Source organism: Oceanobacillus luteolus (assembly GCF_023715655.1).
Classification (GTDB): Bacteria; Bacillota; Bacilli; order Bacillales; family Amphibacillaceae; genus Oceanobacillus; species Oceanobacillus luteolus.
Genome location: NZ_JAMBON010000007.1, coordinates 1 through 57,671, shown reverse-complemented (window position 1 = coordinate 57,671; position 57,671 = coordinate 1). Strand labels below are relative to the sequence as shown.

Annotated in this window: 52 protein-coding genes (1 of these 52 running past the window's edge); 39 read left to right on the top strand and 13 right to left on the bottom strand. The window is 40.4% G+C overall.

The annotated features are described in order from the left end of the window. From M3210_RS06890 to arfA, 3 genes are all read left to right on the top strand, one after another. Window positions 1-476 carry the 3' portion of a carbohydrate ABC transporter permease gene (locus tag M3210_RS06890; protein WP_251512721.1) on the top strand. It extends 364 nt beyond the left edge of the window, so the window shows 476 of its 840 coding nt (coding positions 365-840); its start codon lies beyond the left edge, outside the window; it ends in the stop codon at window positions 474-476. Window positions 477-513: 37 nt separating this feature from the next. After that, a complete protein-coding gene (locus M3210_RS06885; RefSeq protein WP_251512720.1) occupies window positions 514-1,131 on the top strand; it encodes a YesL family protein in 618 nt (205 codons plus the stop codon). 100 nt (window positions 1,132-1,231) lie between these two features. After that, window positions 1,232-2,758: an arabinosylfuranosidase ArfA gene (gene arfA / locus M3210_RS06880; RefSeq protein WP_251512778.1), complete on the top strand. Its 1,527-nt coding sequence runs from the start codon at window positions 1,232-1,234 to the stop codon at window positions 2,756-2,758. A gap of 219 nt (window positions 2,759-2,977) precedes the next feature. Here the strand turns inward: arfA and M3210_RS06875 are convergent, their stop codons facing one another. Together M3210_RS06875 and M3210_RS06870 are read right to left on the bottom strand one after the other, a co-directional pair. After that, window positions 2,978-4,591 carry a glycoside hydrolase family 43 protein gene (locus M3210_RS06875; protein WP_251512719.1) on the bottom strand — a complete coding sequence of 538 codons (1,614 nt, stop codon included), beginning with the start codon at window positions 4,589-4,591 and terminating at the stop codon, window positions 2,978-2,980. A gap of 110 nt (window positions 4,592-4,701) precedes the next feature. Then, window positions 4,702-5,907, bottom strand: coding sequence for an ROK family transcriptional regulator (locus M3210_RS06870; RefSeq protein ID WP_251512718.1), 1,206 nt, complete (start codon window positions 5,905-5,907; stop codon window positions 4,702-4,704). A gap of 155 nt (window positions 5,908-6,062) precedes the next feature. Here M3210_RS06870 and M3210_RS06865 point away from each other — a divergent pair, with 155 nt between their 5' ends. The 3 genes from M3210_RS06865 (at window position 6,063) to M3210_RS06855 (ending at window position 9,200) form a co-directional block, all read left to right on the top strand. After that, complete coding sequence (locus tag M3210_RS06865) at window positions 6,063-7,373, top strand: extracellular solute-binding protein (protein WP_251512717.1); 1,311 nt, start codon at window positions 6,063-6,065, stop codon at window positions 7,371-7,373. 112 nt (window positions 7,374-7,485) lie between these two features. Next, a complete protein-coding gene (locus tag M3210_RS06860) occupies window positions 7,486-8,364 on the top strand; it encodes a carbohydrate ABC transporter permease (RefSeq protein ID WP_251512716.1) in 879 nt (292 codons plus the stop codon). Between the two features lie 14 nt (window positions 8,365-8,378). Beyond that, on the top strand, window positions 8,379-9,200 hold the full coding sequence (locus tag M3210_RS06855; RefSeq protein ID WP_251512715.1) for a carbohydrate ABC transporter permease: 822 nt from the start codon (window positions 8,379-8,381) through the stop codon (window positions 9,198-9,200). Between the two features lie 43 nt (window positions 9,201-9,243). Here M3210_RS06855 and M3210_RS06850 read toward each other — a convergent pair whose 3' ends face one another. Beyond that, the gene (locus M3210_RS06850) at window positions 9,244-9,861 is read right to left on the bottom strand and encodes a YesL family protein (RefSeq protein ID WP_251512714.1); all 618 of its coding nucleotides are present in this window, start codon (window positions 9,859-9,861) and stop codon (window positions 9,244-9,246) included. Window positions 9,862-10,119: 258 nt separating this feature from the next. Here M3210_RS06850 and xylA point away from each other — a divergent pair, with 258 nt between their 5' ends. From xylA to M3210_RS06835, 3 genes are all read left to right on the top strand, one after another. Beyond that, window positions 10,120-11,442 (top strand): xylose isomerase, encoded by a 1,323-nt coding sequence (xylA, locus tag M3210_RS06845; RefSeq protein WP_251512713.1) that lies wholly within the window; start codon window positions 10,120-10,122, stop codon window positions 11,440-11,442. A 70-nt stretch (window positions 11,443-11,512) separates the two neighbouring features. Further along, entirely contained in the window at window positions 11,513-13,012 is a 1,500-nt protein-coding gene (gene xylB, locus M3210_RS06840; RefSeq protein WP_251512712.1) for a xylulokinase, read from the top strand. Window positions 13,013-13,081: 69 nt separating this feature from the next. Continuing rightward, window positions 13,082-14,131: an aldose epimerase family protein gene (locus M3210_RS06835; RefSeq protein WP_251512711.1), complete on the top strand. Its 1,050-nt coding sequence runs from the start codon at window positions 13,082-13,084 to the stop codon at window positions 14,129-14,131. Window positions 14,132-14,376: 245 nt separating this feature from the next. Here M3210_RS06835 and M3210_RS06830 read toward each other — a convergent pair whose 3' ends face one another. Then, on the bottom strand, window positions 14,377-14,763 hold the full coding sequence (locus tag M3210_RS06830) for a general stress protein (RefSeq protein WP_251512710.1): 387 nt from the start codon (window positions 14,761-14,763) through the stop codon (window positions 14,377-14,379). A 179-nt stretch (window positions 14,764-14,942) separates the two neighbouring features. Between M3210_RS06830 and M3210_RS06825 the strand changes: the two genes are divergently transcribed. From M3210_RS06825 to M3210_RS06795, 7 genes are all read left to right on the top strand, one after another. After that, window positions 14,943-15,293: a hypothetical protein gene (locus M3210_RS06825; RefSeq protein WP_251512709.1), complete on the top strand. Its 351-nt coding sequence runs from the start codon at window positions 14,943-14,945 to the stop codon at window positions 15,291-15,293. 260 nt (window positions 15,294-15,553) lie between these two features. Further along, a complete protein-coding gene (locus tag M3210_RS06820; protein WP_251512708.1) occupies window positions 15,554-15,835 on the top strand; it encodes a catalase in 282 nt (93 codons plus the stop codon). Next, the gene (locus M3210_RS06815) at window positions 15,732-17,036 is read left to right on the top strand and encodes a catalase (protein ID WP_251512707.1); all 1,305 of its coding nucleotides are present in this window, start codon (window positions 15,732-15,734) and stop codon (window positions 17,034-17,036) included. Before M3210_RS06820 ends, M3210_RS06815 begins: the two co-directional genes overlap by 104 nt. Window positions 17,037-17,529: 493 nt before the next feature. Beyond that, window positions 17,530-18,135 carry a TetR/AcrR family transcriptional regulator gene (locus M3210_RS06810; RefSeq protein WP_251512706.1) on the top strand — a complete coding sequence of 202 codons (606 nt, stop codon included), beginning with the start codon at window positions 17,530-17,532 and terminating at the stop codon, window positions 18,133-18,135. Window positions 18,136-18,284: 149 nt separating this feature from the next. Continuing rightward, a complete protein-coding gene (locus M3210_RS06805; protein ID WP_251512705.1) occupies window positions 18,285-19,601 on the top strand; it encodes a purine-cytosine permease family protein in 1,317 nt (438 codons plus the stop codon). An 18-nt stretch (window positions 19,602-19,619) separates the two neighbouring features. Next, entirely contained in the window at window positions 19,620-20,714 is a 1,095-nt protein-coding gene (locus M3210_RS06800) for an S-methyl thiohydantoin desulfurase family protein (RefSeq protein ID WP_251512704.1), read from the top strand. Continuing rightward, window positions 20,714-22,273, top strand: a complete 1,560-nt coding sequence (locus tag M3210_RS06795) for a hydantoinase/oxoprolinase family protein (RefSeq protein ID WP_251512703.1) — start codon at window positions 20,714-20,716, stop codon at window positions 22,271-22,273. Before M3210_RS06800 ends, M3210_RS06795 begins: the two co-directional genes overlap by 1 nt. Before the next feature lie 194 nt (window positions 22,274-22,467). Here the strand turns inward: M3210_RS06795 and M3210_RS06790 are convergent, their stop codons facing one another. The 4 genes from M3210_RS06790 to M3210_RS06775 all read right to left on the bottom strand — a co-directional run bounded on the left by M3210_RS06790 (window position 22,468) and on the right by M3210_RS06775 (window position 29,220). After that, a complete protein-coding gene (locus M3210_RS06790) occupies window positions 22,468-23,733 on the bottom strand; it encodes an exo-beta-N-acetylmuramidase NamZ family protein (protein WP_251512702.1) in 1,266 nt (421 codons plus the stop codon). A gap of 80 nt (window positions 23,734-23,813) precedes the next feature. Beyond that, window positions 23,814-25,880 carry a glycoside hydrolase family 3 protein gene (locus M3210_RS06785; RefSeq protein ID WP_251512701.1) on the bottom strand — a complete coding sequence of 689 codons (2,067 nt, stop codon included), beginning with the start codon at window positions 25,878-25,880 and terminating at the stop codon, window positions 23,814-23,816. A gap of 21 nt (window positions 25,881-25,901) precedes the next feature. Further along, window positions 25,902-27,611, bottom strand: coding sequence for a serine hydrolase domain-containing protein (locus tag M3210_RS06780; protein ID WP_251512700.1), 1,710 nt, complete (start codon window positions 27,609-27,611; stop codon window positions 25,902-25,904). Between the two features lie 406 nt (window positions 27,612-28,017). After that, window positions 28,018-29,220, bottom strand: coding sequence for an MFS transporter (locus M3210_RS06775; RefSeq protein WP_251512699.1), 1,203 nt, complete (start codon window positions 29,218-29,220; stop codon window positions 28,018-28,020). A 142-nt stretch (window positions 29,221-29,362) separates the two neighbouring features. Here M3210_RS06775 and M3210_RS06770 point away from each other — a divergent pair, with 142 nt between their 5' ends. Beyond that, window positions 29,363-30,256 (top strand): LysR family transcriptional regulator, encoded by an 894-nt coding sequence (locus tag M3210_RS06770; protein WP_251512698.1) that lies wholly within the window; start codon window positions 29,363-29,365, stop codon window positions 30,254-30,256. A 97-nt stretch (window positions 30,257-30,353) separates the two neighbouring features. Here the strand turns inward: M3210_RS06770 and M3210_RS06765 are convergent, their stop codons facing one another. Further along, entirely contained in the window at window positions 30,354-30,641 is a 288-nt protein-coding gene (locus M3210_RS06765) for a YxcD family protein (protein ID WP_251512696.1), read from the bottom strand. Continuing rightward, window positions 30,629-31,078: a hypothetical protein gene (locus tag M3210_RS06760; RefSeq protein WP_251512694.1), complete on the bottom strand. Its 450-nt coding sequence runs from the start codon at window positions 31,076-31,078 to the stop codon at window positions 30,629-30,631. Before M3210_RS06760 ends, M3210_RS06765 begins: the two co-directional genes overlap by 13 nt. 227 nt (window positions 31,079-31,305) lie before the next feature. Between M3210_RS06760 and M3210_RS06755 the strand changes: the two genes are divergently transcribed. The 11 genes from M3210_RS06755 (at window position 31,306) to hxlA (ending at window position 41,802) form a co-directional block, all read left to right on the top strand. Then, window positions 31,306-32,721 carry a YfcC family protein gene (locus tag M3210_RS06755; protein ID WP_251512693.1) on the top strand — a complete coding sequence of 472 codons (1,416 nt, stop codon included), beginning with the start codon at window positions 31,306-31,308 and terminating at the stop codon, window positions 32,719-32,721. A gap of 24 nt (window positions 32,722-32,745) precedes the next feature. Next, window positions 32,746-34,203, top strand: a complete 1,458-nt coding sequence (locus M3210_RS06750) for an aminoacyl-histidine dipeptidase (protein ID WP_251512691.1) — start codon at window positions 32,746-32,748, stop codon at window positions 34,201-34,203. A 278-nt stretch (window positions 34,204-34,481) separates the two neighbouring features. Then, window positions 34,482-35,510, top strand: a complete 1,029-nt coding sequence (locus M3210_RS06745) for a LacI family DNA-binding transcriptional regulator (RefSeq protein ID WP_251512689.1) — start codon at window positions 34,482-34,484, stop codon at window positions 35,508-35,510. Then, window positions 35,503-36,060 (top strand): 6-phospho-3-hexuloisomerase, encoded by a 558-nt coding sequence (gene hxlB, locus M3210_RS06740; protein WP_251512688.1) that lies wholly within the window; start codon window positions 35,503-35,505, stop codon window positions 36,058-36,060. Before M3210_RS06745 ends, hxlB begins: the two co-directional genes overlap by 8 nt. An 11-nt stretch (window positions 36,061-36,071) precedes the next feature. Beyond that, window positions 36,072-36,716: a bifunctional 4-hydroxy-2-oxoglutarate aldolase/2-dehydro-3-deoxy-phosphogluconate aldolase gene (locus tag M3210_RS06735; RefSeq protein ID WP_251512687.1), complete on the top strand. Its 645-nt coding sequence runs from the start codon at window positions 36,072-36,074 to the stop codon at window positions 36,714-36,716. Window position 36,717: 1 nt separating this feature from the next. After that, window positions 36,718-37,734 (top strand): TRAP transporter substrate-binding protein, encoded by a 1,017-nt coding sequence (locus M3210_RS06730; RefSeq protein ID WP_251512684.1) that lies wholly within the window; start codon window positions 36,718-36,720, stop codon window positions 37,732-37,734. Between the two features lie 19 nt (window positions 37,735-37,753). After that, window positions 37,754-38,239, top strand: a complete 486-nt coding sequence (locus M3210_RS06725) for a TRAP transporter small permease (RefSeq protein ID WP_251512682.1) — start codon at window positions 37,754-37,756, stop codon at window positions 38,237-38,239. After that, complete coding sequence (locus M3210_RS06720) at window positions 38,239-39,525, top strand: TRAP transporter large permease (RefSeq protein WP_251512681.1); 1,287 nt, start codon at window positions 38,239-38,241, stop codon at window positions 39,523-39,525. The genes M3210_RS06725 and M3210_RS06720 overlap by 1 nt, the downstream gene beginning before the upstream one ends. Window positions 39,526-39,548: 23 nt before the next feature. Beyond that, a complete protein-coding gene (gene rpiA / locus M3210_RS06715) occupies window positions 39,549-40,214 on the top strand; it encodes a ribose-5-phosphate isomerase RpiA (RefSeq protein ID WP_251512678.1) in 666 nt (221 codons plus the stop codon). A gap of 23 nt (window positions 40,215-40,237) precedes the next feature. Continuing rightward, a complete protein-coding gene (locus M3210_RS06710) occupies window positions 40,238-41,188 on the top strand; it encodes a sugar kinase (RefSeq protein ID WP_251512676.1) in 951 nt (316 codons plus the stop codon). Next, window positions 41,185-41,802, top strand: a complete 618-nt coding sequence (hxlA, locus tag M3210_RS06705) for a 3-hexulose-6-phosphate synthase (RefSeq protein WP_251512675.1) — start codon at window positions 41,185-41,187, stop codon at window positions 41,800-41,802. Before M3210_RS06710 ends, hxlA begins: the two co-directional genes overlap by 4 nt. Before the next feature lie 104 nt (window positions 41,803-41,906). Here hxlA and M3210_RS06700 read toward each other — a convergent pair whose 3' ends face one another. Both M3210_RS06700 and M3210_RS06695 read right to left on the bottom strand, forming a co-directional pair. Beyond that, window positions 41,907-42,173, bottom strand: coding sequence for a YciI family protein (locus M3210_RS06700; RefSeq protein WP_251512672.1), 267 nt, complete (start codon window positions 42,171-42,173; stop codon window positions 41,907-41,909). Between the two features lie 57 nt (window positions 42,174-42,230). Further along, window positions 42,231-43,079 (bottom strand): pyridoxamine kinase, encoded by an 849-nt coding sequence (locus M3210_RS06695; RefSeq protein ID WP_251512670.1) that lies wholly within the window; start codon window positions 43,077-43,079, stop codon window positions 42,231-42,233. Between the two features lie 201 nt (window positions 43,080-43,280). On the opposite strand from M3210_RS06695, the gene M3210_RS06690 reads away from it, so the two are divergent. After that, window positions 43,281-43,817 carry an ECF transporter S component gene (locus M3210_RS06690; protein WP_251512667.1) on the top strand — a complete coding sequence of 179 codons (537 nt, stop codon included), beginning with the start codon at window positions 43,281-43,283 and terminating at the stop codon, window positions 43,815-43,817. A gap of 191 nt (window positions 43,818-44,008) precedes the next feature. On the opposite strand, the gene M3210_RS06685 is transcribed toward M3210_RS06690, so the two are convergent. Continuing rightward, window positions 44,009-44,299: a hypothetical protein gene (locus tag M3210_RS06685; RefSeq protein ID WP_251512665.1), complete on the bottom strand. Its 291-nt coding sequence runs from the start codon at window positions 44,297-44,299 to the stop codon at window positions 44,009-44,011. A 638-nt stretch (window positions 44,300-44,937) separates the two neighbouring features. Here M3210_RS06685 and M3210_RS06680 point away from each other — a divergent pair. The 10 genes from M3210_RS06680 (at window position 44,938) to M3210_RS06635 (ending at window position 57,317) form a co-directional block, all read left to right on the top strand. Continuing rightward, on the top strand, window positions 44,938-46,398 hold the full coding sequence (locus M3210_RS06680) for an MFS transporter (protein ID WP_251512663.1): 1,461 nt from the start codon (window positions 44,938-44,940) through the stop codon (window positions 46,396-46,398). 180 nt (window positions 46,399-46,578) lie between these two features. Next, window positions 46,579-48,279 carry a PucR family transcriptional regulator gene (locus M3210_RS06675; protein WP_251512661.1) on the top strand — a complete coding sequence of 567 codons (1,701 nt, stop codon included), beginning with the start codon at window positions 46,579-46,581 and terminating at the stop codon, window positions 48,277-48,279. Between the two features lie 241 nt (window positions 48,280-48,520). Beyond that, entirely contained in the window at window positions 48,521-49,717 is a 1,197-nt protein-coding gene (locus tag M3210_RS06670; RefSeq protein ID WP_251512658.1) for a M24 family metallopeptidase, read from the top strand. Between the two features lie 27 nt (window positions 49,718-49,744). Beyond that, the gene (locus M3210_RS06665) at window positions 49,745-50,938 is read left to right on the top strand and encodes a M20 metallopeptidase family protein (RefSeq protein ID WP_251512656.1); all 1,194 of its coding nucleotides are present in this window, start codon (window positions 49,745-49,747) and stop codon (window positions 50,936-50,938) included. 33 nt (window positions 50,939-50,971) lie between these two features. Further along, window positions 50,972-52,423 (top strand): aldehyde dehydrogenase family protein, encoded by a 1,452-nt coding sequence (locus M3210_RS06660; RefSeq protein WP_251512654.1) that lies wholly within the window; start codon window positions 50,972-50,974, stop codon window positions 52,421-52,423. Window positions 52,424-52,518: 95 nt separating this feature from the next. Beyond that, complete coding sequence (locus tag M3210_RS06655; RefSeq protein ID WP_251512652.1) at window positions 52,519-53,856, top strand: aminotransferase family protein; 1,338 nt, start codon at window positions 52,519-52,521, stop codon at window positions 53,854-53,856. Between the two features lie 321 nt (window positions 53,857-54,177). Continuing rightward, entirely contained in the window at window positions 54,178-54,450 is a 273-nt protein-coding gene (locus M3210_RS06650) for a (2Fe-2S)-binding protein (RefSeq protein WP_251512650.1), read from the top strand. After that, complete coding sequence (locus M3210_RS06645) at window positions 54,443-54,823, top strand: (2Fe-2S)-binding protein (RefSeq protein WP_251512648.1); 381 nt, start codon at window positions 54,443-54,445, stop codon at window positions 54,821-54,823. Before M3210_RS06650 ends, M3210_RS06645 begins: the two co-directional genes overlap by 8 nt. Further along, a complete protein-coding gene (locus tag M3210_RS06640; RefSeq protein ID WP_251512646.1) occupies window positions 54,823-56,067 on the top strand; it encodes an NAD(P)/FAD-dependent oxidoreductase in 1,245 nt (414 codons plus the stop codon). Before M3210_RS06645 ends, M3210_RS06640 begins: the two co-directional genes overlap by 1 nt. Before the next feature lie 65 nt (window positions 56,068-56,132). Further along, the gene (locus tag M3210_RS06635; protein ID WP_251512644.1) at window positions 56,133-57,317 is read left to right on the top strand and encodes an NAD(P)/FAD-dependent oxidoreductase; all 1,185 of its coding nucleotides are present in this window, start codon (window positions 56,133-56,135) and stop codon (window positions 57,315-57,317) included. The last annotated feature ends 354 nt before the right edge of the window (window positions 57,318-57,671 follow it).

The following is a 57,671-nucleotide window of genomic DNA, read 5'->3' as shown; positions in this document are numbered from 1 at the left end:
CATTTGAAGTGTTATTGTTGCCACTGTACCAATTGATGATCGATTTAAGATTAATCAATACCTATACTGGTATCATGTTACCTTTGATAGTTTCCCCAACAGCAGTATTTTTCTTTAGACAGTATGCGATGGGACTACCGAAAGAATTGATGGACGCTGCAAGAATTGATGGAAGTACAGAGTATGGAATATTTTTTAAGATAATGGCGCCATTGATGTTACCGTCTTTTGCTGCAATGGCAATTCTACAAGGCTTGCATAGTTGGAATAACTTTTTATGGCCATTACTCGTGGTAAGATCCAGTGATTTATTTACGTTGCCGATTGGTTTGGCTACATTGCTAACCCCTTATGGTAATAACTATGACATTTTAATTGCAGGTGCTGTGATGACAGTTATTCCTATTGTCATTCTCTTTGCTTTATTCCAGCGTTACTTTGTTGCAGGGCTTACAACTGGTGGTGTAAAGGGATAAGAGTAAGTTATAACGATTTGAAGAAGGTGTAACGTAGATGAATGTAGATGGAATTACTGGTTCACTGAATACGATTCTTACTTGGATAACCCGCTTAGCATTACTGAATCTCTTATGGATTCTATTCTCCATACGGGGTCTATTTATCGCCGGCATTTTCCCCTCGACCATTGCTGCCTTAGGTATATGCAGGTCATGGAAAGAGGGAAATCAAAATACCACCATGTGGAAAACCTTTAAACAGATTTATCGTAAAGAATACATCGCTGCAAATATTCTAGGTTGGTCAATCACTTTAATGGGATTACTTTTATATTTAAACTATCTAGTTATGAGTAATAGCGTTGGAGAAATTCCCATCATCGTACTCACTGCTTTTTACCTGATCACTTTTTTATACGTTATTGTAGTCATTTGGTCATTTCCATTACTATCACATTATAATGCTTCCATCATCCAGCATCTGAAAAACGCAATGATAATCGGGGTAGTAAAAATTCATTACACGTTAGTCATATTAATTCTTTTGTTTGCTGTTACCTATATATCCTTGGAATTTCCGGGAATGATTTTATTCTTTAGCTTTAGTATTGCTATCTTATGTTGGTCTTGGATTTCAGAATATATATTCAAAAAGATGGAAGCCGCAGAATAGATCTATGTTTGCAGGCAAATCAAAAACTTAAAGTTACAAATGTAAAAAAGAGATACATAGATTTTATAACGGGAGAGGAAGGAATAGAGTGGAGAAAGAAATGATAAGCGCTAAGATGTTGTTAGATAAGGAATTTGTGATTTCGGAAATAGATCCTAGAATCTATGGTTCTTTCATTGAACAATTAGGAAGAGCAGTTTATGGAGGAGTTTATGAACCAGACCATCCTACTGCAGATGAAAATGGGTTTCGCCAGGATGTAATAGATCTAGTAAAACAGTTACAAGTGCCAATCATCCGCTACCCAGGCGGGAACATGGTGTCAGGCTACAATTGGGAAGATGGTGTAGGGCCTAAGGAAGAACGCCCTCGTCGTTTAGACTTAGCTTGGAATGCTTTAGAGACGAATCAGGTTGGTACGAATGAATTTGTCGACTGGTCCAAAGCGGTTGGTGCAGAAGTGATGATGGCTGTTAATCTTGGAACAAGAGGAATAGATGCTGCTCGTAATTTGTTGGAATACAGTAACCATCCAGGAGGAACGTATTGGAGTGAGTTGAGAAAACAACACGGATACGAGGAGCCACATAATATAAAAACATGGTGCTTAGGAAATGAAATGGATGGACCGTGGCAAATCGGCCAAAAGACAGCTCATGAATATGGTCGTCTAGCTGCAGAAACAGGAAAAGTGATGAAGCTCGTTGATCCAACTATTGAGTTAGTAAGTTGTGGTAGTTCAGGTTCAGGAATGCCAACATTCCCTGAATGGGAAGCTACAACTCTTGAACATACATATGACTTCGTTGATTACATCTCTTTGCATCAGTATTATGGGAATCGTGACAATGATACAGCAAACTATTTAGCAAATACTTTGGATATGGATAACTTTATTAAAACAGTTATTGCTACTTGTGATTATATAAAGGCTAAAAAACGCAGTAAAAAGACAATGAAGTTAAGCTTTGATGAATGGAATGTGTGGTTTCATTCCAATGATCAAGACAAAGAAATCGAGCCATGGACCATTGCACCACCACAACTAGAAGATATTTATACATTTGAAGATGCAATTTTAGTTGGATCAATGCTAAACACACTGCTTAAGCACTCGGATCGAGTAAGGATTGCGTGTATGGCTCAGCTTGTAAACGTTATTGCGCCAATCATGACTGAAACAGGTGGGGGAATTTGGAAACAGACGATCTTCTACCCATATTACTATACTTCGGTTTATGGCAGGGGAACTGCGCTGAACCCAATCATTAAATCTCCGAAGTATGATAGTAAAGATTTTACAGACGTTCCGTATCTTGATAGTTCAGTTGTTTACAACGAAGAGGATGATGAACTCGTCATTTTTGCCGTAAATCGCCATTTGGAAAATACGCTGAAAGTTGATATCGATATTCGATCATTTGAAGGCATGGAAGTAGTAGAACATGTGGTGCTTGAAAATGATGATGCGAAAGCTACGAATACACTTGATAATGAGCAGGTAAAACCACATTCTAACGGTCAATCTTTTATTGAAGATAACAAGTTAGTCGGAGTGCTGCCAAAAATGTCTTGGAATATGATACGGTTAAGACAGTTGAGTAATGCCAATGGTGTAAGTCTGTAGGGTGAAGGTACAATTTAATAGTATAATGACAAGACGAAGACGGGTAAAGCTGACTTCGTCTTTTTTTCTATAAAACTACATTTTGTGCTTAAATAAAAAGGGAGATGTCAATCACAACATCTCCCTTTTCATGTACATGAATCTACCATATGGGTTTGCTTGTTCTTCCAAGTTAGCTCGATCAATAATCTTTTATTATGCAATTACTAATTTAATAACTTACTCCTCTACCGGCTTATACATAAAGTAATCAAAATCTGCAGGTTTACGTTCTCCTGATGTATCCTGACATTGCATTCCGACAAAAGCTCCTGTGAAGAAGCCGCCACCGCGGATATAGTCATCGGATAGTTTGTAAGAATAAAGCTGTACAGGAATCTTCTCCCATGTTTCGCCATCAAATGAATAGGAGTATTCGTATATATTTGTATTAACTTCCACTCGAAGGGACACATATTCCACATCATTAGGTACAACGATTTCATTACCCCTTAATGGTTGCTCAAACGTAAAGTTATCGCATATCGTCAAGTCTAGTATTCTACCTTTTTCCTCATTCCATGTAATCTGCAGAGCGCTCCAGTTTTCAGTATTATAATAGTTTACTAGACCTGCAGCTTGCTGGAATGATTCAGGGTTGAAAGCGACCTTGGTTTCCGCTGTAAAATTAAAATGCTGCCAACGTCTTGCTACATGGGCTTGGGTGAATTTCGATGTTAGAGACTCTCTACCATACAAACGAAGATGACCAGGATTGTCATTCAATGATAAAATCTCTTCTCCTAATGGAATCCGTAATGTTTGGAAGTGGAGATTTAATTGGTTGGAATCAAAATCATCCTTTTCCTCATAATCCGGTTCCCATTTTACTTCTTCAATCGCAGGGCCTTCAATTTCAAGGGAAGGCTTGTTCCCGCCAACAATGTACGGCCAATCATCTTTCCATTCGAGACGCTGAATGGCTGTTTCACGGCCTAGTGGACAGAAACCGCGTGGATCAAGTAGAGGCTGATCCTCGTTCGGTAAAGGACGGCCAGTCAAATGTACGAAGAACCATTCATCTGTATGTGTTTGCACGATGGATCCGTGTCCAGCTTTTTGCAATGGATCTCTTGGGTGTGCAAAGGATGAAATTAATGGATTCTCAGGATGAACTTCATAAGGTCCCCATAGATTCTTAGATCGGGCAATGGTTGCCTGATGATCGAATCTTGTCCCACCTTCTGCAGTGAGTAAATAATAGTAGTCATTAATTTTATATATATGAGGTGCTTCCACCAACTTCACATCGGTGCCTTTGAAGATGATTTCTTTTTTACCAATCAGTTTTTGCTCAACCGGATCGTACTCTTGCAGCACAATACCATAGAAATTATGATTGCCGACACGATGGTCCCAGAACATATTGGCAAGATATTTTCTGCCATCTTCGTCGTGGAAGAGGGAAGGGTCGAAGCCGGAACTGTTCAGGTAAATCGGTTCTGACCAATCTCCATCAATCGTTTCACTTGTTACGAGGTAGTTATGGCAGTCTTTCCATCGTCCTTCCGTCACTTTGACATCGGTATAAATCAACCAGAACTTTCCATCATTATACGAAAGCTGAGGAGCCCAAATCCCTCCAGAGTTTGGATTCCCCATCATATTCAATTGGCTGAGTCGATTTAACGGTCGGGATACTAATCGCCAGTTTTTCAAGTCTTTCGAATGGTAGATTCCAACTCCAGGAAACCATTCGAATGTTGATACGGCAATATAGTAATCTTCATCAACACGGCAAATGCTCGGATCTGGGTTAAAACCTGGTAAAATTGGATTTTTAATCGTTGTCATGAATTTCCACCTCATTTAATATTTTATTTATGCGCAGGAATGCGCTTTCATTTAATGCAACTAGACAATAAGTATTCTTTTCTATACAAGCCAAGCTTGTGTCCCAGGAATTAAAGGGCGTATTTATTATTTTCCTGAAACACTTTGCTTGAAATGAAATTTTCTGCTGAAAACGCCGCAACACCTAAGGCAGTGGAATGCGTTTGCAGACCGGAAAAGTCAATCGTCAAATCTTTGCGGCTGAACCATAAGGATTGCTCTTCGATCCATTCCATCATGGAAGGCTCCAACCACTGTGCTGCTTCAGCCATTTGGTTGCCGATGATGACTTGTTCAGGATTAAAGATATTGATGATGTTATTGATGCCCACTCCCAGATATTTACCGATTCTGTTGAATAATTGCTGAGCGGTATCATTGCCACTTTCCGCGAGTTTCATGATGGTTTCAAGTGATAGTTCACCATCTAATGTCTCTTTTAAATCAGATCGCTGAGCATTGAATAGCAGAGACTTCTCTGATGCATATAGTTCCCAACAACCATTGCTGCCGCAGCTGCATTTTGCTCCATCTGCTTCAATCGCCATATGACCGAATTCTCCGGAAAAGCCATTATTCCCTCTATAGAGCTCACCGTTCAATATCAGACCTACACCAATCCCGATGCCGACACTGACATAGATGATATTATCGTTGTGTTTACCGACGCCGAAGTTCTTTTCTCCATAAGCTCCGGCATTCGCTTCGTTCTCTACAACAATTGGGAGATTATATTTATTCTCCAACTCTGATTTCAAGTCGATGCTTTTCCAATTCAGATTAGGTGCAAGTAAAATTTTCTGATCTTTGTTGACGATACCTGGCACACCGACTCCAATTCCTACAATTCCATATGGACTGGATGGTGCGGATTTAATGAGTGTGTCAATGATTGCAAACAGTTCTTCCAAGATTTCTTCATACGTTAAATCACTGATGTTCGTCTTTTTCTCTTGACAGATATTGCCCCTTAAATCTGTCAACACACCGAGAATATAATTGACACCCAAGTCAACTCCGATGGAATAACCAGACAGTTCATTGAAGAGTAGCATAACCGGTCTTCTGCCTCCACTGGATTTACCAGGACCAACTTCATTAATTAATTGTTCATCCAATAATTCCTTCACTAAGGATGAAACGGTCCCTTTATTCAGTCCGGTGGAAGTGGCGATATCCGCTCTTGAGATCTGAGAGTTTGCTATGATTGTTTCGAGAACTAAAGCTTTGTTCTCTTGCTTTACAACTTGCTGGTTCCATGTTTTAGTACTCTTCATCTTTTCAACTCTTTTCACGTTTTGAGAATAGTATAGCACATAATTTTACTTTACTACAAACTTTGTTCATCCACTAGACAAACGATGTTTTGTCTGCTACTATAAAAATAAGCTTAGGAGGATAAGCTATCAAAATACTTTTAGGGGGTTCAATGATGAATTTTAAGAGAGCGTTTACATTTCCTGCGATGTTGCTGGTGTTGGCTTTGTTTTTGGCTGCTTGTAGCGGGGATGATGGGGGAGAAGCCGAAGCGACTAGTTCATCTGATGCAAAGACAGTAAAGTTCATGCACTTATGGCCTGAAGGAAGCTCTGCTCAGCATCACCGAGTGGTAAACGAAATTATTGCAGATTTTGAAGCAGAACATGAAGATATTAAAATCGAACTTGAAGTACTAAGTAATGAGCAATATAAAGATAAAATTACGGTATTATCTACTTCTGATGAATTGCCTGATGTTGGGATGACATGGGCTGCTGGTTATATGGAGCCATTTGTCAACGGAAACAAATTTGCTGCTCTTGATGATGTAGTTGAAGGTGAATTAGCCGATGATTTTGTAGCGGGAACTTTAGAAGCCTTCACAATTAATGATAGTGTTCATGGACTTCCGTTAGAGTTGAATATCTCTACAATCTTTTATAATAAACAAATCTTTGATGAGTACGGTTTGGAAGAACCGGAAACATTAGATGAACTAAATGAAATTGTTGCAACCTTAAATGAAAACGGTGTCAATCCAATCGCTCTTGGAAACCGAGATGCGTGGACAGGTTCGATGTGGTACATGTACTTAGCAGATCGGATTGCCGGGGATAAAGATGCTTTGACCCAAGCAATCAACCGGGAAATCTCTTTCGAAGACCCTGCATTAGTGAAAGCTGCGGAAGAAATTCAGAATCTTGTAGATGCTGACTCATTCATTTCCGGATTTAATGGACTTGCAGACGAAGAAGCCAAGAGCATGTTTATGTCTGAACAGGCAGCGATGTACCTGATTGCTACTTGGGACTTGCCGAACTTTACGACAAATGAAGATGTTCCGCAAGAGTTCAGAGACTCTGTCGGTTACTTCAAATTCCCGACGGTTGATGGCAGTGGAACAACGGACAGTTATGTAGGTGGACCTGGTGTTGGTCTATTTGTAGCGGAGAACTCGGATGTCAAAGAAGAAGCGAAGACATTCGCCTCTTACTTCGTGCAGCAATGGGGAGAAAAAGCGGTGACTGATGTTGGGGTTATCCCTGCAACGAAGGTAGACACCGATGCATTGGATCTCCCGCAAATGTATGTGGATGTTTTAGATGATCTGAATGCAGCGACAAATATCACATTGTATGCGGATGTCCAAATGAGTGCAAGTGCCGCTCAAGTACATTTAGATATGATTCAAGCATTATTCGGTGGTGAAGTAACCCCTGAAGACTTTGCAAAAACGCATGAAGAAACACTTTCTCAAGAGTGATGCCTTGGTTTTACTATGAAAAACAGATGAGAGAAGGGCATCTATTGCCCTTTTCTTATCTAACAGTTTTAGAGAAAAGGACTTCCAAATCGATAACATGGGGTTGAATATCATGAATAAAGTGATGTCCAATAAGTGGATCATTTTCTTATATACACTCCCGGCAATCCTTTTGATAGCTGTTCTAATCCTTATTCCATTATTTCTTTCAGGATATTTTGGGTTAATGAAATGGGACGGCATAGGGGCGATGGAGTTTATCGGACTAGATAATTATATTGTTGCATTACAAGATGCAAAGTTTTGGCAAAGTGCCAAGCATTCTTTCCTGTTGGCGATATTTTCTGGTCTTAGTCTGATCGGTTATTTAGCAGTTGCATTAATACTTGCGTCTAAATTAAAAGGTACAAATCTACTTAGAAAAATATACTTAATACCAATGCTTTTATCCTCTGTTGCCATTGCTCAGTTGTGGATCAAAGTGTATAACCCTTCAAACGGTATGTTGAATAGTATTCTCATGTCTCTTGGAGTGGATAATCCTCCAGCATGGTTGGCAGATAACGATCTTGTGCTGTTTGCAATATTTGTTCCTATCATTTGGCAATATGCGGGATTCTACATCTTAATCTACTACGCTGCATTAAAGAACATCCCGGAATCCTTGATAGAAGCAGCCAAAATTGACGGAGCGTCTCCATTGCAAATAGCGATGAAAATCAAAATTCCATTAGTGATGAACGTATTTAAAGTTACGATTGTATTATCCTTTGTCGGTTCATTAAAATACTTCGACTTGATTTATGTAATGACAGGTGGAGGACCGAACGGAGCTAGTGAAGTGATGGCATCGTACATGTATAAGTTAGCCTTCTCTAGTTATGATTTCGGCTATGGAAGTGCCATTGGTTTCTTACTGTTGATCATAACGTTGATTGTTACAATCGTTGTTCGCCGAGCAACCGCAAATAATGAGGAAATTCAATACTAAGAGGAGGATTGCAGATGCGTCGACTTGGTCTTACGATACTTTATATTTGTTTAGGTTTAGTCGCTGTCTTCCAGATATTCCCGATCATTTGGCTGTTCACGTTTTCCTTAAAGACAAACCAAGAGATATTCGCGGGTAATCCATTTGCGCTTCCGCTGGATCCGAAATGGGAGAACTATTTAAAAGTATTTGAAGGCGGGATTGGAACATATTTCTGGAACAGTATTTGGATAACCGTTGTTGCTACAGTACTGACGGTGCTCATTGCAAGTATGGCAACGTTCGCGATAACGAGGATGAGATGGAAATTAAGTGGGCTGGTTCTAGGGATTATTATGATGGGTCTTATGATTCCGATTCATTCCGCTTTGATTCCTTTGTATAACATGTTTTTAAATGTCAATTTAATTGATAATCCATTATCTATCGTCATTACGTATGTCACTTATAATTTGCCGATTACGGTTATGATTTTATATGGATTCTATACGACGATCCCTCGGGAAATTGAAGAGGCGGCGATCATTGACGGAAGTTCAATCCATCGCATGTTCTTCAGTATTATTCTTCCGATATCGATGCCAATCATGTCAACAACCGTGATCATTAATATGATTTACAATTGGAACGAATTCGTATTCGTCAATACGTTTATCAGTTCCGATAAATATAAAACACTTACTGTTGGTATCCAAAACTTTATCGGACAGTATATGACGGACTGGGGTGCGATAGGGGCGACGTTGGTGATTAGTGTATTACCTATCATCATAGCATTCTTATTCTTCAGCAACAAAATCATGGAAGGAATCACGGCCAGCGCTGTGAAAGGGTAAAAACACACCACTCCAGCCGCTTGGGAAGAAATGGTGTGAATGGTCAGTTTGCTTGTTGTTTTTCTTGAATTTTATTGAAAGCATGCAAGCTAAGCCAAGTGGTGATAAATGCATAGGTTGTACCACCGAATATAAAAAATAATGCTGGTACCGCTTGCATAATGAAAAATATGGAAATGAGACAGACCATCATCAAGAAACTATGTATCGGACTAATGATCATAATTAAGAATGCATTTTTCAAGAGTGGCAGAATCTTCAAGTCGTAATGCACAAAGCTCGGAAAAATGTAAAACAAATAGATAAGGATAATCAGCATGAATGCGAATAACGGGACATACGTCCAGGTAAGTTGTTCATTTGCATGTTGAATGTAATAAATATCTATGGCGATGAGAGCGAAAAGAACATTAATAAAGATTCCTAAAAGGTTACTTTTCCAGAAGTCCTGTTTATAGTAATTCCAATAATTCTTAAAGACCGGGATGTCTGATTTTCCTCGCAACCAGTCGCGGACCATGGCAAACATGCTGATGGTCGCAGGATAAAATCCAAGTATGACGCCACCGAGCAAAGTGAACAGAATCCATAACAGATTCACGAAGGCAAATCTGGTGACCCATTCGAATATGGAATAAAGCTTGCCCATTGCGTTGTTCAAATAATCTCCCCCTGTTCAAATTGTCTATGATGTACAAGTATTATACGACATCAAATTCTCTTTATCTATCCAGACAACAAAGAAAATGGTTGGAAGAGGATAAACGGGGAGATTTTAAAAGATATAGATTGATAGATGAATAAATAAGGGATTAAAACCGAAACTCAGTTCAGTTGCTATACTAACTGAGTGTAGAGTGATTCAAATAGTAGAAACATTACTTTCAAGAAGTTTCAACATTATTAGGAGGGTGTATTCATGACATACTTTAAAACAATTGAGAAAATCCAGTACGAAGGTCCAAAATCAACGAATCCATTAGCCTTTAAATTTTACAATCCGACAGAAAAAGTCGGTGGAAAGACAATGGAAGAGATTCTTCGCTTTGGTATTGCCTACTGGCATACATTTACAGAGGACTTATCCGATCCATTCGGTGTCGGCACTGCCGTCCGCCCTTGGGATAAGTATACAGGTTTGGATTTAGCGAAAGCACGTGTCGAAGCAGCATTCGAATTCTTTGAAAAAATCAATGCCCCATATTTCGCTTTTCATGATGTGGATATCGCTCCTGAAGGGGATACATTAAGGGAAACGAATAAAAACCTGGATATTATTGTAGCGATGATCAAAGATTACATGAAAGACAGCAAGACGAAATTGCTCTGGAATACAGTGAACAACTTCAGTCATCCACGATTTGTCCATGGAGCGGCTTCATCCAATAACGCAGATGTGTTTGCGTATGCAGCAGCTAAAGTGAAGAAGGCTTTAGAGGTTGGAAAGGAATTAGGTGCCGAAAACTATGTATTCTGGGGTGGTCGTGAAGGATACGAGACTCTCTTGAATACAAATATGAAGCTGGAATTGGATAATCTGGCGCGCTTCTTCCATATGGCAAAAGATTATGCAAATGAAATTGGCTTTGATGCACAGTTCCTGATTGAACCAAAACCAAAAGAGCCAACATCTCATCAGTATGATTTTGATGTGGCGAGCGGATATGCTTTCTTACAACACTATGGCTTAGAAAATATTTTCAAATTCAATATTGAAGCAAACCATGCAACACTTGCAGGTCACACATTTGAACATGAATTGCATTATGCAAGAATCCATAACATGCTAGGTTCTGTAGACGCAAACCAAGGTCATCCGTTACTCGGCTGGGATACCGACGAATTCCCGACTGACCTGCATACGACCGTACTTGCCATGTATGAAATTTTGAAAAATGGTGGCTTAGGCCGCGGAGGATTGAACTTTGATGCGAAAGTACGCCGTGGTTCATTTACACCAGAAGATCTGTTCCATGCACATATTGCGGGTATGGACAGCTTTGCAATCGGTCTAAAAGTGGCACAGCGCTTAATCGATGATAACGTATTGGATGGAATTATTGAAGATCGTTACCAATCGTATACAGAAGGCATCGGCTTGGATATTGTGGAAGGTAATACAGACTTGAAGAAATTAGAAGCGTACGCGTTAGATTTGAAGGATATCCAGCATGCATCTGGTAAGCAGGAAAGTATTAAAGCTACGATTAATCAATACTTATTGACAACATTTAATGATTAACCAAAATAATAAAGACGAAGAACAGGTAGCCAGCTTCGTCTTTTATTATAGGAAAAGCAGGTGGGGAAAGATGAAATATGTGATTGGTGTTGATTTAGGAACTAGTGCAGTGAAAATATTATTAGTGGACCAGCATGGAGATGTCGTTCAGGAAGTGTCGAAATCTTATCCGCTCTTACAGGAATGGGCCGGATACAGTGAGCAAAACCCACAAGATTGGGTGGACCAAACGATGGCTGGGCTGGCAGAACTTATGAAAAATTTTACAGGGCGTCCAGAAGAAATTGAAGGACTCAGTTTTTCGGGACAAATGCATGGTTTAGTTCTGCTTGATGATCAAAATGAAGTGTTGCGGAATGCGATTCTCTGGAATGATACGAGAACAACGGAAGAGTGCCAAGAAATTTATGAGAGAGTTGGAAAAGGGCGCTTATTGGAGATTACAAAAAATCCTGCATTAGAAGGCTTCACTCTTCCTAAAATACTTTGGGTGAAAAAACACGAACCGGATATTTTTGCGAGAGTAAATACATTTGTCTTACCTAAAGATTATGTACGCTATTGCCTGACTGGAGAACTCCAAATGGAATATTCTGATGCTGCAGGAACACTCCTCTTGGATGTTGCTGAAAAAACATGGAGTAATGAAATCTGTGAAAGCTTAGGAATCACTCGAGAAATTTGCCCACCACTTGTGGAATCACATGCTGAAGTTGGAACAATAACGGAGGAAATTGCGGAAATTACAGGGCTTAGCAAACGTACAAAGGTGTTTGCTGGCGGAGCGGATAATGCATGTGGAGCGATTGGTTCGGGAATCTTGGAAGACGGAAAAACATTAGTAAGTACCGGGACGTCGGGTGTCGTCTTGTCTTATGAAGCTAGTGTTGAGAAGGATTTTGCAGGAAAAGTCCATTACTTTAATCATGCGGCACCGGGTGCATTTTATACGATGGGTGTGACCTTGTCTGCTGGGCATAGCTTGTCCTGGTTTAAGGATACATTCGCCGAGGATATCAGTTTCGAAGAGTTATTAGCTGATGTCGGGGATGTATCCATCGGGTCAAATGGCTTGATCTTCACCCCGTATATTGTAGGGGAAAGGACCCCGCACGTCGATTCCACGATTCGGGGAAGTTTCATCGGAATGGATGGAACACATAAGAAAAAGCATTTTGCCCGAGCTGTTCTAGAAGGGATTACTTTTTCCTTAAATGAGTCCGTTGAGATATTCCGTCAACATGGAAAGAAAATCGATAAAATTGTCACCATCGGTGGAGGAGCGAAAAATGAAATTTGGCTGCAAATGCAAGCCGATATTTTTCAAGCGAATATTATCAAGCTGAAAAGTGAACAAGGACCAGGAATGGGAGCTGCTATGCTAGCGGCTTATGGTTGTGGCTGGTTTGGCTCATTAAAAGATTGTGCTGATGCTTTCTTGAAGGAAGATAAAGTGTATACTCCGATTCCTGAAAATGTAGAGAAGTATAAAGGGCTCTTTAAAATTTACCAAGGGGTATATGGTAAAACGAAAGAGTTGAATGAACAGTTGATGGAATATAGGAATTAGTATAGAGCTACAGTAGTCCACGGGTTTTCTACTTGTGGACTACTATTGTGATGTAAAGGAGAGGTGACGATGGATGTTTCTGCAAATGTTATAGGCCATTTACAAGGTAAACAAATCATCGCTTATACGATGAAAAATAATAACGGAATGCAGATGACCGTTCTGAATCTAGGTTGTATCGTTACTGAGATCTTAACACCCGATAAAGATGGAAACTTTGAAAATATCGTCGCCGGATTTGGTCATATAGAAGATTATTTATCTAACCCTGCCTTCTTTGGGGCAATTATTGGAAGAGTGGCTGGAAGGGTAAAGGATGCCACATTTCAACTTGATGATGAAATCTATAAGCTTGCTGAAAATGAAGGTCCAAATCATCTTCATGGTGGTGTGGAAGGTTTTCATAAAAAGATTTGGGAAGGTAAGATACTCAGAAAGGAAAATCAAATCGGAGTTGAATTCACGTATCTGAGCAAGGATGGAGAAGAAAACTATCCAGGAAACGTGACAGCAACCGTAACTTATTTGCTGAATGATAAAAATGAATGGACCCAGATGATTGAAGGTAAGACCGATAAAAAGACGTTGCTCAATCTGACGAATCACAGCTATTTTAATTTATCGGGAAACTTTAAAAGGGACATGCGAAACCATGAATTGAAAATGGATAGTACCCGTTTTCTAGAGTTGGATGAGAACTTTATTCCGACAGGTAACATGCTGGAAGTGGATGGAACTGTATTTGATCTCAGAAGAGGAAGAGAATTGAGAGAAGTATTCCAATCAAATCATCCGCAAATTGAGTTAACAGGGAATGGATTCGACCATCCATTTATGCTGAAAGAGGATGCTAGTAATATCACTTTAAGTGAAAAGAAATCCGGCAGGGTACTAACGGTGGAGACAAACCAGCCCAGTGTCGTAATCTATACATCTAATAATCTAGGTGATGATTTGGTGATGCATGGAGGAAAGAAGTCTTCTAAGCACATTGCAATTTGTCTGGAAACTCAAGCTCCACCTGATGCGATCCACCACAGTAATTTTCCAAGCATCCTTTTACAACCGGGTGAAAAATATTATTCTGTTACTAGGTATAAATTTGGAGTTCAGGTATGAAGAGGAATACGTATACTAAAAGGGAGATGTCATGACAACATCTCCCTTTCATTACAATTAAAATCTATCTGCACGTCTGCTTCTCGTAGTTGCATGCTCTGGATACATCCCTTTATTTTCCGTATCATGGGACATGAATGTGGCATAAACAAGGTTTTCATGTTCTTCATCCGCTTCAACTAGTACAATAATTTTTCCGTTTTTAAGGAAACCTTCATATTGCTTCGCTTGCTCTTCTGGAATACCTAGTCCAACAAGAGCACCGACAATACCACCGCCGCCTGCGCAATTCCAGCTCCAGTCAGTGCTGCCGCAATCGGACCTGCTGCGGCGATCTGACCAATACCTGGAATGGTTAAGAGTCCTAGTCCTAAAACTAATCCGCTTAGTCCTCCGAGCAACCCGCCAGTCGCAGCTCCGATACCAGCTCCTTTACCAGCATTTTTCGCTCGACCTTCATCATCCGTAATGACTCCAGTCCGTGTCTCATCTTCCAGAACGTTTGCTTTACTTTTATCGTGCACAAATACAGAAATATCATTGGAAGTGTAGCCTTGTTCCTTCAATTTTGTAATGACTTGTTCTGTAGTAGCTACATCCGAGAATACACCGCCGATTATTTTTTTATCCATCAAAAAGTCCTCCTTTTTGCGTTTAGTCGTCTATACCCGATGTTGAAAGATTTATTCGTTGGTGAAGGAATAGCGTGGAAAGTTGCCATTTAGTTTCATAATTATGTTTGTTGGTTAGAATGATAGATAGAGGAGTTTTAAATATCAGTACGAATAGAAGGATAGAGGGAGGGTTGATTATGGGATCATTTTCGGTGCTTGGAGCGATCGTCGTACTTACAGGTTGGTTTGCGCTCGTTGAATATGATCAATATACGGAGTCGGATAAGAAAAAAATACTGGAGCGTATTAAAAACAGTCCAGCAGCAATCTTAACAATCGCCCTAATGCCTGTCGGTCTTATCGTAAATATGTTAGGAACTTTTATGGGTTCTTTACTGCTGGTCATGATTGGTGCGACTCTAATCTTCATTCAGAGCATTATTGTTTCCTTATTATTTTGGAGGAAAAAGCGATGGAAAAGCATTCTGCTGCTCGTGACAATGTTCATTCTTGGTGTACTCCTTTATATCCCTTTGTTTCTTTACTGAATACCAAATAATGGAGTCTCATTGACGTATTTTGTCGATGAGTATTCCAAAAACAGACAATATTCCCCGGGAAATAACCTTGCACGTTTGCTTAGCCGAAGTGCAAGGTTATTTTTTTGCAATAAACAATCAAAGAATTCATGCCAATCGATACTTCCAGAACCTTTGCCAACCCGCCCAAAAAGTCAAGTTTAATAAACGGATAGGTCGGGAATGTGTCAAATGATTACAAAAAGTTTTGCTAAACGATGTGGATGGACATGGCTAATGAAAAAGATGACAGATACGAACAGGAACCAATGGATCATAAAGATGCACAGCTCGAGGTGGAACGTAAAAAGAATACAGGTGGAGACCGTCACCTGACAGACGACAACGGGGTGAAAGTTTCTAATACGGAAACAACTTTACGTGCAGGAAAACGCGGTCCACTAGTTTATGAAGATGTTCATTTTTATCGAAAACAGACAGCATTCAATCGGGAGCGTATTCCGGAAAAATATTATACAAGCGGTACAAACAGGAGCTTATCCGGAATATGAGCTTGGTGTTCAGTTGATTGAAGAGGAAGATGCAACGAATTATGATTTTGACATTCTGGACGATACGAAGTTTTGGCCAGAAGAAGTTGTACCAGTTGAAACCATTGGGAAGATGACATTGAACCGACTCATGGATAATTTCTTCGCCGAGGAAGAGCAATCAGCATTTGATCCTTCCAGCCTTGTACCTGGTATTGATTTCACAAATGACCCAGTTCTACAAGGAAGAATCTTTGCATATCGGGATACCAAGCTTTACCGTCAAAACTCAGCAAACATCAACGATATTCCGGTAAACCGACCGATTAATGAACGAAATCAAAATACAAGAAACAGCTATCAAAAACATCCAATTGATACGGACCCAGTCCATTTCCATAAGAATTCACTACAAGAAAATACACCAAGAGAAGCAAGTGAAGAAGAAGGCGGGTTTGGACATTATCCTGAAAAGGTCGAAGGACATAAATCGAGTGAAGTTCCAAGTGATTCGTTTGAGGATTACTTCTCTCAACCAAGAATGTTCTGGAACAGCCTGACAACAGTAGAGCAGAAAGATCTGTTAGAAACATTAACATTCCACCTGCAGAAAGTAAAATCAAAATCTGTACGTGAACAAAACGTAAACATGTGGGTTAATGTGGATAAAGACATGGCGACAGCACTTGCTGAAAATCTTGGCGTCGAGCCTCCAACAGGGTCCCATGTCCCAGTAACAGAAAGCTCGGAAGCAATCAGTCTTGCAAATACACAACCTTCTGCATTTACGAAAAAAGTTGCAGTATTGATTGGTAATGACTTTAATGATGAAGAAGTGGAAAAAACACTTTCAGCTCTTAAAGAAGAGGGGGCGTTTGTCCATATCGTCAGTGATCAGCTTGGCGAAGTGAAAGGGACTAACGGAACAGCGCTGCAGGTAACGGATACATTCCTGACAACCCATCCAACTCTTTTTGATAGCCTATATGTTGTTGGCGGAATAAGTAAGAATCAACAAAAGTTCGATGATCAAGTCCAAGAATTCATAAATATGCAATATAAATACTTCAAGCCAATCGGTATCGCAACAACAGGAGCGAAATACTTAGCGAAACAAGACCAAGAAAAATTAGTTGGTGTTGTGTTGGCTGAGGGTAATAGTGGCTTTGAAGAGGAGTTTGTTGCTGCGGTTGTGAAGGGACGTTTTTGGGAGAGGCAGTAAGTAGCAAGAGTTATGTCATGTGATTTAAAAAAATGATTAGGTATTTAAAAAGGCTACTACTCCAATATAAATGGGATAGTAGCTTGATTTTTGTATGGGATTTGAACTTAATCTATTCAAACTAATCATTTGAAATGTAAGAGGGAAGTAATAAAAGAAAAGGCATCCACTTGGGTGTCTTTTCTTTTGGCATGATTTTGGAAAATTCATCCAGAAGATGGGGATAGTTTCACTGTAAAGTCGCTCCTTAGCTTCATGTATTTATTTTTTATTTCGAATGGAATATAGAAGTACAGTGTGATGATGCGAAAAGCAAATAAGAGAAAAATAAATGAAAATTTCGCGGACTCTGTAAAATGGCTATTTTTCAATATAGGTTGCGCTTTCTATTAAAACTATAAAATTTTACCAAGCGAAAATTATCAAAAAACTAATTGACAGAAAAAAATAAAATGAATATAATTGCACCTAACACTTGTTAGGCGGTGATATATTGCATACCAAACTAATACAAGCAGCACTTAATCAATATTCCATTTATGGATATAATGGCGCGACGATGCGGAAAATCGCAGAGGAAGTCGGAATCAAACCTGCATCGATATACTATTTTTATAAAAATAAAGAAGAATTGTTTATTGCTGCATTTCAGCACCTGCTTGACAACCACTTTTGTAAAATGGAGAACATTTTAAAGGAACATAAAGATAAACCAATTCAAGAGATTTTTAACGCGATGCTTCAAGGGATTGTAGATCATCATACGGATGATATGCAGGGAACGAATGCATACATCTCCCTAGTTACTTCTCCCTTAGATGAAATATCCGATTATCTCCATAATCATATGCTGCGATACAATGATTGGCTTACAGAATCGTTGGAATCCATCCTTAAAAAAAGATATCCGGGGATGGCTACAAATGAAGTGGACTGCATCGTTAAACAATTTATCCTAATTGGGAATGGAGTTTTCTGGGGAATTAAGCTTTACGAAGGAGAAGTCTTAAAGGAACAAATAACGCTTGCTGAAAAAATTATTCAATCTTTATGTGAGGAAATCAATGAGAAATATATCAAGCAATCGTTTTCTGAATAGGTGACGTCAGTCTTGAGAAAACAATGACAAGTTTTGTATAAAAGACATCAGCATTTTTGATAGATTTATGTAGCAAAACTAGAAAGCTATGATAGTTACTTCTCGCGAGAATGACAATAATAAATCAGACAACATTAGGAGGCAAGGCAATGGGACAAAAAGCAAATATTGGAGACGACTTTTCATTATCAAGAGTGCCGATGTCAGCAAGACAATCACTATGGAGCATTACTATTATTCGCGTAGGTGCTTTAGCGACGATTTCACAATTCATGTTGGGTGCATCCTTAGGGTTTGGAATGTCATTTTGGGAAGCATTCTGGGCGACGATGTTAGGGAGTGTAATTTTACAAGTTATTAGTTTTCTGCTTGGATATGCAGGTGCTCGCGAAGGGTTATCTACTAGTCTATTAGCTCGCTGGACCGGGTTCGGTAGATATGGATCAAGTATTATTGGGGCAGTTATTGCCATTTCCTGTATCGGCTGGTTTGGTGTTCAAAATTCCGTTTTTGCGAATGGAATTGTCCAAGCAACGGGTGGAAAATTATCGCTTCCTGTCGCTGCGACGATCACTGGACTTGGAGTTACCGTACTAGTAATTTTTGGATTTAAGCTGTTAAGTATTACGGCCTCGATTACGGTTCCTCTCTTTTTACTCGCTGTTGGCTTTGGGATTTATCAAGTGTTAAGCGAACATTCTATCCTTGATTTGATTGGTGCTACGCCAGCAGGGGAGCCATTGACGATGGGAGCAGCTGCCACTATGGTAGCCGGGGGATTTATCATCGGTGCTGTCATTACTCCAGACTTCACCCGTTTTGCAAAGAGTGGAAAAGATGTTTTTTGGATGGCAACGATTGGTGTACTTATCGGTGAACTCGGAATTAATATGATTGCTGTTCTGCTTGCACTTGCTGCAAGAACCAATGATGTCGTTAGTATAATGGTTGGCACAGCCGGTTGGTTCGGTGCACTTGTCGTCATTTTATCAACGGTTAAAATCAATAATCTGAATTTATATTCTTCTTCCCTTGGCTTTACGAATATTTTTGATTCTTTGTTCAACATCAAACTGAACCGCGGTATCGTGACACTTGTCATTGGAATTATTGGAACAGTGCTTTCTGTAATAGGAATTCTCGATTATTTTGTTGATTTTCTCGTATTTTTAGGTGTACTCGTTCCACCAATCGCTGGAATCATGTTAGTGGAATATTTCATCCTTAAAACTCATCGTCAAGCATTGGATGAAACTAGAAAAGAAGGTACATTACCAGAGAATATTGGTAGCCTACATCCAATTACATTGATTGCTTGGGTCGCAGGATTTGCTTCAGGATATTTTGTTCCACTTGGTATCCCTTCCATCAACTCCCTTGTCATCAGCGGGTTGGTTTATCTAATCGGAGCAGTGATCATAAAAAAATTTAACGACAAGGATCGTTTGACTAGAAAAGTGGCATAAATTAGGAGGTTATAATAAATGAGAAAAATAGGCAAACAAGAGATTGAAGATATGGCAGTAGGAGCCGCACTCCTTGGAACTGGAGGAGGCGGAGATCCGTACATTGGAAAACTGATGGCTTTGCAGGCTATTGAAGAATTTGGCCCGGTGACTGTGTTAGACCCAGAGGAAGTACCGGACGATGCACTCGTCGTCCCATCTTCCATGATGGGTGCTCCGACCGTCATGTTGGAGAAAGTTCCGAGTGGGGAAGAAGCGATTGAAGCTTTTCAAAAATTAGAAGCATATTTAGATGAAAAAATCTATGCCACGTTTCCAATTGAAGCGGGAGGTGTCAATTCCATGCTTCCATTTGCGCTGGCGGCAAGATTAGGTTTACCGGTAGTGGATGCAGATGGGATGGGACGAGCATTTCCAGAATTACAGATGGTTACTTTCTATTTGGATGGAATCTCTGCCACTCCGGCAGTAATTGCAGATGAAAAAGGAAACAGCGCATTGTTGACAACGATTGATAATGTATGGACCGAGCGGATTGCCCGAGCAGCTACGATTGAAATGGGCGGCTCTGTGATGAATGCGATGTATTCCATGCGCGGAAAACAACTGAGGGAAAGTGGAATCCCAAATATTTTAAGGCTGGAAGAAGAGATTGGAAAGACGATCCGTCTCGCAAAAGAAAATAATGTGAATGCGATTCAAGAAGTGTTGAAAACCGTTGGCGGATTTGAGTTATTCCGTGGAAAGGTTACCGATATCGACCGGAAAACGGAGACTGGATTTGCCCGTGGAATAGCAACGTTTGAAGGAATCGGCAATGATAAAGGGGAAACACTACAGCTCCGTTTCCAAAATGAACACTTACTAGCCACGAAAGGTGAGCAAGTGGTCTGTGTCACACCAGATCTAATTGCAGTCCTTGATGCAGAAACAGGACTTCCCATCACGACGGAAGGCATCCGTTATGGTACACGTTGTGTCATCATTGGTATCCCATGTCATCCAAAGTGGCGCACGAAAAAAGGTATCGAAACGGTGGGACCAGGATATTTCGGTTATGATGTTGACTTTGTTCCTGTCGAGGAACTGGTGAACAAAGGAGGGGAAAAATAATGAGCAGTTATCGAATTGGAATCGATGTTGGGGGAACCCACACAGACGCAGTACTATTAGATGAAAACAATCAGGTCATCTCGGAAACAAAAGCTTCAACAACGAAAGACGTCACTACTGGTATTTACGATGCTATGCATGCGGTTATTACGGAGGCTGATGTTCCCCGTGAAAATATTCACTATGCCATGCTTGGAACGACACATTGCACGAATGCAATTGTGGAACGAAAAGGATTAAATAAGATTGCGGTAGTCCGCATTGGTGCTCCGGCTACGTTGGCGGTAAAACCTTTAGTCGGTGTGCCGGAAGATTTGCGGAATGCGCTCGGAAAATATGTGTATCTAGTCCGCGGGGGACACGAATTTGATGGTCGGGAAATTACAACATTAGATGAAGAGCACTTGTACCAAATAGCACATGACGTAAAGGGCGAAGTGGATTCCATAGCGATTACATCTGTCTTTTCACCGGTAGCTACCGTTCATGAGGAGCGTGCTCGGGATATTTTTACAGAGGTATTGGGGCAAGATATTGCCATCTCTCTGTCCTCTGAAGTAGGTTCAGTCGGACTGTTGGAAAGAGAAAATGCAACCATTTTGAATGCATCTGTTGTTCAAGTCGCTAAAACAGCTGCTGATGGATTCCTCAAGGCACTAGAAGATGAAGGCATTCAGGCGAGAGTTTTCTTTGGACAGAACGATGGTACGTTAATGTCCGTCGAATATGCAGTGAAATATCCTATTTTCACGGTCGCTTGTGGTCCTACCAACTCCTTGCGTGGGGCATCCTATTTAGCTGATTTATCAGATGCTATTGTCGTGGATGTTGGAGGAACGACTTCTGACGTTGGAGTTCTCGTAAATTCCTTCCCACGCGAATCGTCATTGGAAGTTGAAATTGGCGGAGCGCGGACAAACTTCCGGATGCCAGATCTTGTTTCAATCGGCCTTGGTGGAGGAACGATTGTACGTATCTTGGAAAATGGGGAATTCACAATTGGCCCTGATAGTGTCGGATACCAATTGCCGGAGAAGGCTCTTATTTTTGGAGGCGACACATTAACGACAACGGATGTTGCCGTTGCATTAGGTAAAGTAGAACTTGGTGATCCTTCAAAAGTTGAGCATTTAGATAAAGCATTATTGGAACGTGTTTATGCGAAAATGGTTGAAATGGTTGAAGAAGCGGTAGATCGTATGAAAACAAGTGCTGAACCAACTCCTGTCATTCTTGTCGGCGGTGGCAGTGTTCTATTCCCGACTGAATTGAAAGGTGCATCCGTTGTCCTTCGACCAGAACATTCCGGTGTTGCCAATGCAATAGGTTCTGCTATCTCCCAAGTCAGTGGTCAAATAGAAAAAATCTATCTATTAGATGAGGTTGGAAGAGATAACGCAATTAAACAGGCGAAAGAAGAAGCTATGGCTGAAGCGATGAATGCAGGGGCAGATGAAGACAGTCTAGTCATTGTAGATATTGAAGATGTGCCACTTGCTTACTTGCCGGGAAATGCTACAAGAATTCGTGCGAAAGCAGCTGGTGAGTTGAAGCAATAAGTAAAACAATACCTACTATATAAAGGTTAGGCTTCCTTTATGATAAGGTTGGGATAAGGGGATAGGCTGAGGTCACTGAAAAAATCCCTTAGATAACAAGAATGATTTATTAGCTTTATCGAATAGAAAGAGGGACAGTTTCCTTATCTGTTTCATCATTCAGAAACAGACAGTGAACTGTCCCTTTATCCTTTTTAATACAACAAATACCCTCTCCGCACCTTCTCAAATTCCTTCAAATCATGCTTCCATCTTTTTTCCATCTCTTTAACGGATTCACCATTCTCAATTGCCTCACGAATCCACCCGTTTCCAATCAAGTTATCAAAGAAGGAAATACCTGCACTGTTTTCTGCACGGAATTCAAAGTCATCTGGATACATATCATGCAAGGTTTTCACGATGTGAAGCCCTGTTTCGATTGGCTTGTAGGCTTTCTCGTTTTGAATGTGGATCTGCACCCCGTGACTTAATGTTCCGCTATGTTTTGAAATGGTCGGTGTGAAGGATGCCGCACGGAATGTAACGCCAGGTAGCTCCAAATCATTTAATGCAGCTGCAAAATCTTTACTGTTTACAAATGGTGCACCGATCAATTCGAATGGTTTTGTCGTACCGCGGCCTTCTGAAACGTTCGTACCTTCAATTAATGCTGCGCCTGGATAAACAATGGCAGTATCTAATGTAGGCATGTTCGGTGAAGGTAAAACCCATTCCAAACCAGTATCATCGTAGTACATATTTCGTTTCCATTTTTTCATTTCAACGACGGTCAAGTCCGCATTAATGTCGAACTCCTCATTAAACAATGTTGCTAATTCTCCGACTGTCATCCCGTGACGTAGTGGAATCGGATAGTTACCGACGAATGATGCGTATTCTGGGTCGAGTACTGGCCCCTCGACTTTATGTCCGCCTAATGGATTCGGGCGATCAAGGACAATGAATTCGATATCGTTTTCAGCTGCAGCTTCCATCGCGTATGCCATCGTGTAAATATACGTATAGAAACGTGTACCGACATCCTGGATATCAAAGAGGAGGACATCTACATTTTCCAGCATTTCTGGAGTAGGTTTACGCGTTTGTCCATATAAACTGTAAACAGGCAATCCGGTCGACTCATCAATATAAAATTCCACATATTCACCTGCTTGTGCATCACCGCGAACGCCGTGTTCTGGGCCGTACAGGGCGGTGAGCTCAACATCAGGGTCTTCATACAAACGGTCTACAATACTATTTAATTCTTGGTCGACTCCGGTAGGATTTGTGATTAAGCCGACACGTTTTCCTTCAATGAGATGTTTTTGTTCATCTAATAGAACTTCCACACCTAACTGGAAGCTCTTTTTCTTCCCTTTGCCTTTCCCGTTGCTTTCTCCTTTGTCTGCGAAAGCCATCGTAAGGGACGTAAGAACGAGCGTAAGCGTTACGAACGCGACTAGTATTTTTTTCATTGGTGATCCCTCCGTTAATATTTTAATAGGAAGCTCAGACCCTCAGTGAAGAGGAGGGGGGCTGACCCCCTCACTTAAACTTAATAGGAAATTCCAAAACCAAATTCGTATAGGACATCGCCGTTTTGGTCAGGAATTGTAACTGGCAATGTGCCTGTTGGATTGTTTTCTCCAAAAATGGTTGCGGCTGTTGCTTCAAAGCTTGCATCTCTAAATCCGTATTGTGTCAGATAGGCATCGATTTCAGGGAATGCCATAATGTCATATGGATTACGGATGGCTGCTCCAATGACCGGAGCATCGACTTCTTGAATAAGCTGGTTTACAAGCAACATTTGCGGACTCAATGGGTCACGTCCACTGACATTAAACGTATAGGATCCGAAGATGACCGCACTTGCGTCTGAGAGTTGTTCGAGCTGTGCGTCAGTCAATGGTCCTGAAGCAGTGATTAGTTCTGTGTTAGCGTGGTAATCACTGATAGCTTCATGTAACTTGCTGATGTAAGTGTTCCCGACGACAACGATTTTCTCATTTTCATCTGCTTGCAGTGGCAGGACCTGATCATTTTTTAGAAGTGTAATCGATTGCTTTGCAGCTACCGCCTCTACCTCTTTATGGAAATCCTGTCCAACGACCTCTTCTGCATTTCGTACCAATTCGTCTACAGGAGTTGGGGTTTCTGGTTTAATAATTCCGCGATTCAGCTTCAACGTTAGAATCCGTTTCACCGATTGTTCAATCCGTTCCTCGGTAATTTCTCCAGTTTCCACTGCTTCCAGTAATCCTTCAACGACTTCTTCTAATCCTACTGGCATCAGGATGATATCTGTTCCGGCATTGACGGAGCGGATGACTGCATCAACTGGACCGAAATGGTCAGCAATTGCGAGCATGTTTAATGCATCCGTTATAATTACGCCATCATAGCCCATTTCTTCACGCATGAGACCGGTCAATACTTTATGCGACAAGGTGGCAGGTAAAGAGATTTCCGTACCATCTTTTTTGGAGATTACTTTTGTATCATCAATCTTTGGAAAAGTGACATGTGCTGTCATAATCGCATCGACATCCGCTTCCATTGCTTGCTGGAATGGATATAACTCTACTTCCAGCAAACGTTCTTTATCATGTGGAACTTCCGGTAAGCCAAGATGAGAATCTACGGATGTGTCACCGTGCCCAGGGAAATGTTTTGCTGTCGTTGCTACGCCTTTGCTTTGAATCCCTTTTATATAAGCAATTCCAAGGTCTGATACGAGCTCAGGTGATTCGCCAAAAGAGCGTACACCGATGACAGGGTTGTCAGGATTGTTATTGACATCGAGTACAGGTGCCAAGTTCATATTAATCCCCAATGCTTGTAACTCAGCGCCAATCACTTTACCGACTTCCTCTGTTATTTCTGGTGATCTTGTAGCACCAAGCGCCATATTTCCAGGCATGTCTGTTCCGGATTGGAGACGTGTCACGATTCCGCCTTCCTGGTCGATGGTCAGTAGTAATCCGTATTTTTCACTAGCCTCTTTGTAAGCAGCTACTAATTTTGTCGTTTGCTCCGTTGTCACGACATTTTCTGCAAACAAGATGACGCCGCCTAATGAATAGTCTTTTACGATTTGTTCAATTTCCGGGAGCATTTCTGTCACGTTTTCGCCATTCCATTTTCGGAAGTCAGGCATGAGCATTTGACCGATTTTTTCTTCGATTGTCATCCCTTGAATGGCATTGTCGATGATATTATATTTTTTGCCTTTCTTTTGGATGATTTCCGCTTCGCCGTTTTTCACGTGAATGCCAATTTCATCTTGGGATTGGCCATCTGTCACCGAAATCCATGTACGTCCATTTTTACCTGTAAGGCTCACCGTACCATCTTCATCTACAAAGGCAACGGTTCTATTTTTGGAATTCCATCTCAAGTTATCGGATGTGGTTTTGAAGTGGCCATCTTCATATACATTTAATGCTTGCAACTGTATTTCACCATTCACTACTTCTGCTTCCACTTCTGGAACGTTTTCGAGGATGACCAATTCTTTCCCGGAATCCTTTTTCTTGGCATTTGTTTTCATGGTGCTCGGACTAATACTTAATGCAATGGCCAACAACACGATGAACGATGCTTTCAGTAATCTTTTCATGGTTTCCCTCTCTCCTTTATATTAATAATTTCTCTTTTCCCATTCGTTTTCCGTTATGTTAATCGGTAATTCTCGCTGACTAGGATCTGCAAGCTGAAGATTGCTTACATACCAACCACGTCCGTTCGTTGTTGCATCAGTTTGATAGCGGAAGCGGATATGAGTTGTCCCTGCTGGAATCTCCAAGGTTTCTTTTACAAAGTCGACACTGCTACCCGAAAATGTACGAAGCGGACTCCATGTTTCTCCATCATCTGATACTTCGACAAATCCGAAATCATAGCCCTGTTCTGTTCGGTACCACGTATCGAAACGTAATGTCGCATCCTGTTTGATATCGACTTTCAAAGTGAGAGGCCGATTCAACTCGTCACCGTAGCCGGCAAACCATGCCTTCCCTCTTTTATCCGGTAATTTGACCGGAATGGCATCTGCCACATGTCTCGATAACGCACGGCGTGCAGGGTTTGTTGATACGGTTTCGCGAGTCGGATGGACACGGTTCGTTAAAAGGATAGCGATCGTATCGTTGTTTAAATTAACGACGATTGATGTTCCTGTATAACCAGTATGCCCAAGAGTGGACGTTTCCGATAATGCATCCATATACCAGCCCTGTGAAAGCTCCCAACCTAAGCCATGATCATTACCAGGGAATTCCGGTATTTGGTTTTCAACTAAGAGTTGGATTGTTTCTGGGTGTAATATGCGCTTTCCGCCATATCTGCCTTCATTGATGAACATATGAGCTAGTTTTCCTAAGTCATGGGCAGTGGAGAAAACTCCGGCATGTCCGGCGATGCCATCTAAAGACCAAGCATTTTCATCATGCACTTCTCCCCAGACGACACCCCTGTTTGTCCATGGTTGATATTCTGTTGCAGCGATTCGGTGTTTTAGTGATTCAGGCGGGTTATACATCGTGTCAGTCATTTTCAGTGGTTTCGTGATGTTTTCAAAAACGTATTCATCGAGCCCTTGTCCAGAAAGACGTTCAATTAAAGCTCCTAATGTGATCATGTTCAAATCACTGTATGTGTATGTTGTTCCTGGTTCGTTTGCTAGTGGATATTGGAATACATATTGAAGACGTTCCTCTCTATTCTCACCAATCGTATAAAGCGGAACCCAAGAGGTAAAACCTGAAGTATGTGTCATAAGCTGTCTGATTGTCACATTTTCTTTTCCGTTTTCGGCAAATTCCGGGATGTAATCAGCGACAGGGTCATCGAGTTCGAAATGTCCATCTTCATAGAGAATCATGGCGGCGGTTGTTGTGAAAATTTTACTGATGGAAGCAAGGTCAAAGATGGTGTCTTTCTTCATTTCAATCGGGTTATCGACATAGTTGCCCGCATCATCACTATAAAGAAGCGCATGTCCATAGGATTCATGCTGGACGATGTGTCCGCGTCTTGCTACAAATGTGACTGCACCAGGCATCATGCCTTCTTCAATTAAAGAATTCATGGTTTGATCGATTGCATGAAGTGGTCCCTCTACCATGCCAGCTCCCCTAATGGACCCAGGGTGCAGAACTGGTGAAGTCGGACCCGGGTTATCCCAAGAAAAACGGGGATGGGGGACGTTTGTGATTTCTTTTTCTTCTTTTACTTCAATGGTTGGCGAATGGATAGGTGAATGGTTTGCACCCATTACAGTTGTTGAATGAAAAAGTATTGCGGAAGTGATTACGACAGTAGATAAAAGCGACATCCTTTTTTTCTGCATCCTATTCCTCCTCATCGGGGTCATGCCCCTATTATGTTAAAGTGCCAAACTCTTAAATAGATAAACCTCCTTTACATTATTTTTCTCCTTTTTTGTTGATTGCAAAATGAATATAGAGATTTTTATCCATATTTGCGCAATATTGAAAGTGCTTACATTTTAATTTACAATGATTAGTGGTAATTGTCTATGAAACTTTGTAACTGAATGGTGATGGGTATTTGGAGGTAAATGGGACTAGGGGATAGGTTCCTCGTACCTTTGCTTTGTATATGAAGAGGTGATTTTTAGATAAGAGAGATAAAAAAATGATTTGTGGATATGGTAATCCACAAATCACTCTAGGAGACGCGAATGTTTGCATTCTCCTATTTGGACCCGTAAAAGGTACCTGTTCCGATGTCCCTTAACTTACTTGTTCTTTTTCTACATATTGTTCTGACTTATTTTTTCTACCGTGGGTGAAATAGTAGAATATGATACATAATAAAACAACTACTGCCATACTGATATACATTCCCCTGTAGCCTAGTGAAGGAAGCATAGCACCTAATACGAATGGTCCTATTCCTAATCCTAGATCAAAGGAAATGAAAAATGTCGAATTCGCTAGGCCTGCTCTGTGGGGTGGTGCTTTCTTGACCATAATCGTTTGAACACTCGACATTGTCGTACCGTAACCAATCCCGATACATGCCCCTGCCAATAAAAGAACAAGGCCATGCTGAGCTTGACTGAGGATGACTAGTCCAATCAAGAATAGTGCCATACATGGGTAAACTACTGAGTTTTCCCCTTTTAAATCAAATCTTTTTCCAGTGAATGGTCTTGATGCCAGAAGGAATACGGCATAGACGATAAAGAAGAAACTCGCGGCTTCTGATAGGTTCACTTCATTTGAGTAAGAAGAAATAAAAGTGAGGACACTGGAATAAGCAAAACCAAGGATGACCATCATGAGAGCCATCGGGGCTGCGCTGAATTCAAAGAAGTCACTGATTCTGAATCCCTTCAAACTATCAAGCTCTTCCTTCGATAATGTGATATTCTCCACTTTTAAAGCTAAAGAAGCTAGTAATGCAACAACTGCAAAAGATAAAGTCATTAAAAAGGTCATGCTATAACCTGTATGTTGCACAAGAAGCAATGCAATGAATGGTCCGATTGCAGTTGCAATCGTTACACTCATGGAAAAATATCCAATACCTTCTCCGCTGCGTTCACGCGGGATGGAGCTTGTCATCACAGTCGTTATCGCCGTGGAAGCAACCCCGTACGCTGCACCATGAATAAAACGATCTATCATTAACAGAGGCAAATGATCAATCACCAAGTATAGTCCTGTAGTAATCGCAAAGATGATGATACCGGTATAAAGCATTTTCTTTCTTCCGATAACATCCAGGTACTTTCCGGCCAAGGGGCGCACACAAAGGGTTCCGATAATAAAGATACTTGAAGCAAGTCCGGCCAAACTTTGCGGAGCATCAAACTTTATTACAGCATACTCGGAAAAAATAACCATGAGCAGAAAGTAGTTCATTGCAAGAAGTAAGTTTGTTACACAAACCATAATGAAGTCTTTTGTCCACAATTTCGGTCGCGTCAATGTTACCACTCTCTCCTTTTTGATTTTATATTTGTCTTATCACCATTCATATAGTTTTTAAGACACGCACAGTGCTTATGTTACAATAGGATTTGGAATAAATAAAATAGATATATTTTATAAAGGAGATAAGTAAATACTTATGCCAACGATTACACAGCTAGAAATCTTTGTGAAAGTGGTGGAAGAAAGAAGTTTTACAAAAGCAGCACAAGCGCTACATATGTCGCAGCCAGCTGTCAGCCATGCCATCTCCATGTTAGAAGAAGAGTACGGTGTGAGCTTGCTTGTGCGGGAGCGGGGGAGGGAGCTATTCATTACGGATATTGGGAAACGCCTGCTCTACCATGTGAGGATTATCCTGAACAGCCTCGAGAAGATGGAGCAGGAAGTTTCCTTGGAAAAAGGCTTGATCACTGGAACGATCCGGATTGCAACTTTTCCAAATGTCACTGCTCATTTCCTGCCCAAAATCATCCGGACGTTCCAGCAAAAAAAGCCAAATGTTTCCCTGACGTTTAAGGAGGGTTCCCAAGAAGAAATTATTGAATGGTTGACTTCACGGGAAATCGATATCGGTTTTGTCGAACTCCCTTGCACTGATTTAGATACTATTCCTCTCGTCAAGGATCGCTATGTAGTGATGCTGCCGAATGGCCATCCATTAATGGCTAAAGAGCATGTGCATCTTACCGATTTGGAAAACGAATCATTGATTGTATCTAATGCGGGTTATGAAGCAACGATTACAAATCAATTAAAAAAACAAAAAATCCCTATCACCGAAAAATATAAAACAGTGAATCTGAATACATCATTGGGCATGATTAAGGAAGGGTTAGGGGTGCTGATTCTGCCGGAGCTTTCACTGGAAAACCTCTCCTTTTCAAAAGAGAATGTCAGGCCTTTGGAAACCAACCATTACAGACATATTGGGTTAGGACTCCCCTCCATCAAAGCAGCATCGCCAGCAGTTCAACTATTTATTGAAATTACAGAAGGACTTTTTCAAGGTCAGAGCTCCAAAGGAAGTTGAGAGGGAATTGATTGCCTCAAGCATTTATTGGAGATGTTGTTCACCATCAAAAAGCCCCACTTACAATGATGTATGTGGGGCTAATCATTTTAAAGTTTTATCCAACGAAAGCGATAATCCCTTGTTCATCATCCAGCTCTAACTTAATTCCAGCAAAAGGATCTCCGTTCAGATATTCCTCAATCCATAGTCGTATTGCTTCAATGAGATTAGACATGATCAAGACTTGCTTCCTGCCATTCCAAAATACTTCTGCGGAAAAACCAGTGTCATCGTCAAACATTAATTCGACCTCGACTTCTTCTGGCTTTATTTGCTTTTTACGTGAAACATAAACACAGAGTGCATTAATGATATCTTGTTCAGGAAGGACTAATTTCTCCATACATTCGTATCCTCTTTCTTTTTACGCTTGAACAATAATTGATAAATCTTCACCGCGATAGCAATGATGAACGCGATGGCAAGAGCATTAATCAATAGGCCGATCAGTGAACCTAATATACCCATGCTGCCAAGCAGACCGCCAAACAATAATCCTGCAAGTCCACCAAGCATAAGGCCTTTCATGAGACCGCCTGACATCAAGCCGCCTTTATTATTTGTGTTTTGTTTTGTAGTGGATTTATTGACGTTGGAGTCTTTCTTATTATTTTGGAAGAATGAATTGTTGTTATTGTTGCTTCCTGGGTTGAACGATTTTTTACCTGACTTATATCGCTTCGCCTCAACGGTTGTTGTACCTGTATCTTGGAAAACATAATCTCCAATCGGTGAGAATATGAGTGTAATTGCAAAAAATGCAGCTATAATTTTCTTCATTATTTGACCCTCTCTATTGTTGTCGTATTTTGTAAGTACACTTCTATTATAATATAACTTCCTCTATTTTGTCTGGTTGGATGTCGAGGATGCCATAAATATTTCGACAATTTTCGACAAACCCTATTGTTTTTCCGAATAGAATCGTATATAATTACTTTATTCTTTTATTAGATGAAGTGATAACGTGTTAAAAAGAAATTGTTCAGGAAGTAGGGAATGACATCATGTTGGCTGAAAAACCTCAGGAACCGAAATTCAAGGAAAAATCAAAAATACCACATACGTTTATCATTTTATTTGGCATTATTGTTCTTTTAGCAATCACAACTTATTTTATTCCGGCTGGTGAATATGAACGGGAAGTCAATGAAGATGGAAGAACGGTCGTCATCAATGGGACCTATCAAGAAACCGAAGCAAACCCAGCTGGATTTTTAGATATTTTTACTGCTGTATTTGATGGAATGGTCCAAAGTGCTGATATCGTCTTCTTATTATTTATCGTTGGTGGATCATTTGGTATTTTAACAGCTACTGGTGCAATTGAAGCACTATTTAACCGGTTGATTACAAAACTGAATGGTAATGAAATTTACCTGATTCCGATATTAATGACATTTTTTGCGATTTGTGGGGCAACGTTTGGAATGGCGGAAGAGAGTATTCCATACTTGATTATCCTGTTGCCTTTCTTATTGAAACTCGGATTTGACCGAATCATCGCAGTCGCTACTCCGATGATTGGTACGTCCATTGGCTATGCGGGAGCTGTTACAAATCCATTTAATTTAGGGGTGGCACAAACCATTTCCGAATTGCCATTGTTCTCGGGGATGTCTGTCCGGATTGTACTACTAGCAGTATTGATCATCGTGGCGAGTCTATATGTCATGAGATATGCTAAAAAGGTATTGAAGGATCCGGCGAGAAGTCTTGTTTATGGTGATGGACAGTTGATTCCACAAGGTGAAAAAGTGACGTCCAATCATTCATTAACGAAAAGCAAAATTGTTATTTTACTCGCTTTTCTCCTTACCATTATCATTATTCCTTTTGGTATCATTAAATATGGATGGTATATGAAGGAAATTGCATCCCTATTTTTAATCATGGGAGTTATTGTAGGGATCATTGCGAAGATGAATGATAATAAAATTGCCGAATCATTTACTAAAGGTTGTAATGATATGGTCGTTGCAGCACTTGCTGTCGGATTGGCGCATGGTGCAGTAGTCATTTTGGAAAATGCCAATACAATTGATACGATCGTACATTCATTAGCTGGGTTAGTTGAAGGTCTTCCATCCACATTTGCAGTTGCTGGAATTTTTGGTGTACAGAGTGCCATCAACTATATCGTCAGTTCGGGAAGTGGACAGGCTGCATTAACAATGCCGCTTATGGCACCTTTAGCTGATTTGCTTGAAGTGCACAGACAAACTGCCGTTTTAGCGTTCCAAATTGGTGATGGAATTTCCAATGCACTTACTCCTACCAATGGTCATTTGATGGCTAGTTTGGCTCTGGCAGGATTATCATGGATTAAATGGGCGCGTTTTTTCATTCCGTTAATCCTCATCCTTTATGCGGTAGGTCTAATTTTCCTTCTCGTTGTACATTCATTTGTGTGGGTATACTAATTGTGATAAAAGGAGGAACAATCGATGTATGCTAGTTTAGAGGAACTAATAGAGAACCCAATATTTAAGTACTTTTATGAAATATCCCAGATCCCGAGAGGCTCAGGGAATGAAAAAGAAATCAGTGATTATTTAGTCGGCTTTGCACATGAACGTGGACTGGAAGTCATTCAAGATGAAGCATTAAATGTTATTATCAAAAAGCCTGCTACAAAAGGGTACGAGCAGGCAACGGCCGTTATAATCCAAGGTCATATGGATATGGTTTGCGAGAAAAATGATGGAACCATCCATGATTTTAAAAAAGATCCATTAAAGTTACGAATTGAAGATGATATGTTACACGCTACAGATACTACACTTGGAGCGGACAATGGTGTCGCGGTTGCTTATGCATTAGCGTTGTTGGATGCAAAGGATATCCCACATCCAGCATTAGAAGTTGTTATTACGACAGAAGAAGAAACGACGATGAACGGTGCATTATCCGTTGATCCGAGTCATTTTGAAGGGAAAATTTTAATCAATATTGATTCGGAGGAAGACGGTAAACTATTGGTCAGCAGTGCAGGAGGATTACAGACCATTTTGGAGATACCGTTAATAGAAGAAAATCTGCCTTCGGAATACGTGAGTTTCCAACTAGCGGTAAAAGGTTTAATCGGTGGACATTCTGGAATGGAAATTGACCAAGAAAGAGGAAATGCGCTTAAATTAATGGGACGTCTATTGTATGACTTATCCACTGACTTTAAATTTGTCGTCCAGCATGTACGCGGCGGTATGGCATCTAATGCAATCCCTCGTGAAGCAATCATTACAATTGCATTGCCGGAAGCCGAAGTGGCAAAGTTACGTGAGAAATTAGAAGAGTGGACAAATACTCTGAGGCTTGAGTTTGCGAGTTCTGATCCGAATGTTTTCGTTGAATTGAAGCAAGCCGAAAATTCAGCGGCGACATGTTTCTCGGACGAAACTAAACAGAAGGTAATTAAGGCACTGATGTTATTGCCGAATGGAATTCAGAATATGAGCTTGGATATCAAAGGGCTAGTGGAGACTTCGGTTAATGTAGGAAAACTTGAAACAACGGACTCCTCCATTATCATTGAAAGTGATGCAAGAAGTTCCGTGAAAAGCCGCAAATATGCAATAGCTGATCAATCTAAGCTCGTTGCTGAAATTCTAGACTGCAAGTTTACAGTCACCTCTGATTATCCAGAATGGCCATACAATCCAGATTCCAAAGTACGTCAATTATTTGAAAAAGTATATAAGGAACGAGAAGGAAAAGATCCTGAAATTATCGCCGTGCACGCAGGGATCGAATGTGGAATCTTCATTGAGAAAATTCCTGGTTTAGACGCCATTTCGATTGGTCCGGATATGTATGATGTACATACTCCAAATGAACATGTGAGCATCCCGTCGATGTTGAATAATTGGGAGTACTTTGTGGCTGTGTTGAGAGAGATGAAATAGGTGACTTTTTAGTCCCTGAATATTTTACATGTTGATTTATTTTATCGTTCTAATAAATATTTAAATTATCAAGAGCCTTGTAGAGTATAATCTCAACAAGGCTCTTAATTGTTATCTCTTCTATTAATATGACATTGGATTGTTTTCTCAATGTGAGTGCGTTTTTACCCTAAATATTCAAAATTTCATAAAAACCCCTTGTAAAGCGCTTTCTTTTATAGTAAACTCTTACTAAATCGGTTTACTAAATCGGTTTAGTAAATGAAAAAGGTGAACTTATGAAAAGAACTACAATTGAAGACGTAGCAAAACATGCTAACGTGTCGAAAAGTACCGTATCCCAGTATTTAAATAATCGCTTCGATTATATGAGCAGTAAAACTAGAAAGCGAATTGAACAGTCGATTATCGAATTGAATTATCAGCCGAACATTCTGGCCAGAGGTTTAAAACAGAAAACATCCTCCACAATTGGAGTCATTGTTGCGAATATCTTGCACGTGTTCTCGACTCAGGTTATTCGGGCTATCGAAGATTATTGTAATAAGAGAGATTTTCATGTCATCGTCTGTAATGCAGAAGATGACCCAGTCAAAGAGAAAAGATATATTGAGATGCTCCGAGCGAAACAAGTAGATGGAATTATCGTGTTTCCTACTGGTGGAAATGTTGAGCTATATAAGGAAATCAAGAAAAGTAATTATCCAGTTGTTTTTATGGATCGGTTGTTGCCAGAAGTTCCTGTCCATTCGATTTTACTGGACAATGAGCTTGCCGCTGAATTGGCAGTCGATGAGTTTGTGAAAAACGGCCACCGCCAGATCGGATTGGTTTCTCCTCCATTGGAGACAAAAGTGACGCCACGACTAGAGCGGTTGGAAGGATTCAAAAAAGCACTGGAAAAACATCATATAGAATATAATCCGGATTACATTATCGACGGTAAAATTTCTAGTATCAAGGACAAGTTGAAGGATTTTCTTGCCCTGCCTAATCCTCCAACAGCGGTACTTGCGATTAATGACCGGACATTGTTGGAAATATTGAAATATGCGAAGGAAAATGACATAAACATACCTGAAACAATGGCACTTATCGGGATTGACGATGTTTCCTATGCAAGCATCTATAATCCAACACTGACGACAATTGAACAACCGACATTTGAAATGGGGAAGAAAGCCGTTCAAGTCCTCTTCGAATTGATGGAAGGGAAAAATAGAAAGATCGAGCCGGAAGTGCATCGTTTCGAACCAAAAATTATCGTGAGAGAATCATCTGAAGAAAGGTTGATGCAAAATGAATAATATCATTCATACTGTTGCTGCAGAAGTCAGCGAAGTTCTAGCCAAAGTGAATTCCGAAGAAGCAATCCAACTTGCCGAAGCCATGAGAGAGGCAAACCGGATCTTCATTGCAGGGACGGGCCGTTCCGGATTAATTGGGAAAACATCTGCCATGCGGCTCATGCATGCGGGTTATTCTGTATACGTCGTTGGTGAAACAATCACACCAAGCATTGCTTCTGATGATCTACTTATTCTTATTTCAGGCTCGGGAAGTACAGGTTCGCTGGTCAACTATGCAAAGAAGGCAAAGGAAATTGATGCGAGAACCGCGCTTGTAACAACGAATAAAGCATCAAAAATAGGTGCTTACAGCGACCAGTTTCTCATCATCCCTGCTGCTACAAAAAAGCGGACAGGGATGGAACCGGATACGATCCAGCCTCTTGGCAATCAGTTTGACCAATCGGCACATTTATTGCTCGATGCAGTCATCGTTTATCTTCTTGAAAAGTATAAAGACGAAAGCAGCCATACAAGTTTGAATCAAAAACACGCCAATTTAGAATAGGAGCGATATCAATGAGTATAGAACAACAAATCCAACAGGAGAAAGTGGTCTCCGTTATCAGAAAAGCAAATGAAGAAAATATTGTGCCTATATTGGAAGCGCTTCATGAAGGAGGAATCAATTCTGTCGAGATTACTGCAGAAACACCACGGGTCCTTCACATCATTGAAACAGCTGTAAAACATGTCGGAGATAGAATGAACATTGGGGCAGGGACAGTGCTAGATACGGAAACGGCAAGGGCTGTCATTATGGCGGGTGCTTCTTTCATCGTTTCGCCTACATTGAACACGGAAACGCTGAAACTGACAAACCGATACGGGATCTTGAATATTCCAGGAGTGCTCACCCCGACAGAAATAGTAACTGCCTATGAACACGGTGCTGAAATGGTCAAAATTTTCCCTGCGGGGACATTTGGACCAAATTATGTAAAAAATATTCTCGGTCCACTGCCACATGTTAAAGCAATGGTGACAGGAGGTATTACGCTAGATAATATGACGGAATACCTTGCGAAGGGAAGTGCTGCGGTCGGTATTGGGAGCAATCTCGTAAACGCAGGAAAATTGAATACGAAAGAAGATTACGAGAAATTAACTGCTGTTGCGAAACAGTATACAGATAAAGTGAAAGCATTCGAAAGGGGTTTGTAACATGCGTAAGAGTTTTATGGTCATACTCGGATTGCTGATGGTGTTTTTATTATCTGCCTGTGGAACGGATGAACTGGAAGTGGAGGCGGACGGAACAATCAAATTGATTGCCGCTCATAACCAGACATCGCCTGATAATCCTTATCAGACAGGATTATTGAAATTTAAAGAAGTCGTAGAAAATGAATCCGACGGAAAAATTGAAGTCGAAGTCCATGCTGGAACGATTGGTACAGAAGAATCCCAACTTGTCGAGAAACTTCAGTTGGGTGCAGCCGACCTCGTAGTCGTTTCGCCGGGATTGATGACACAGACAGGTATTAGAGAAGTTGATATTTTATCAGCACCCTATTTGTTTAAAAGTTATGATCACTGGCTTCGTGCCATTGATGGGCCAGTTGGGGAAGAAATGGCCGAGATTATTAATGAAAAGTCGAATAACTCCTTTAAAGTACTAGGTTATTGGACTGCTGGTGTCAGACATTTCTATGGGAAAAAGCCATTGGAATCGATTGATGACCTAAAAGGGGTTTCTCTCCGGACACAAACATCAGGTGTCATTTCTGACTTCTGGCAAGCGACAGGTGCAATTCCTTCATCTATTTCTTGGGGAGAGCTTTACCAAGGATTACAGCAGGATGTTGTTGACTCGTCTGAAAACGCTTACCCGTTCTTCGTGCAGCAAGCGCACCATACAACGCCGAACGGTAAGTATATAACGGAAACTGCACATGACTTTACGACAAGACTCGTTTTGTTTAATGGGGAGAAATTTGATAACCTACCTGAAAACTATCAGGAAATTATTTTGAAGGCTGCCGAAGAATCGGTGATTGCGGAACGAGAAGCGACGAATACGCAGGATGTTGAATATAAAGAAAAAGCAATTGAAGAAGGTGCAGTCGTGAACGAAATTGATCGTGAACCATTTATTGAAGTGGCTGAACCGATTTTAGATGAGTTCGTAAAGGAGATTGAAGCTGAAGAATTACTTCAAAAGATCAGAGATTTAGAGTAAGGGTTAGGGGGAGAGAAACATGAAGAAGTTTGTAAACACTTTGGAAAAAATACAAATGACTGTTGGTGTTTTGTTTCTATGCATCTTCGTTTTTGTCATTGTACTGCAAATTATAACGAGACATCTCGGTATTTCCATCATCTGGACAGAAGAAGTGGCGAATTATTCATTCATTTGGGCAATATTCATGGGTGCAGCAGTTATGATTAATCGCCGTGAACATTTCAACTTCGATTTTATTGTACAGAAATTGACCGGTGCGAAAAAAGCGGGACTAAGCATTTTTAATGATTTAGTGCTCATTGTTTTCAATTTTGTCATCTTCCTGTTAGGCATGCAGGTCGTTACAGAGTTTTGGAACTACAGATGGGCGACATTGCCGGAAATGAAGATGGGTTACGTGTGGATTGCAATTCCAATTATGGCACTGACGATGATTGTTTATTCCATTTCACATCTGATTGACCATGTGAGAGCAGTTAAAGCGAAGGAGGTTATCGAGTAATGGGCTTTTTACTTCTAGCTATATTTCTCGTGTTAATGATTATTGGGGTTCCGATTGCATTTGTAATAGGGATCGTTGCTTTAATTGGTATTATCAGCATTCCATATACACCGGAAGCAACGGTGCCGATGTCAATGGTGAACGGACTGGACTCCTTCGTTCTACTCGCTGTTCCGTTATTTATTCTTGCAGCTAATCTGATGAATTCCGGTAAGATTTCCGAAAAGTTGATTGAGCTTGCTTTAGCGATTGTCGGGCCGATCCGCGGTGGTCTTGCCCATGCAAACGTTCTCGTTTCCATGATGTTTGCGGGAGTTTCCGGGGCGGCTCAGGCAGATACAGCAGGCGTAGGGAAAATCCTTATTCCAAGTATGCTGAAAAAAGGGTATGACAAAGAAACTGCTGTAGGGATTACCGCTGCGTCATCTACGGTAGGAGTTGTCATTCCTCCAAGTATCCCGATGATTATCTTCGCTGGACTGACGAATGCTTCGATTGGTGCTTTGTTTCTTGGTGGAATTGTTCCGGGGATACTCATAGGAGTAGGAATGATGGTTTTTGTTTATATCGTAGCGATTAAGCGCAATTATCCACGAGCGGAACGGGTGGAAATTAAAAAATTCCTTAAATTACTCGGAGAATCGATTCCAGCACTTTTTACACCTGTCATTATTATAGGCGGTATTATCAGTGGATTTTTTACTGCAACAGAAGCTGCTGCAGTGGCTTCGATTTATACTTTAATAGTTTGCATGTTCTATTATAAGACGATAAAAGTAAAAGATTTATCAGGGATTTTAATGGATACGCTTGCACTAAGTTCCTTGTCATTGTTTGCTCTCGCAGCAGCCAGTGCGCTCGGTGAGCTGATGAGTTATTACCAGATAGGAGCTATGGCTCAAGAGTTCTTTGACAGCAATATCGGTTCAAAATGGCTGTTCATTTTGATTATCATTGGATTCTTCCTATTTATCGGTACGTTTATGGATGCGATTCCAGCAATGATTTTATTTGTTCCTGTCATACTGCCGACAGCCCTTGAGTTTGGCATAGACCCTGTGCACCTAGGTCTTATTGTTGTCATTACACTTGCGATTGGTCTTATCACACCACCATATGGTCTATGTTTATTACTCGCAGCGAAGATCGGGAATATGTCTGTGGAAAGATCTTTCGTTGCAGTGATACCATATATTGCAATTATTTTGGTTATATTACTGTTTGTGGCGTTCTTCCCGCAAATTGCATTTTATATTCCAAAATTGATCAACCCGGCATTATTTTAATACCGGCTAAGAGGTGAATTACTATGGAGGATAAACAGATAGCAGCAGAAGCATCTGTCAAATATATACGAGATGGAATGATAGTTGGACTAGGTTCTGGTTCAACGGTTAACTATATGTTGCGGAAACTTGGAGAGCGGGTGCAACAGGGACTTCAGATTAAAGGAATTCCGACTTCGGTTAAAACGGAAAAACTGGCAAAAGAACTTGGTATTCCATTAACCGATTTCTCTGAAACCAAGCAGATTGACCTTGCCATCGATGGTGCTGATGAAGTTGATTCAAGCTTGAATCTTTTAAAAGGTGGAGGCGGTTCCCTTGTCAGAGAAAAAATTGTTGATCAGGCTGCAGATGAATTGATAATCATTGCTGATTCATCAAAGGTGAAATCCGTGTTGGGAAACTTTCCATTACCAGTCGAAGTAGTTCCTTTCGGTTATGAAAAGACAATGGAGTATATTGCTGCATTTGGATGTACCCCAGAACCAAGGGAAAAGGATGGTCGGGTATTCATTTCCGATAATGGTAATTATATTTTAGATTGTAAGTTCGACTTAATTGAAAATCCAGTGACTCTCCATGAACAATTGAAGTCTTTGACCGGGGTAGTTGAAACGGGACTATTCCCTGAGATGGCGAGTAAAGTCATTCTTGCCAGAGAAGGTAAAGTAGAAATTTTAAGCAAGTAAAACTTGTAAGGAGATAGATGAATATGAATGATATTATAACAATAGGTGAAGCGATGATTGCCTTCAGTCCCCAATCCAATGGGCCGATGAGATTTGTAAACGGATTTGAAAAGAAAATTGGTGGCGCAGAACTGAATCTCGCTATCGGTTGTGCTCGGCTTGGTTTGAAAACTGGTTATATCAGCCGATTGGGCAATGATGAATTCGGAAAATACATTTATAATTTTGCCCGTGGTGAAGGAATTGATATGTCGCATACTGAGTTTGTCGACGGATACCCAACTTCCTTGAACTTTAAGGAGATTATGGCGGACGGCAATGTCCGGACATTTTATTATCGTGATAAGTCTCCTACATTAACATTAACGCCTGAAGATCTGGATGAAGCATATTTTAAAGATGCAAAAATACTTCACCTTACAGGCATCTATCCGGCTATTGGTGATATTCACATCGAAGTGATGGAGAAGGCGATTGAACTCGCGAAAAAACATAATCTACTTGTTTCCTTTGACCCGAATATTCGTTTGAAGATGTGGACGAAAGAAGAAGCAAGGAAAGTTTTATCATCCATCTTACCTAAAGTGGATATACTGCTTGCTGGTGCCGAAGAAATGGATATCATCATTGGTGAGAAGGATCCGAATGTAATCATTGAAAAGGTGAAATCGATGGGCATCTCTTTTATCGCTGTGAAACAAGGCAGTGAAGGCTCTGTCGGGCACTACAATGGTGAAACCATTGATGCAAAACCGGTGAAAGCTAATAAAGTCGTCGACACGGTAGGTGCAGGAGATGGATTCAATGCGGGTGTCCTTTATGGAATTCTAAATGAATGGCCGCTTGGAAAGACGCTCCATTTCGGTAATACGATTGGCTCAATGGTTGTGAGTGTTGTAGGGGATAACGAGGGACTCCCATATTATGAAGAAGTACGAGAAAAACTCGGCGAGATTGAGAGGATCGAACGATGAAACTGCAACTAGCATTGGACAGGCTATCGTGGGATCGTTGTTTCCAATTAATCGAAGAGGTGAGCGAAAGCATTGACATCATTGAAGTAGGAACTGGTGTCATTAAAGAATATGGTATGGCAATTGTGAGGGAGATTCATAACCGATATCCGAACCATGAAATTTTAGCAGATATGAAGACTTGTGATGCTGGTAAACATGAAGCAAAACAGGCTTTCTCTGCTGGAGCGGATATTACTACTGTTATGGCATTTTCAGCTGATTTGACTATTAAAGACACACTTGAAGTTGCTGAGGAGTCAGGCGGCGAAATTATGATTGATTTACTTGAAGTCGATTCAAGGAATCGCATGGAAGAGCTATCGAAAGTGGGTGTTCAATTAGTCAGCCTGCATCTAGGAAAAGACAGGCAGCAACAGGAAGGTTTTCAAACTGATTTATTTTCCCTTGTAAAAGGATTAGACCTCAAAATTGCAGTGGCCGGTGGCGTGAACTTGGAGTCACTTCCTCGAATCATTCAAGAGAAGCCGGATATTGTAATTGTAGGCAGTGCCATTACAGGTGCGGATAATCCGAAAGAAGTAGCACGGCAAATGAAGAACATGATATCTTGAGCTGTTTGAAAGTTTTTTGATTCATGTCAAAGTTATTTACAGTTTTACTACCCAAGTGAGGGAGCTCAGCATCCCTCACTTGGGTAGTTATTTTAGTAGAACGATTATTTCCCAGTCGTCATATTCCACTTATGTAAGGAAAGCTCCCGTGCTTCATGGACGATATACGGATCATTCTCTGCCATTTCTTTAGCTTCCTTAAAGTTATCAGCAATATAAATAACCAACCCGCCTGTTCCATCTTCCAATGGACCTCTAGCAAAAATCTTTCCCTGTTCTTCTAACTCTTCCAAGTAAGATAAATGATCGGGTCTAAACGTTTGGCTCAATTCAAGGTCTTTCATTTTTAAAAACGCTGCGAAGTAAGACATATGATTCCCTCCGTTACTAGATTCATTTCTTAGTTTTAAGATTAACATAATTCCGTATTACAACAACATCCCCAAATACTTTTCAAAATTAATTCCTTCGATTTCAGGGACGCTTTCCACCGAAGAATCATGAATAGCTTCAGTGAGGAATTTTACTGCAAGCTGGACTGCATCTTTCAGGTTTTCCCCACGCATCATACTTCCCATAATGACGGATGCAAATAAATCACCAGTACCAGAATAGCTCTTCCCGTTATATTCCATACCTTGGTAAAAGGCGTTGTTTTTATCAATATAAAGATTTCCAATGGACTGCTTGTCACCAGGAAGCGCAGGGGGATTCACGCCGGTGATAATCACTTCAGCTCCGGTTGCTTGGCGCAGATGTTTACCTGTTTCTTCCAGTGCTTTCATGTAATCTTCTGCACTTGAGTAGTTCTGCAGTTTTTCAAAGGAAAGCCCCGATAATAGGCAGCATTCGGTTACATTTGGTGTAATGACGTCTGCTTGCTTCACCAGGTCCTTCATTCTCTCCAGCAGGCCGTCGCTAAATATATCATAAACTTCTCCGTCATCTCCCATGACTGGATCTACGAGTAAACGTGTTTCTTCTTTATAAAAGGTGTCCAAGAAATGGAATATATTATTGATCTGCTCCCCGCCTGTTACGAAGCCAGTGAATATTCCATCAAAGGTTACCTCGAGCTTATTCCATTCTTCCGTGAATTGATTCATTTTGGATGTGAAATCTTCCCAGAAATAACTAGGATAACCCGTTTGTGCAGAAAGAACCGCTGTTGGCAATGGACATGCTTGCACTCCCATAACGGAAAGAACAGGTATCGCAGCTGTTAATGAGCATTTTCCAAAGGATGATAAGTCTTGTATGACAGCAACTTTTTTCATAGTAACCTCCATTAGGCGAACAATTGAAACTTTTCCTATTTTACCATTTGCAGGCCAGATTGTCATGAACCCGGGGTGGCCTTTCAATAAATATATGCCAATCTAAACTGACCCCATTAAAAATTCATAAATTGACACTTTGGATTATGCCAATTCTTTGCTAAAGTAATAAGAAAATTCTACTTGGGAAGGAATATCGAGATGGAGCAGACACCAAATTATGCGAAGCAACGAATGAAAACACAAGATTTAATACTTACCTCTATGTTAGTCGCACTTATTTTTATTGCTACTTTTATTAATATCAGACTACCGATTGCTGCAAATGGCGGGCTTGTACATTTAGGAACAGCGATGCTCTTTATCGCTTCCATACTCTTTGGTCCGAAAAAAGGAGCCATTGCCGGAGCGATTGGAATGGGATTATTTGATTTGTTAGGTGGATGGGTAATCTGGACACCAATTACGATTGTGGCACGTGGATTGCAGGGCTATATTATCGGAAAAATTGCTTGGGCTAATGGTAGAAAAGGGAACAGTTTTGCCTTCAACCTGACTGCGATGCTCGTATCCACTCCAGTAATGATCGCTGTATATTATCTAGGTGAAGTAATCCTTTATGGCAACTGGATAACACCGTTAGCATCCATCCCTGGAGATATCACATCAAGTGTGATTGGAATTCTTGTTGCACTGCCACTTTGTGCAACCTTGAAGAAAGTTTCTTATTTTAAGTAGATAAATCGAGGTAGGGACAGGCCATTTCTGTCATCGAATAGACGATGACAGAAATGGCCTGTCCTTTATTTTTCCATTGATGTTTTATCCAACAATGAACATAAAAAGACTGCCTGCACATAGACAGACAGTCATTATCTTTTATATAAAGGGGGAGTCATCTAACATAAAATTTAACTTTCGAGCCACTATCATTCCTCTGAATCTGTCGGCTCTTCTGTTTCTAATTCATCTTCCGTTTCAGCGTTTGGATCCTCAGCATCACCTGGTTCAGATCCTGGCTCTGAATCAGTAGCAGGTTCCTCTTCTTCCATTTCTGTGTCTGTCCCCGGATCCGTTTCTCCTGTACTTGGGGTCGTTTCCGTCTCAGCTGGTGGGGTCTCCATCATGTCTTCTTGGTCTTCCGCTTCTCCTGAGCAAGCAGCTAACGTCAATGCGATACCAACAGAAAGTACACCTGTAAGAACTTGTTTGATCTTCATCTATTGACCTCCTAAACATTTGACTTCCCTTATAGAATAACTGAAATATGTAAGAAAACTGTGGAGTTCTCATAACAAACCAATATCATTATGATGTCAAAGGAAAAAATGATGGTAGCTAACAAAACGTTGAGGTAATCTGCTTATTCAAAGAATTGGCAAAAACAATTTAACAATCGCTTCATCTTATTGTAAAAAACATTAGATTTTTATGAATCTTATAACGGGTTGCAATGTCTAGGGCAAGCTATTTAGTACGGTACACTTCGTAACTACCAGACTAGATATAAATATTCATCGACGTTGTAAATGCAATATGAAGTGGAGGGAATCATTTTTAAATCTCTAGTTAGATTGTCTAAAAGGTAGAAAATATTCTTCATACAATTTGTGCATTGTTTAGTTTTTTAACTACTGTTAATATAGTGAAAACACAGTAAAGTGAAATCTTGATACGAAATGTAATTCACTTGTCAGAAATGAATTATCAAGTTCGAACCATATAATGAAAGCGCTTATATGGGGTGGTCTATCTTTTCTATTTAACTATTATTATCTATGAGTCACATAACAAATAATTAGTACGGCAGATTTCAAATTGTTATTCCCTATACTTAGATGAAGTTGGAGGAAAAAATATGAGTAACTTAAAAAAAGACGATATTATTGTTGTAGACAGGAAGGCTGCTAAACAGACGGTTTTCGTTACATCACTTGGTAATGCCATGGAATGGTTTGACTTTGGTCTATATGCGTATTTGGCTGTTACGATTGGTAAAGTGTTCTTTCCTGAGATCGATCCTGCTTATCAATTGATTTATGCATTTGCTACATTTGCCATTGCATTTATTGCACGTCCAGTTGGAGGTTTGGTGTTTGGGATGTTGGGGGATCGGATTGGTAGAAAGAAAATCCTTTCGCTTACACTAATTATGATGGCAGCGTCTACCGTGTTTATTGGTCTTATTCCAAGCTATTCTACTATAGGTGTTGCAGCTCCTATTTTGTTGCTGTTTGCCAGATTAATTCAAGGGTTCTCAACCGGAGGAGAATATGCAGGTGCTATGACTTACATAGCCGAGTCGACGCCGGATAAAAGACGTGGTTTTTTAGCAAGTGGTTTAGAAGTTGGAACACTCGTGGGTTTTGCTTCTAGTGCTGCATTAGTTACATTGTTGACTTACATCCTCGGTCCTGAAAAAATGGTGGAATGGGGATGGCGGCTGCCATTCTTGATTGCTGGGCCGTTGGGAGTTATTGGTTTTTATATGCGCTCTCGCTTATCGGAAACGCCTGCATTTATGGCATTGGAAGAAGCAAAGGAAGAAGATCGGCATCGTGCTTCGCTTAAAGAAATATTAACGAATCATTGGAAGCCATTGCTAATTTGTTTAGGAGTAGTATTCTTCTATAATACAGCGCTCTATATGGTCCTTACTTATATGCCATCCTATTTAACTGAAGAACTTGGTTACGGTGAAACAAAGGGATTGGTTTATTCACTTCTAGTGATGGTTTCCATTATTCCTATCATCTTAATAATGGGTCATTGGAGTGATCGAATTGGTCGCAACAAGATTGTGATAGGGGCTCTAATCGGAAACATTATCCTTGGAGTACCAGCATTTATGATGATGAGTTCAGGTAATGGTTTTATTGTTTTCTCTGGGCTGTTTATACTTGGAATCATGCTCGCAGCTTTCCAAGGTGTTCTACCTGCAACATTGCCGTCCCTATTTTTTACCAAAGTACGTTATGGTTCACTTGCGATCACGTATAATATTTCTACCTCATTATTTGGTGGGACAACCCCGCTAATTATCGCTTGGCTAGTAAGTATGACGGACAACAGTATGATTCCTGCATATTACTTGATAGCTGCCTGTATAGTCGGTCTTATAGTAGTCAGTCTCTTTGTAAAAGAAACAGCTGGCAAATCGTTAAGAGGTTCTGCACCAACTATTGAAGATCAAAGCGAAGTGGATGAGATACTGAAAAATCCAGTTCAAGCTCTTTGGTGGAAGGAAGAAGAACCAGCGGAGATGCATGTAGAAGCTTCGTACACCCAAAACTCTCCTGCAAAAACAAACATTAAATAAAGAAGTAAAACACCTTATAAATCTATAAGTTATAAGGTGTTTTACATTTTATTAGCAAAGATGTTTATAACCAATTGGGATTCTTGTATGATGGAAGTGTATCTCAATCATTTCGTGTGTGTTTATTTGGTCGTTCCAGAATATAATCTATTGGTGACATTTGAGAGGAGAGATTGTGAAATGTTGCATGTCCGTGATATTATCGAACTCCCCCTTTTGAAAACGTCTACATTAAAGACAGGTAAAGCTGTATTAAATAATAAAATGGTGGAATGGGTTTCGGTTATAGAATACCCTGTTGAAAATTTTGTAAGAGAAAATGAATTTGTACTCACGACAGGAATTGGCTGTCACGAGGATATTGATATTTTATTAGAGTTTGTGAAAGATGTATATGATTCAGGGGCATCAGCATTAGCGATTGCAACAGGACGCTATATATTTGAGATACCTGATGAGATTATTCGATTCGCGGAAGAGCGAAACTTTATTATCATCGAATTGCCATGGGAAATCCGCTTTGCTGATATCATCCAAGAAGTGATGAGAGAATTAAATCAAATTCAGCAGCTCGATCTAAAGCGTTCAAATGGGATTCCACAAAAATTGATTCAAATGATTTTAGATGGTAAAGACTTAAGGCAAATCTCAAGTTATGTCGAACAAGAGCTGAATCTTCCTATTTTAGTTTTAAACAAGAAAGGAAAACCGGTAGCTGGCAGTGCGGACCATTCCAAGGTCTTTGCGATAAGGAATCAATTTAAAAAGCAAATCAAACAGGAAGGATCGAATCATCCGCTGCAGTCTAAAATTAGAGTGATAACAGATGAAGAATTCAACTTGTATCACCTTTCGATTCAAACAAATGGGGAACATGAAGGGGAAATTTGTGTTTTATCTGATGTAAACGATCCGTTAAATCAGGGAAAGATTCATATAATAGAACACGCAACGATGGCTTCTGCATTATGGTTTACTCGAAATAGTGTCGCTACGGAAGCTGAGATGCACTTGCAAAATGAATTTCTGTTAAAAGTGATTAAGGATGAGAATTTGTCCGAGGAATATAAAACGACGAAAGCCGAGCAATTTCAATGTAATTTAGAACTACCTTACGAATGTATTGTAGGGTATCCAGAGAATTTAGATACATTAATGGAAAAAGATTATAATAGAAATTTAAATAATGAGAATGAACTGGAGCAGATGATCAGCTATCTAAAAGAAGAATTGATTTATGCGGCAGAAGCTGTTAAACATCAAATGCTATTTGCTTATGAAGATGACCTTATCATCATCTTTTTAGAAGTAACGAAAGAATCCACCACTGATTCCGTTAATCATTTTTTAGATTTGATTGAACGTAGATTACATCATTTCTTTCCTGGTTTGACCTTTTCGTGGGGAATTGGAAAACATAGAGAAGGTATTGGAGAGTTTCCTAAAAGTTTCAAAAAAGCAAAAGCGGCATTGGATATGGGAAGGAATCAAATTGGAATAGGTAAACGGCTAAAATTTGATGAAATGCGTATGAATCGGTTATTGCTTAATTTGGCGATAAATGAAGAAGTGCAAGAAATAATCGCGGGTCCGCTCTTACCATTAATACAATATGATGAAAAACGGGATATGGATTTAATTCATACATTCAAAGGATACAACCGCAATAGCGGAAATGTAAGTCAAACTGCACGAGAACTCAATCTTCACCGTCAGTCTCTCTTATATCGGTTAAGGAAGATTGAATCACTGACAGGACTATCACTCGTTAATCCAGATGATCTCTTTCTGTTGGATTTTAGTATTCGGGTCTGGTCGACAGGTGTCATTAAGAGAGAACAAATTGAGAAATCAAGCCCTTCACCTATAAATGGGCTTTAATACAAATATATAGATTAAAAGCTACAGGCACTCTGTTCGGCAGAGTGCCTGATTTTATTTTATCAGCATTTTCATGAGGTAAATCTGTATAAAGAACAATATAAATCAAACTGTATGAAAATATTTTATAAAATTCATACAAATTATCGAATGTATTATTGGAGTATTCCTTCTATAATTAAGTTAGGGAATCATCACAATCTTATAAAATAATATTTACATCAGAAAGAGAGGGAACATGATGTTGCCATTCAGTTTGAAAGAGTATAAAAAACGACTAGATCAAACAAAGAAAAGTATGCAGGAAAAAGGGATTGAAGTTTTAATCGTGACTAACCCTTCCAATATGAATTACCTTTCTGGATTTAACTGCTGGTCATTTTATGTAGATCAGATGCTAGTTGTGATGGTCGATGAGGATCAGCCGATATGGATAGGCAGACAAATGGATGCGAATGCTGCTAAAGCTACTACCTGGCTTTATCATGAAAATATTATCCCTTACCCAGAAGATTATGTGCAATCAAAAACAAAGCATCCTAGCGAATTTGCTGCTCAAATTTTAACGCAAATTGGTCAATCCAACCGGTCCATTGGAATTGAAATGAATTCTTACTTTTTTTCTATAAAATCATACGAATGTCTAAAAAGAAATCTTCCTAATGCGACATTCTCTGATGCTAGTTTACTAGTCAACTATGTACGTATTATCAAATCCGACCAAGAAATTGAATACATGAAGAAAGCAGCAAAAATTGTAGAAATCGGCATGCAAACTGCTGTGAATTCCATCCAGGAGGGTGTTAGAGAGTGTGATGCCGTCGGCGATATTTATCGGGATTTAGTCCGGGGGACGGATGATTTCGGCGGAGACTACCCAGCGATTGTACCTATGCTTCCTTCTGGAAGAAATACATCTACGCCACATATCACTTGGACGGATAGGAAATATACAAATAATCAAATGGTCATTATTGAAATTGCCGGATGCCACCAACGCTATCATGCACCGCTGGCCCGTACTGTATCACTTGGAATGCCAAGTGAGGAAGCATTGGATGTATCCAAGGTTGTGGTTGAGGGATTAAATGCAGCCCTTGATGTGGTCAAACCAGGTGTTACTTGTGAAGAGATCGAATTTGCCTGGTCAAAAATCATCTCACAGCATGGACTGGTCAAAGAATCAAGAGTTGGTTATTCCGTCGGTTTAAGTTATCCACCTGATTGGGGTGAACATACAGCAAGTATCCGTAAAGGAGACCTCACTGTTTTAGAGCCGAATATGACATTCCATTTAATACCGGGCCTATGGTTTGAGGATTATGGAATTGAAATAAGTGAAACGTTCAGAGTGACAGAAACGGGCTGTGAAGTGCTTACGAATTTTCCAAGAGAGTTGATTATAAAAGATGATACCATCTCCACGTTAATTATATAGGCGTTGGCAGGCAGGGGGGAGTACCTAATGATGGTAACGAATGAACTTATTGGAGAAGTGATGGCAATTGAAGGTCAGCTTGTGAGCTGGAGGAGACATCTTCATCAATACCCAGAATTAAGCTTTCAGGAATATCAAACGGCAGATTTTGTTGCTGAAAAATTGAAGGAGATAGAAGGAGTTTCTGTTCAAGAACATATTGCAAATACTGGAATCGTAGCAACCATTTCTGCTGGTGAAGGGAAAACAGTGGCGATTCGTGCTGATATGGATGCTTTGCCGATTATGGAAAAAAATCAACATAGTTTTGTATCAAAAAATCCCGGTGTGATGCACGCATGTGGCCATGACGCCCATACAGCAATTTTACTTGGAACAGCGAAAATACTAGCGGAAAAGGCTAGAGAAGGATTATTCCAAGGGACGATAAAACTAATTTTCCAGCCTGCGGAAGAAGCGACGGACCATGAAGGTTTATCTGGAGCACCCCGCATGATTCAGGAGGGGGTATTGGAAAACGTCGAATCGATTATTGCTCTTCACATGTGTCCTTGGGAACCTGTAGGGACCATCCAAATGAATGATGGCTATAGTATGGCAAATGTCGATGTTTTCCATGGAAAAATAAAAGCGACAGGAGGGCATAGTGGATATCCGCATTTGGGAACGGATCCGATTTGGATGCTAGGCTCCTTTTTGCAAGCGTTTTACGGAATCATCTCCAAGAAAATATCTGCACTGGATACAGCTGTTGCAAGCATTGGTCAAATCCAGACGGGAACTGCCAGCAATATCATTCCTGAAGAAGTATCGATCACAGGTACATTGAGAAGTTACTCACCTGAAGTCAGAGATCAGCTCGCCAAAGAGGTGGAGCAAGCATTTAAAGTGGTGGAGCCTTTCGGAGGCTCCTATACATTCGTTGTAGAACGAGGTGAACCAGCTTTAAATAATGATCGCGAAGTGAATGAAGTGATAAGAAATGCTGCCACAGAACTGTACCCAGAGCTAAAGATTGTGCAAAAACCATTTGGTCTTGGTGGTGAAGATTTTGGATATATGACAAGACAAATACCAGGAGCCATGTTCTTTCTTGGATGTGCTATGCAGGATGGAATCTCACGTGACTTGCATACAAATACGTTTGATATTGACGAGCGCTGTCTTCCGATGGGCGTATCCATTCTTGCAGCATCTGCTCTAAGATTATTGAAGCAGTAATCTTTTAATCATTTTTCAGGAAGGTGTGATGTTATGAAAACCGAAGTGCTCCACACGAAAATGTTTCTTGCAGGTGAATGGGTCAGTAAAGACGAATCGATTGCAGTTTGGAACCCGCAAGACGATTCATTTATAACCAGTGTTCCCGCAGCATCGGAGGAAGATGTGTTATACGCCATCGAACAAGCGAAAGAAGGGGCTGAAATTGCTGCTGCGATGCCGGTCCACGAAAGGGTCAGCATCTTAAACGAGGCTGCTAATTATATTAAAAAGAATAGTGAAAAGTATGCGGAAACTATTGCATTGGAAGGTAGTAAGACCATTGTTCAAGCCAGATCTGAAGTGGAACGCTGTATCCAAACATTGCAGATATCAGCTGAAGAGGCAAGGCGTATCCATGGAGAAACCATTCCTTTCGATCAAAGAGAAGGCAGTGAAGATCGCCTGGGCTATTATTATCGTTTTCCAATTGGAATCATTGCCGCCATTACACCTTTTAATGACCCACTCAACTTAGTTGCCCATAAAATCGGTCCCGCTATAGCGTCAGGAAATGCCATTATCGTCAAGCCGGCAACTGTTACGCCGCTTAGCGCTCTGCTATTAGCGGAAGCATTTGAAGCTGCAGGTTTACCGGCCAAAGTGCTCTCGGTTATTACAGGGCATGGTGGAGAAATAGGCGATATGCTAGTCACTCATCCGGCGATTCGAATGGTTTCCTTTACAGGTGGCCTAGAAACAGGAGAAGAGATTGCACATAAAGCAGGATTGAAAAAGATAAGCATGGAGCTGGGATCCAACTCACCTGTCATCGTTTTAAAGGATACCGATGTTCAAGAGGCAGTAGAATCAACGGTATCGGGAGCTTTTTATGCCACGGGTCAAAACTGTCTTGGAGTCCAACGGATTTATATTGAACAGGAAATCTATGATGAATTCTGCTCCGAGTTCATTGTCCAGACTAATCAATATCGTGTGGGAGATAAGATGCTGGAAACGACAGATATGGGTCCGATGATTAACGAAAAGGAAGCGATGAGAGTAGAGCGATGGGTGAATGAAGCAGTTGATAAAGGTGCAAATCTCTTAATTGGAGGCAAGCGGGAAGGAGCATTTTATTATCCAACTGTTTTAACGGATGTTCCGGCAGATTGCAAAATTGCAAAGCAGGAAATATTTGGTCCGGTTGTACTACTATATGCCGTGGATGATTTTTCTACTGCGATCCAACAATCGAATGACGTTGACTATGGCCTGCAAGCGGGAATTTTCACAAGAGATATCGAAAAAGCATTTGAAGCCATCGAGAAAATGAATGTTGGTGGAATCATGATCAACGATAGTAGTGATTATCGGATTGACGGTATGCCATTTGGTGGTGTCAAAGGATCTGGACTGGGAAGAGAAGGTGTGAAATATGCCATCCAGGAGATGACAGAGCCAAAGGTCGTAAGTTTTAAGCTGAATTATAGAAAATCTATGTAATCCTATGCAGCAACACCTTTAACTAGGCTATTAATCAGGAAATCCAATAGCTTAATAGCTGAAAAAATATAATAATACCTGGAGGGAAAATGAATATGTTATTAAGAGAAACGGAAAGCTTACAAAAGCAATATGAAGAATTGGCTGAACTGGATAAGAAGCATTTCTTTCATCCATCCACCTCATTCAAACAACAACAGGCAGATGGGCCAGGGTTTATTTTTACAGAAGGAAAAGGAATCTATTTAAAAGATATAAGAGGAAGAGAAGTCATTGATAGTCTGTCTTCTTTATGGAATGTTAACATCGGACATGGAAGAGAGGAGCTTGCAGTTGCGGCAATGGAGCAAATGAAAAAATTGGCTTACAGCTCCACATTCGCAACGAATAGCCATGAACCAGTCATTCGTTTAGCAGCAAAAATCGCCGAAATGACTCCTGGAGATCTCAACTACACATTTTTCACTTGTGGTGGCTCAGAATCGAATGACACGGCATTTAAAACGGCACGTTACTACTGGAAAATGAAAGGCTATGAAAAGAAAACAAAAATCATCTCTCGCGGAAAATCTTATCATGGAGTATCCCTTGGTGCTTCACCTGCGACTGAGTTGTTCCCGTTCAGAGATTTCCCAGGGCTATCTCAAGAACACCTCTATGTAGATTCATCGATTGACGCACTGAAGGAATTAATCGAACGTGAAGGTGCCGAAACCATTGCAGCCATTATTTCTGAACCAGTTCAAGGTTCTGGCGGGGTGAACCTGCCACCATCAGAAGACTTCTTTAAAGAAGTTCGTGAGATTTGCGATCAAAACGATATTTTATTCATTGCAGACGAGGTCATCAATGGTTTCTATAGAACCGGTACAACTTTTGGTATCGACAACTTTGGTGTAGTGCCTGATATGTTGGTGTTTGCGAAAGGTGTGACTAGCGGTTATGCTCCGCTTGGAGGGGTAGTATTTACTGATAGACTTAAAGAAGAGTTGACAGAGCTGACAGAGGGCAACTTCTACCATGGATATACGTACAGCGGTCATAATACTGCCTGCGCAGTCGCTCTTAAAAACTTGGAACTCATTGAACAGGAAAAATTAAATGAAAATGTAAACCAAATGGGTGCTGAATTACTGAAAGGATTCAAATATCTAGAGCAAACTCATGATGAAATCGGCAATATTCGTCAAATTGGTTTACTCGGTGCCATTGAAATTTTCAAAGATAGAGATACAAAAACAACATTTGAAGAACCGCTTGCACCTAAGGTAGTAGAGGAAGCTCTGAAGCATAATATGATCGGCCGGGCAATCATTTATGAAGGTCAAGATACCATCGCATTTGCACCACCATTCTGTATTACAAAAGATGAAGTAGAGAAAATGATTTCGATTATCGATACTTCCTTAACGGCAGTGAAAAAAGGATTATAATGGAATGTAGAGGCAGATTCACTTCTGCCACTATTACGAAATAACGCCATCTATCCTATTGTTAATTCTGAAATATAATGTCAAACTAGGACTGGTGAGTGTCCATCACTAGTCCTAGTTTTTCGTGAATGAAAGGTGCACTTTTGTTGATGATTTTGACCATTAATTATCGTGGATATGGGGTGGAAAACTTTACCTGTATCCCGTCATGTCGCATTTTATAGTAAAAAAACTATTAAACGATATTTTTGCTATATTTTCAAAGAATTTGGTGATAGAATACAAGTGATAAACAAACTTTTAACAGCAAGGGGGCTTACAATGAAAGACACAATTGTTTGTAGATGTGAGGAAGTAACATTACAAGAGTTAGAAGAAACAGCAAGAAAATACAACAGTTCAGCACGTGAACTCAAGTTGCTGACAAGAGCCGGGATGGGCTTTTGTGGTGGGCGTACATGCCGTCAAGCTGTTGACAAGGTATTAACTGATATAACAGGGGAAGATCCTACAAATGAGCTTCCATTAAAGGTCGCTCCTCCAGTGAGACCACTTTCATTGACAGATTTAGGAGGCCTGGCAAAAGATGAATAATAGAATAGTAGACCATCCGGTGTTAGGTCAAATTGATCAAAAACGAAAGGTAACATTCCAATTTGATGGTAAAACGTATGAAGGATTTGAAAACGATACCATTGCATCGGCTCTTTTAGCTCATGGAGTCCGTACGTTGCGTAAGCATGAGGAATCTGGTAATCCTCGTGGCATCTATTGCAATATCGGCCATTGTTTTGAATGCCGGGTAACGGTTGATGGGGAAGATAATGTGCGGGCATGTTTAACTCCTATCCAGGAGAATATGGTTGTTGAAAGCGGGCAGGTTCAGCCTCATCCATTAGACCCTTCTAAGGAAGGCGTGAAGCCAAGAACATACGCGGAGTACAAAGAGCAGGAGGGACAGAAGTAATGCAACAATTAGATGTTGTTATTATTGGGGCTGGGCCTGCAGGGTTAGCGGCTGCCATCCAATGCAGAGAAAATGATTTAGATGTCGTCGTATTAGATGAATTTCCGAAAGTTGGAGGCCGTCTTCTTGGACAGCTCCATCAAGAGCCGAGTGGTGAATGGTGGAACGGAATTGAAGAGAGCAAGGCGTTACAGACAAAAGCGGAAAGTCTGAATACAGACATTCGTTTAGGTTATTCGGTTTATCATATAGAAAAATTGGAAAAGCAATTTGTTGTACATACGAAGCAACAAAAATTTGTAACTAATAATGTTCTTATCGCAACAGGTGCTGCAGAATCACCAGCTCCTATTCCAGGCTGGACATTACCGGGTGTCATGTCGATTGGTGCTGCACAAGTAATGACAAACGTTCATCGTGTAAAAGTCGGCGAAAAGGGAATTGTTGTCGGTGTGAACGTGTTATCTGCAGCGATTGCAAGAGAGTTGCAGCTTGCCGGGGTAGATCTTCACAGTATGGCTCTGCCAACTCGTAATGTCGTTTCAGAAGATCAAGCGAATCCGCGCCTTGTGATGGAGCGTTTGTCACGAATTGCACACTTGGCACCATCGAAGTTTATTCAATTCGGAAGCAGATTTGCAAAATGGAAATGGGTTCAAGATTTAGTCGTCCAATATTATCCTAAAAATGGAATCAAGATGTGGGGCATGCCAATCTATTTGAATAAGGCAATTAAACAAATCAATGGTACAGACAAAGTTGAATCCGTTACCATGGTTGATGTCACGATGCACGGGGACATCATTGGAAATTCCGAAGAGGAAATTCCTGTCGATTTTGTTTGTATAGCTGGCGGATTGTATCCTTTAGCAGAACTTGCAGGAGTTGTCGGTTGTCCATTCATTTACTCAGAGGAACTTGGTGGTCATGTGCCGGTTCATAATGAAAAAATGGAGACACCGGTAGCTGGAATTTATGTCGCGGGGAATATTACTGGAATTGAAAGTTCGAAAGTTGCCCGTGAACAAGGAAAGGTTGCCGGTCTGGCTATCGTCATCAAAGAAAAGAATACTTCTGAGATTACTGGTAAATTACAAACAGCTATCAGCGAAGTGAAAGCAACTCGGGATGCAGCAAGTATCCAATTCCACCCGCATATTCCAGAAGGCCGTGCGAAAGTATCCGCAGCATATGATGATTTGGTAAAAGCACAAGAAGTGGAGAAAGAATTGGAATACGTATAATTAACGGAGATAGTTTAGGGTAGCTTTTAAATTGTTTTTTAATTATAGGTTGGGGGTTATGATGTATGCCTACAAAAAATTATGAAGTTGCCATTATTGGCGGCGGAATTGTCGGCTGTTCAGTAGCTTATTATCTTGCTGAATCAGGATTGGACTGTATTCTGATCGAGAAAAATGATATTGCAAGCGGTACAAGTTCCCGTTGTGATGGTAACGTATCCATCGTTGATAAGGATCCCGGATTCGACAGCCATATGTCTTGGGTAAGCCAAGAATTGATTGAAGACTTGGCCAAAAAGTTAGATCGACCATTTGAATATAGAAGATCTGGTAGTATTCTAGTTTGTGATAATGATGATGAAATGCAGGCTGCTGTTGACTGGGTTAAAACACAAACGGAAAACGGTTTGAAGTTTAACGTGTTGGATCAGCAAGATATCCGTAATGAATCACCATTTTTCGCACATGACATCCCAGGCGGATTGGAATGTGAAACAGACTCTTTAATTAACCCGTATATGTTCTGCTATGCGTTAATCGATAAAGCAGAGAGAGATTATGGATTAGCCGTAAAAACACAAGCTGAAGTGAAGCATATTTCAAAGGACGATGCGGACTTTACTATCCAAACAACAAATGGAAATGTACGTGCGAAAAAAGTCGTTAACGCAGCTGGTGTTTGGGCACCATTCATCGGAAAAATGCTCGATGTAGATATTCCGATCATTCCGAGAAAAGGACATATTCTTGTCGGAGCGAGACAAGAGCCCGTCATGATGCGAAATGTCATGGAATTTGGTTACCTTATGAATAAATTTGGCCGTGAGCGTATCGCTGATGAGCGTACTGCTAAACACGGTGTTGCTCTCGTTTTGGAGCCGACAGAAAGCCAAAACTTCCTGCTCGGAAGCAGCCGTCAATTTGTTGGTTATGATCCAACGATTGACATTAATGTGGTTGAAACGATGGCAAGACGTGCACTCCGATTTTATCCGAAGATGAATGATTTCAAAATCATTCGTGCGTACACTGGTTTCCGACCGTATACGGAGGACCATTTACCAATTGTTTCAGCTGTCGACGAAGTTCCAGGATTTTATATCGCAGCAGGACATGAAGGGGACGGAATCAGCTTAGCGACTGGTACAGGTAAACTGATGGAAGAGATCATCAATGAAAAATCTGAAACGATTATGCCAACAGAACCGTTGAGCTTTAACCGATTCAAGAAAGATAAAGTGTATGCTTAAGTGATTATGAGAGTGAGAAAACCTGAAGAGAACTTCTCTTCAGGTTTTTGATTGGGGGCGTGGTATACGTTTTAATAATTGCTGCTCTCTTGTCTATTTTGCTATCGTACAGTATTCGTTCGTGACAATAGAAGCTCTCTATTGTACATTACACTCCCATACTAGCTTGATTCGTGTCAATAGAACCTCTCTATTGTACATTACACTCCCATACTAGCTTGATTCGTGATAACGTCCTTATAATTGTGTAAAAAGGTATAAAAAAATAGGTCATCTTCCAGACCCATGTTAAAATATTTTCGACCAAGAAAACAACACATGGAGGTAGGAAAAGATGACCCAAATAAATATTAC

Excerpts from the sequence above, each read along its gene's own strand:
- M3210_RS06885 (WP_251512720.1), top strand. The coding sequence starts at position 514 with ATGAATGTAGATGGAATTACTGGTTCACTGAATACGATTCTTACTTGG.
- arfA (WP_251512778.1), top strand. The coding sequence starts at position 1,232 with ATGATAAGCGCTAAGATGTTGTTAGATAAGGAATTTGTGATTTCGGAA.
- M3210_RS06875 (WP_251512719.1), bottom strand. The coding sequence starts at position 4,591 with ATGACAACGATTAAAAATCCAATTTTACCAGGTTTTAACCCAGATCCG.
- M3210_RS06870 (WP_251512718.1), bottom strand. The coding sequence starts at position 5,907 with ATGAAGAGTACTAAAACATGGAACCAGCAAGTTGTAAAGCAAGAGAAC.
- M3210_RS06865 (WP_251512717.1), top strand. The coding sequence starts at position 6,063 with ATGAATTTTAAGAGAGCGTTTACATTTCCTGCGATGTTGCTGGTGTTG.
- M3210_RS06860 (WP_251512716.1), top strand. The coding sequence starts at position 7,486 with ATGAATAAAGTGATGTCCAATAAGTGGATCATTTTCTTATATACACTC.
- M3210_RS06855 (WP_251512715.1), top strand. The coding sequence starts at position 8,379 with ATGCGTCGACTTGGTCTTACGATACTTTATATTTGTTTAGGTTTAGTC.
- xylA (WP_251512713.1), top strand. The coding sequence starts at position 10,120 with ATGACATACTTTAAAACAATTGAGAAAATCCAGTACGAAGGTCCAAAA.
- xylB (WP_251512712.1), top strand. The coding sequence starts at position 11,513 with ATGAAATATGTGATTGGTGTTGATTTAGGAACTAGTGCAGTGAAAATA.
- M3210_RS06835 (WP_251512711.1), top strand. The coding sequence starts at position 13,082 with ATGGATGTTTCTGCAAATGTTATAGGCCATTTACAAGGTAAACAAATC.
- M3210_RS06830 (WP_251512710.1), bottom strand. The coding sequence starts at position 14,763 with ATGGATAAAAAAATAATCGGCGGTGTATTCTCGGATGTAGCTACTACA.
- M3210_RS06825 (WP_251512709.1), top strand. The coding sequence starts at position 14,943 with ATGGGATCATTTTCGGTGCTTGGAGCGATCGTCGTACTTACAGGTTGG.
- M3210_RS06820 (WP_251512708.1), top strand. The coding sequence starts at position 15,554 with ATGGCTAATGAAAAAGATGACAGATACGAACAGGAACCAATGGATCAT.
- M3210_RS06815 (WP_251512707.1), top strand. The coding sequence starts at position 15,732 with ATGAAGATGTTCATTTTTATCGAAAACAGACAGCATTCAATCGGGAGC.
- M3210_RS06805 (WP_251512705.1), top strand. The coding sequence starts at position 18,285 with ATGGGACAAAAAGCAAATATTGGAGACGACTTTTCATTATCAAGAGTG.
- M3210_RS06800 (WP_251512704.1), top strand. The coding sequence starts at position 19,620 with ATGAGAAAAATAGGCAAACAAGAGATTGAAGATATGGCAGTAGGAGCC.
- M3210_RS06795 (WP_251512703.1), top strand. The coding sequence starts at position 20,714 with ATGAGCAGTTATCGAATTGGAATCGATGTTGGGGGAACCCACACAGAC.
- M3210_RS06790 (WP_251512702.1), bottom strand. The coding sequence starts at position 23,733 with ATGAAAAAAATACTAGTCGCGTTCGTAACGCTTACGCTCGTTCTTACG.
- M3210_RS06785 (WP_251512701.1), bottom strand. The coding sequence starts at position 25,880 with ATGAAAAGATTACTGAAAGCATCGTTCATCGTGTTGTTGGCCATTGCA.
- M3210_RS06780 (WP_251512700.1), bottom strand. The coding sequence starts at position 27,611 with ATGCAGAAAAAAAGGATGTCGCTTTTATCTACTGTCGTAATCACTTCC.
- M3210_RS06770 (WP_251512698.1), top strand. The coding sequence starts at position 29,363 with ATGCCAACGATTACACAGCTAGAAATCTTTGTGAAAGTGGTGGAAGAA.
- M3210_RS06765 (WP_251512696.1), bottom strand. The coding sequence starts at position 30,641 with ATGGAGAAATTAGTCCTTCCTGAACAAGATATCATTAATGCACTCTGT.
- M3210_RS06760 (WP_251512694.1), bottom strand. The coding sequence starts at position 31,078 with ATGAAGAAAATTATAGCTGCATTTTTTGCAATTACACTCATATTCTCA.
- M3210_RS06755 (WP_251512693.1), top strand. The coding sequence starts at position 31,306 with ATGTTGGCTGAAAAACCTCAGGAACCGAAATTCAAGGAAAAATCAAAA.
- M3210_RS06750 (WP_251512691.1), top strand. The coding sequence starts at position 32,746 with ATGTATGCTAGTTTAGAGGAACTAATAGAGAACCCAATATTTAAGTAC.
- M3210_RS06745 (WP_251512689.1), top strand. The coding sequence starts at position 34,482 with ATGAAAAGAACTACAATTGAAGACGTAGCAAAACATGCTAACGTGTCG.
- hxlB (WP_251512688.1), top strand. The coding sequence starts at position 35,503 with ATGAATAATATCATTCATACTGTTGCTGCAGAAGTCAGCGAAGTTCTA.
- M3210_RS06735 (WP_251512687.1), top strand. The coding sequence starts at position 36,072 with ATGAGTATAGAACAACAAATCCAACAGGAGAAAGTGGTCTCCGTTATC.
- M3210_RS06730 (WP_251512684.1), top strand. The coding sequence starts at position 36,718 with ATGCGTAAGAGTTTTATGGTCATACTCGGATTGCTGATGGTGTTTTTA.
- M3210_RS06725 (WP_251512682.1), top strand. The coding sequence starts at position 37,754 with ATGAAGAAGTTTGTAAACACTTTGGAAAAAATACAAATGACTGTTGGT.
- M3210_RS06720 (WP_251512681.1), top strand. The coding sequence starts at position 38,239 with ATGGGCTTTTTACTTCTAGCTATATTTCTCGTGTTAATGATTATTGGG.
- rpiA (WP_251512678.1), top strand. The coding sequence starts at position 39,549 with ATGGAGGATAAACAGATAGCAGCAGAAGCATCTGTCAAATATATACGA.
- M3210_RS06710 (WP_251512676.1), top strand. The coding sequence starts at position 40,238 with ATGAATGATATTATAACAATAGGTGAAGCGATGATTGCCTTCAGTCCC.
- hxlA (WP_251512675.1), top strand. The coding sequence starts at position 41,185 with ATGAAACTGCAACTAGCATTGGACAGGCTATCGTGGGATCGTTGTTTC.
- M3210_RS06700 (WP_251512672.1), bottom strand. The coding sequence starts at position 42,173 with ATGTCTTACTTCGCAGCGTTTTTAAAAATGAAAGACCTTGAATTGAGC.
- M3210_RS06695 (WP_251512670.1), bottom strand. The coding sequence starts at position 43,079 with ATGAAAAAAGTTGCTGTCATACAAGACTTATCATCCTTTGGAAAATGC.
- M3210_RS06690 (WP_251512667.1), top strand. The coding sequence starts at position 43,281 with ATGGAGCAGACACCAAATTATGCGAAGCAACGAATGAAAACACAAGAT.
- M3210_RS06685 (WP_251512665.1), bottom strand. The coding sequence starts at position 44,299 with ATGAAGATCAAACAAGTTCTTACAGGTGTACTTTCTGTTGGTATCGCA.
- M3210_RS06680 (WP_251512663.1), top strand. The coding sequence starts at position 44,938 with ATGAGTAACTTAAAAAAAGACGATATTATTGTTGTAGACAGGAAGGCT.
- M3210_RS06675 (WP_251512661.1), top strand. The coding sequence starts at position 46,579 with ATGTTGCATGTCCGTGATATTATCGAACTCCCCCTTTTGAAAACGTCT.
- M3210_RS06670 (WP_251512658.1), top strand. The coding sequence starts at position 48,521 with ATGTTGCCATTCAGTTTGAAAGAGTATAAAAAACGACTAGATCAAACA.
- M3210_RS06665 (WP_251512656.1), top strand. The coding sequence starts at position 49,745 with ATGATGGTAACGAATGAACTTATTGGAGAAGTGATGGCAATTGAAGGT.
- M3210_RS06660 (WP_251512654.1), top strand. The coding sequence starts at position 50,972 with ATGAAAACCGAAGTGCTCCACACGAAAATGTTTCTTGCAGGTGAATGG.
- M3210_RS06655 (WP_251512652.1), top strand. The coding sequence starts at position 52,519 with ATGTTATTAAGAGAAACGGAAAGCTTACAAAAGCAATATGAAGAATTG.
- M3210_RS06650 (WP_251512650.1), top strand. The coding sequence starts at position 54,178 with ATGAAAGACACAATTGTTTGTAGATGTGAGGAAGTAACATTACAAGAG.
- M3210_RS06645 (WP_251512648.1), top strand. The coding sequence starts at position 54,443 with ATGAATAATAGAATAGTAGACCATCCGGTGTTAGGTCAAATTGATCAA.
- M3210_RS06640 (WP_251512646.1), top strand. The coding sequence starts at position 54,823 with ATGCAACAATTAGATGTTGTTATTATTGGGGCTGGGCCTGCAGGGTTA.
- M3210_RS06635 (WP_251512644.1), top strand. The coding sequence starts at position 56,133 with ATGCCTACAAAAAATTATGAAGTTGCCATTATTGGCGGCGGAATTGTC.